Source organism: Rhodopila globiformis (assembly GCF_002937115.1).
Lineage (GTDB): Bacteria > Pseudomonadota > Alphaproteobacteria > Acetobacterales > Acetobacteraceae > Rhodopila > Rhodopila globiformis.
In genome coordinates this window covers 1-57,187 of the sequence record NZ_NHRY01000223.1, presented here as the reverse complement: position 1 = coordinate 57,187, position 57,187 = coordinate 1, and the positions used below count along the sequence as shown (strand labels likewise).

Below are 57,187 nucleotides of genomic sequence, written 5' to 3'. Positions count from 1 at the left end.
CGCGGCCCGGTCCCGGTGGGCCGGTTCGACAGCCGCCTCGGGCAGCCAGAGCGTGACCGTGGTACCCTGGCCGGGCGCGCTCATGAGGCTCAGGCCGCCGCCGGACTGCTCGGCAAACCCTTTCACCATGGACAGGCCAAGCCCGGTTCCGACGCCAGGCGCCTTGGTGGTGAAGAACGGCTCCGTGGCGTGGGCCAGCGTCGCGGCATCCATGCCGCTGCCGGAGTCGGTCACCTGGAACCGGATGTAGCGGCCTGGACCGATACCGGCCGGATGCCCTGCGGTCACGCATTCAGAGCTCGCGGACAGCACCAGCAGGCCACCTTGCGGCATGGCATCGCGCGCATTCGTCGCGAGGTTGATCAGCGACGTCTCAAGCTGGCCCCGGTCCGCCGTGCATCCCGGGACATCGGTCTCGGCGTCGGTTCGCACGATAATGCCGGCCCCCAGCGTGTGGGCGAGAATGTCCTGCAGGTCGGCCAGTAGCGCGCCCGTGTCGATCGCTTCGGCATGCAGGTCGCTGCGGCGGCCAAAGGCCAGCAGCCGCCGGGTGATGGTGGCGCCTCGCTCGGTCGCCTCGCCCGCCAGCCGGGCCAGGCGACGGATGGCGACATGGTCGTCCGGACGGCGCTCGATCAGCGCCATCGCTCCGGACACCGCCTGCAGCACGTTGTTGAAGTCATGCGCAATGCCCGCGGCAAGCTGGCCGAGCGCCTGCAGCCGCTCCGCCTGGGTCGCGCGTGCCTGCGCGGCCTCGCGGGCCGCGATTTCCTGCTGCACCCGCAGTTCCAGCCCGGCGCTCAGGTTGCGCAGCTCGGTCTCGGCGTTCTTGAGCGCGGTGATGTCGCTCGATATCCCGACGATGCCGATGACCGTGCCGTCGGCCGATCGCAGCGGCGACTTGGCGGTCCGGAAAATGTGTGTGCCGGCTTCCGCCGTGTCATACACCTCCTCCATGACGGCGGTGCGGCCGGTGCGGATGACCTGCTGGTCAAGCGCCGCAATTGCGGCAGCCTGCTCGGGATTGGCGTGCAACTCCGCGATCGTCCGGCCGAGGGCCGCATCGGCTGTCCGGCCCATCAGCTCGAGCAGCGCGGGATTGACATAGATGTAGCGGCCTTCCGTGTCCTTGGCGAAGACCGCGTCCGCCGAACTGTCGCTGATGGCGCGCAGCAGCGTCGTTGCCTGATGCAGGTCCGCCTCGATCCGCTTGCGGGCGTCGATGTCCTGCACCACGGCGATCGCCCGCACCGGGCACCCGGCCTCGAATATGACCCGGCCATAGGTGCAGGCCCAGCGCCAGCTGCCGTCGGCTTGGCGAATGCGATATTCCAGCTCATAGTCATCGCCAGGCACTGACAGGACGCGTTGCCAGTTTGCCCGTACCCGTGCCCTGTCGTCGGGATGCACGGTTTCGATCGCCGAGTCGAAGGTCGTTCTGCCGACGTGGTCGGCACCGAAGATTGTCTCGGCTCCGGCTGTCCAGACCGCTTTCCCGGCGACGAGGTCGTAGTCGCGGACCCCAAACCGCCCCGCGCTGATCGCCAGGCGCAACCGCTCCTCGCTGGCCTGCAGCGCTACCATCGTGCGGCGCTCCTGCGTGACGTCGCGGGCGAACAGCGTCAGCCCGTCGCCGGACGGGTAGACGTGGACGTCCCAGTGCTTGTCCATTGGCGTCGAATAGCCGATGACCCGCATCGGCTCGCCGCGCTCCATCGCCGCCTGGCAGGCCGCGGCGAAGCGGCCGTCCTCCCGTGGCAACACGGTCCAGATCACCTTGCCCAGGACATCGCCGTCCAGGCCGGTCTGTGCCCTGGCGTGCGGGTTCAGGTAGGTGATCCGCCCGTCGGGGTCGAGCGTGATCACGGCGTCGCTTGTGCTTTCCAGCGCCCCCCAGAGCGCCCGGTCCCGGGCCTGCAAGGCGTCGGCCATGGCTTCGAAAGCAGCGACAAGGCGGCCGCACTCGCTGCCGTCGTGCCGCAGGCCCACACGGGCGGAGAGGTTGCCCGAGCGCCACTGGTCGGCGGCGTGCAGCAGTTGGTGGAATGGCCGGCGGATCAGGTAGCCGCCCAGCAGGGCCGTCAGCCCCAGGGCAATCACGGCGCCCGCCAGGATCAGCAAGACGCCGATCCGGTTCGCCTCGGTCACCGGGGCCAGCGTCGATTCCAGGTCCAGTCCGGCGCTGACATACAGGCCACGCGGGTCCAGGACCGGTGGAATGAAGGCGACGATGAGGGTGCGGCCGTCGATGCCGGCCTGGGACGTCATCTCCGGCCGGGTTGCCTGGAGAACAAAGGTGTTGCCGGGCGGTATGGGCTTGCCGATGAACCGGCCCTGATCCGGCCGGCGTGCGAGGATGATGCCGTTGCGGTCGGCGATGGTGATGGCCGCCTCCGCCGGCACGGGAATGGCCTGAAGCTGCCGTTCCATCCAGGTCAGGTTGAATTCGGCGATGATCACGCCGGCCACCGAGCCGTCCGGCCGCGTGAACCGCCGGGCAATCGGCAGGGTTGGCCGCGCGGCGAAGATGCCTGATCCGTAGTCGCCCACGACCGACGTGCCGGTCGCAAGCGCCTGCCGGAACCAGGCCCGATCCGCGACATCGGCATGAGAGTCGTATGGCACGGATGCAGCCAGCGGATGTCCGTCAGACCCGATGACGGCGATGCCGTCGAATCGTGGCATTGACAAGCCCAGATCGGCCAGGAAACGCTGGCAGAGCCCGGCATCGCTGCCCCGCACGCAGGGGGCGGCACCCAGCACGGTCAGCATCTGGTCGGCGCCTTCGATGATCCGTTGCTGCTCGGCGCCGACGCGGCTGGCGAGACGCCGCGCCTCGTCCGCCACGAGATGCTGGCGTGCCTGCCGGACCTGGCTTTCGGTGTAGGCCTGGAACGCCAGCGCAGGGATGACGGCAACGGCGACGATGACGAGTAATCGTGCCAACAGACTGTTCATGCCCATCCCCGACGGCCAGTGTTAAGACGGTCAAGGAACAGATTGAACCATTATCAAATTTATGTCATTGCAAATTCATTCTGTTTTCGGCAAAACTACATGAATTTTTTGTCATATAAGCACTTTTCGCTGCGATTCCCGGTGGATATCGTTCAAAAGCTCTTGAATTTGCACGGAATGGCGTGAATCGCCTGGATCGTCGCCCGTCGTGTCGCCGCGCTGGTGCCGGGGGCGAAATCGACCGAGACGGAATCGACGAGGCCGCCGTAGCGCGTCTCGATCGCCGCCGGCAGTTCGTCATAGGTGGCGCGGGCGACGAACAGATCCAGCACCTCGTCCGGCACCTCGGCCGCCATCCGGTTCCATTGCCCCTGCTTCGACATCTCGGTCAGCTTCACCCCGAGGTCGGCGACGCCATGCAGGTCGAACACGCCGCGATAGGCCGGGGTCGAGCCATAGAAGGCGACGCGGTAGCGCACCTTCTCGACTTCCTCCCGCACCGCCGCCGCGTCCGGCCCGGTGGCGATGAAGCCGCCGCCGGTGACCTCGAAGCTCTCGAACGACTTGCCGGCGGCGGCGAGTTCGCGGGCGAGCAGCGGCCGGACCACCTGTTCCAGGTACGCGCGGGTGGCGAAGCTGTGCAGCCGGACGCCGTTGGCGACCCGGGCGGCCGTCCTGAGCATCAGCGGGCCGACCGCGGCCATGGCGATGGGCGGCAGCGGGCGATGCTGCGGCGGTGGCGCGAACTCCGGCGTCATCAGGGAGAAATTGTAGTACTGACCCTTGTAGGCCAGCTTCTCGCCGGTTTCCCAGCAGCGGAAGATCGCGCGCACCGACTCGACATACTCGCCCAGCCGCGCCGCGGGCGCGATCCAGGGCGTGCTGAAGCGGCGCTCGTTGTGCGCCTTGACCTGGCTGCCGAGGCCGAGGACGAAGCGGCCCTTCGAATGGGTATGCAGGTCCCACGCCTGGTTGGCGACCACCATCGGGCTGCGCGGAAACGCGATCGCCACCGAAGTAACGAGCTGCACCCGCTCGGTCGCCAGGGCGGCAAAGGCCAGCGGCGTGAACGGGTCGTGCTTCAGTTCGTGGCTTTGCACCGAGTCGCAGCCGTCATCCTCGGCCTGGCGCGCGGCGGGGCCGCAGGCGGCCCAGTCGTGGCACGGCAGGCTTGTCGATACGCGCATCGGACTCTCCCCACTCTGCGTTCGCCGCACAATTTGCCGCCGGGCGCGACCTCCCGTAAAGCGAACGGCAGGCGAAGGGAGCTAGGCATGCAAAGATTGGCGGGCAAGGTCATGATCGTCACCGGCGCCAGCCGGGGCATTGGCGCGGCGACGGCCGCCGCCCTGGCGAAAGCCGGCGTGACCGTGGCTCTGGCGGCGCGTGACGGGACGAAGGCGGCCGAGGTGGCCGCCTCGATCGGTGGGACGGCCTCCGGCCATGCCTGCGACGTCGCCGACTATGCCGCGGTCGAGGCCCTCGTCAATGAAACCAGGTCGCGGTTCGGCCGCCTGGACGGCCTGGTCAACAACGCCGGCGTCATCGAGCCGATTGCTCCGATCGCGGACGGCGACCCGGCGGCCTGGGCGCGGTCGATCGCGGTCAACCTGATCGGCGCCTACAACGCCATCCGCGCGGTGCTGCCCGGCATGCTCCTCAGCGGCGACGGCACGATCGTCAATGTCTCCTCCGGCGCGGCGGTGCGGCCGCTGGAGGGATGGAGCGCCTATTGCAGCGGCAAGGCCGGGCTGCACATGCTGACCCGGGCGGTGGCGCTGGAGACGGCGGGGCAGGGGATCCGGGTGTTCGGCTTCCAGCCCGGGCCGACGGATACCGACATGCAGGTACCGGTCCGCGCCTCCGGCATCAACCCGATCAGCCAGATCCCGCGCGAGAACCTGACGCCGGTGGCGCATCCGGCGGCGGCGATCGTCTATCTGTGCACCGCCGGCGCCGACGATCTGGTTGGGCAGGAGCTCAACCTGCGCGACACGTCGTTCCGGGCAAGGTTGGGGTTGTACTGACGGCGTGGTTTGATATGGTGCCTCCCCGGCGGGAGCAGCGTGGTTGATGGCGCATTTCCGGTCGCACAGAGAAGGATGGAGGGCTGCGGAGGGCCGCTGAGGATCAGGGGGACGTCGCGCGGGCTGGTGCGGACGCGGATACGGGTCCAGGCGGATTCACGCGCCTGGTCGGGCGGCGATGTCCGGCATCGTGTATTTCAGCAATGCTGGTTGCCATGCGCGTCGCGCGCAGCGCAATGACGATGTCTCTGCGGCCCTCCTATGAAAATGCGGCCCCACAGGCGCCAATGGCAGGGCAGAGCCAGGTCGTCTCCCTATCGTCATGGCCGGGCGTGTCCCGCATTGGCGTTAAAATAGCGTGGCGGCGGCACGATGCTTGCCATTCCGTCATGGCCCGGACAAGCCGGGCCATGACGAGGAGGCAACAGCCAGCCCTATTTTAACGCCAATGGGGCGTGTCCCGGCCATCCGCGCTTCGACGGCTGGGGGGATGGCCGGGAGACGCCCGGCCATGACGGAGAGGTAACGGCCTCTCGCCCATTTTCGGTCATCGCGGTGCCGGCGCCGCCGACTGGCCAACTCTGCGGTTCTCAGCTTTTTCTCTGTGGTTACATGTCCGGACCATCCGCTCGCACGCCTGCCGCCGGTGGCGCATCCATGCCGGGCCTGGCTGCACGAGGCGGAGGGGCCGGTGTGCCCGCTCCGGCGCATTGGTTGCTTCTCCCCAAGCCCAAACCACGCCATCACGGCCGCCGATCAGGCGAGACTGCCGCTCTCCCGCCCAAACTCCCAGCCTCTACCCCGCATCGGCAATCCAGTTGCCGTGGAACCCCAGCGGCACCCGCACCGGCAGATGGATCGTCGCCGCAGGCTCCCCGTCCAGGTTGCCGGCATCCAGCACCACCAGCGTGCTGCTGTCGTTGCGCAGGTCATAGACGAACGCGATCAGCCAGCCGTCGTCCTCGGCCGCGTCCGGGTGGCGCGGCACGAACACCGCCTCGGCCGGCATGTGGTGCGGACCGTAGTCGTGGCGGAGCAGCGCGCCCGTCGCCAGGTCGTGCCGGTACAACGGCTGCGGCCCGAGCGTATCGAGCGTGATGCCGACACTGTAGGCGTAACGATAGCCGCGTCCGGCCCGGCGATCGTCGCAGCGCGGAAACTCCTGCTGCAGGTCGGAGACGACGCTGCGCTTCACCTGCGTGCCGGCCGGATCGAGGACCCATCGCTCGAGCCGGCTGTTGAATCCTTCGGGGCCATGGCGCGAGATATCGAACATCCGCGGATAGGCGATGACGTCGACCACCGTGCTGCCGTCGTCATGATCGTAAGCGTTGGCGATGTGGAACACATAGCACGGCTCGATCTCGAACCAGCGTATCGCGCCGGCGTCCGCGTCGCGCGGCAGCAGGCCGACGCGAGCCGTGTGGCGGTCGTTCCAGGTATAGGGAAGCGGATGCCCGCGCAGCAGCGCGCCCATGGAGAACGTCACCGGCAGGTCGAGGATCACCACCTGCGACCGCGTCACCGCGCCATCGTGGATCATCGGGCCATGGCGCACCGGAATGCCGACCTGCCGCCGCAGCATGCCGTCGGCGCCGATGACGACGTAGTCCACCCGGTTGCGGTTTTTCACGTCGTAGCACACGGCGTGCAGGTCCCCGGTTTCCGGGTCGAGCCGCGGATGCGCGGAGAAAGAGCGTGAGGCGGTGTCGGCGAACAGGCCATGGCGCAGCGTGTTGAACTCATGGTCGAGCGCGACCGGCAGTGCCGCGCCCTCCACCAGGGCCCACAGGTGTCCGGCGTGGCCGATGATGTTCGTATTGACGATGTCGACGTCGCCGCGGCGCGGCCCCGGCGCGATGGGACGGTTGAGCCGCTGCTGCACGCTGTCGGTGCCGATCCAGCGGTTGCGATACCACAGCGCCTTGCCGTCGCGCAGGCGCACGCCGTGGACCATGCCGGCGCCGAGGAACCAGTGGTGGGTGGCCGGGTTGGCGACGTCCACCGGATTGGGGCCGATGCGGGCATACACCCCGTTCAGTTCTTTCGGCAGCGTTCCGGTGACCGCCAGGGCGGTTTGCGTCACCTCGGCGTGCACGGGCGCGAAGGGGCCTTCGAGATACAGGTTGGTGGCGTCGAACGGCACCCGCCTCTGCGCCTGGCTGGAGACCCAGCGGACAGCTCGTTCCAGTGTCGTTGCCTGTGACATCATGTCCCCAAGTGATGCCGCGCCGGCGCCGCGTAAAGGGCCGCTCCGCCAAATGAGCGTAAAACAACAAGTGAGCCGCCGAGCGCGGATGGTGGTGAAATACTGAGTCAATACACCAGTGTCGGCCAGGATGCAGTCGAGGCATAATAAAACCCAGGTGAGGGGGTGGCCCCGCAAACGTGAGGATGCAATCAATTATACCAGGCGCCCGAATTTCTGACTGCTTGGCACGGACCGCTCCACCCGTCATGGCGGCCGTAGGGCCGCCATCCAAGCCTTGCGGTGCTGATACAGGCGAAGGCGTGGATGCCGGGCCTTTGCCCGGCATGACGATGAGTGACCAGTGCCAACGTGTCAGAATTTCGGGCGCCTGGTATTACACAGGTTGGGACGGGCCTGCCGGGATCGTTGGGGAAGAGATGGAAACCAGCTGTGTCCGATTTCGTGTCTCACCCATGTGGGGAGTCCAAAACCTTCGTGGCCCTTTGTGGATTCTTCGCTTTCCTACCATGAAAATACGCTTCGGGACGCTTGTTCGCGAGCGTCATGGCCCGGCTTGTCCGGGCCACCTATTCAAGCACTTATGCCGCGACGGGTGGCCCGGACAAGCCGGGCCATGACGGGGTGGCACCGATCTCGCCCATTTTCGGCCATTGCGGTGCCGGCGCGCCGGCTGGCTAACTTCGTGTTGAAAATCGCAGGCTGCAACAGCACGGACACCGGATCTGTCGCACTGGACGGTGCAGCCCCATCGCCCATCCCCCCTGGAAATCCGCCTCATGCCGGACCGGGCGGGGTGTGCCGAGGGGGTTGCGACCGGGGCGCATTGGCCACCGCGCTTCAACACGGAGTTGGCCAGCCGGCGGCACCGGCACCGCGACAGCGGAAAATGGGCAAGGGGTCCGGTGCCTCCCCGTCATGGCCGGGACACGCCCGGCCATGACGATTGAGCGACGATCGCGCCCGCGGGTCCGCATTTTCATAGGAGCACCACGTTGCAGGGACGGCCGGCACTGCCTCGATCCCGGTGTCGCCCGGGCCGGACCGCGCCCGATCAGGGCTTGGCGGCGGCGTTCCTGTCCTTCTGCATGATCGCCACCATGCCGAACATCGGCGGCTGGCCCGGCTTGCGCGCGACTTCGTTGTAGTAGAGCAGATCGCCTTCGCGGCGCAGGGTGAATTCCGTTCCGACGTCGTTCGGCCCGGGAACCAGCACAACCAGCCGGTCGCCGGTGATGCGGCCGACCTTCTGGTTCTTGTAGTACACCTCGTTGTCCGGCTTCACCTCGAAATCGTCGTGCATCGGAAAATTCTGCGTCTGGCTCTCGCAGACGATGGATCCATCGCGGACCCCATACAGGGTCGAAGTCCCGACGAACTTCATCCTGATCTCGGAGCATGCAAGGACGGTCGGCCCCAGCTGGAAGGCGCCCTTGCCGATCCAGTCGCCGTCGACCATGCCGGCGCCGGTTTGCGCGAGCGCCGGGCTGCATCCCAGGCAGACGAGGGCAAGCAGGACATGCCGCTTCATGACACGGCCTTTGCCCCGGCGGCGCCGCTCCGGAAAATGCGGTTCCTGACAATCCGATGACCAACCATGGACCAAATTCCTCCTCGCGTGCATGACCCGCACTGTCATCGTAATAAATCAGAAACGGGTCCACGCTGCAAGCCGGCCCGGCGAACCTGCCTGCAGCGTGACCGGCCCGGTTGCACACCGATACGGAAGCGGACTGTGCGTAGCCTGGCCGGCGGGCTAGGCCGCAGCGTGGATCGGCCGCTCGGTGTTGCCGCGCCACCGCGGCGGCACCGGAAGTTGCCCGCCGCTGTCCCGCGCCACCGGAACGCCCGAGGCTTGCGCCGCGCGGAGGATGAGGTCCGCGGTTTCCTCCGGGGCTTCCTCGTGCGACAGGTGGCCGTAACTCCGGTGCACGACCAGTTCGCTGCCCGGCACCAGCGCCGCCGTCCGGCGGGCGACGTGCGGCGGCAACGCGCGGTCGCCGTCGGCCGTGACCAGCACCAGGCGGCACGGCAGCGAGGGCAGGTCGCGCACGGTCTGGCGCAGGTCCCAGCCGGCCAGCATGTTCAGGACGTTGCGCACGTGCAGCGGGCTGCCCATCAGGCGCGCGTAATAGCCGATGCCGGCGGCGGTCAGCGTGCTGCCGGTGTTGGCGATCATCTTCTCGACAGTGCGAGGCTGCCGCGTCCGGCAGCTGACCATCCAGGGTACGGCCGGGCTGAACGCCAGCATTTTCGCCGCCGCCCGCATGACATGCCCGGTCAGGCCCGGGATCGGCAGCATCGCGCCGTTCAGCGCGACCAGCACCGCAGGCGCGGGGATGGATCCGCCAACCACCAGCCGCGTCAGGATCGCCGCGCCGGCCGAATGTCCCACCGCCACCGCCGGCGCGACGCCAAGCGCCTGCAGCAGCGCCTCCAGCCCGGCCGCCATGGCCGCCAGCGTTATGCCGCTTGTACGCGGTGTCCCGGTGAAGCCGTGCCCCAGCAGGTCCGGGGCGACGACGGTGAAGTACCGCGCCAGCCGCGGCATCAGGTCGCGCCAGCTGTGGGTGGAGGAGCCGGTGCCGTGGGCCAGCAGCAGCACCGGCCCCTGTCCCATCGTCTGCACGTGCCACGTCAGGTCGGCGGCCGTGACGAAGCGGCTGCTGTGGCGATTGGGCCAGTCCGCGCCGTCGGTGGACCAGTCCAGCGCCCTGCCGCGCGTCATGGCGCCACCGCCGGTGCGGCGGCGGAGTCCGGCTCGGTTCGCCGCTGCGGCGCCGGCCCTGGCACGGCAAGGCACGCCTGGCGGAAGCTTGCTCTTCCAGATCGATATTTGACCGCAAGATGTAGCCGCCGGTGCCTTTCGCGGCCGGTCACGGCCTGCGTGCAGCCTGGAAAAGACGACATTGGCGACTGCCCCTTTTTACTTGCAACGGTTCGGCCGCCTCAAAACCGGCGGCACCAGGGATACGTTCGCTGCCTTCCGGAAGAAGCGGTTTCACCGCGACATCTAAAGCCGTTCTGCCGGCCCGCGTTGCATCAAGGCTGAGTGGTCAAGACGCTTTGTCAGCTGTAACGAACGGTTGTCACAGGGCCAGGCCGCGCGTGACACGCCGGGCGGTCCGGTGGGTACCGCGGTGGACACGTCCGGTGGGATTGCGCCGCCGCCAGCGCAGGATCGTGCAAAAAGGACCTTATCCGGCACGAAAACACGCGCCGGCGCGGCGAACATCCATTCGATCAAAGTAAATACAAATATATAGGCGGAATTCCTGCCTGAAGCGCCGCGGGGGCAACGATCATCGGCGTAACACCGTCAGGCTGGCCTGACGTCAGGCAAGATACAAGCCGCCAATGCACAAGGTAACTTGAAGCAATCCGCCGTGACGACGCCATTCAAAGCGGCTCCGTGCTTGCCACTTGCCAATTTCCGGTCGGTGTACCCTTGTCGAAGCAGGCAATCCGGCGGTAATGACCGCCGCGACGCCTGCGACAACAATGACGGCGTCCGTCCGTTTGACAGTTGCTTCAGTCGCAGTGGTCAGGAGGTTGACGCATGATCCTGGATATTGTCATCGCAGTGGGTTGGGCGGTGGTGGTCGCGACGGTCGGGGCCTACCTGACCGACAGCCTCTCGCCCTGGTACCGCGAGGTTTTGAAGAAGCCAAGCTGGCAGCCGCCGGACTGGGCGTTCGGCCCGGCGTGGTCGGTGATCTTCGCCCTGGCGGCCCTGTCGCTGTTCCTGGGACTGCGGGATGCCCCGGATTCGGGCACCCGCTCGCTGATCATCGGCCTGTTCGTGGTGAACGGCCTGGCGAACATCCTGTGGAACCCGCTGTTCTTCTGGCTGCGGCGTCCGGACTGGGCGCTGGTCGAGGTGCCGTTCCTGTGGCTTTCGGTCCTGGTGCCGATGCTGGTGCTGTGGCCGATATCCACGGCGGCCGGCGCATTGCTGCTGCCGTACCTGTGCTGGGTTGCCTTTGCCGCCTATCTCAACCTGACGGTCGTGCGGCTCAACCGGCCGTTCGGCATCGGCACCGGCTCGGCCCTGGATGCTCGGGCCGGGCGTTAGTACCGCCGTTTCGGCCACGGGCTGGCGCGGCAGCCGATCGGCCGCGTCAGCCCGAGCGCAGCCACTTGCGCGCGTTCAGCCGCCGCAGGGCTGCGTAATAGCCCTGGTTCGGGTCGCCCACGCCCTGCGGCTTCTTCGTGATGTCGTAGATGTGCTTGATCAGCACGGACGCGATGGCGTGGATCGCCTCGTGACGGTCGAGGCCCTGCGCCATGAGCTGGCGGGCCTTGAGCCGCACCGGCGTTTCGTCGCCGAGGGCGATCTGGTTCTCGACGATCGCATGCATCGTCGCATGCACCTTCACGTTCGGCAGATCGATGCCCGCCTCGTCATGGTAGTCGGCAACGAGGCCGATCCGCTCCTGTTCGTCCAGTTCCAGCCATTCGGCCGGGTCTGGCGCGTGCAGTGGATTGTAATGGTCGATGGTCATGGCGTGAATCCTGGCCTGGTGCACGGCGTCCGGTGAGCAGCACCCCCTGGCCAGGGGTTATAGCCGAATCATCCCGCCGGCGCAGCATGTCGTGCGGCAGGCCGTGGCCGTCGCCAGGGCCTCGCACGCCGATGCCGATTTCGGCAATGGCCTGCACGCCGGCATGGGCGAGGCGCTCGATACGCTGCCGGGACAGTGTGCCGGGATGGCTGTGTAACTCCACGTCGCAGGCGGGTATTGGACCGCAATGGCTCGCCGCAACAAGGCGGTTTGTCCGGTCCCGACAGGCCAGCAAGGTCCGGTCTTCGTGGCCCTTCGTGTACCTCGTTCCTCCTCCGTGGTGAAAACTGCGAAAGGATGAACAGGCACGGACGTTTCCTGGCAACGCTGGCGCCCTCCGCCGCGCGTCCCCGGCCCATGCCAGCCACGGCCAGGGCAAACGGTGGAGGGCTTTCCCATTGGCGTTAAAATAGCGTGGCGGCACGATGCTTGCCATTCCGTCATGGCCCGGCTTGTCCGGGCCACCTATTCCAGCACTGTGCCGCGACAGGTGGCCCGGACAAGCCGGGCCATGACGAGGAGGCAACAGCCAGCCCTGTTTTAACGCCAATCGGAGGGCTTTCCCCCAGGTCCAACAAGCCCGACGGCCGGCGATCGGCATTACGTGGGATGAAAGCCGCCGGCCGCGCCCGCCCTTGGCGGCTCGAGGGTGGCCGGGTGCTGGCGAGGCGGCACCCAGAACGGCCTGCCGCGAGACCGGCCGCGCCAGGGAACAAGACCGCCGGATGGCTTCGCGCCCCAACGGCCGCCGGTTGACCGGGAGGCGCCGGCACCCGACCAGGATGCCAGCAATTGCCGGATGCTCCGGCCCAGGTCGGCCATGACCGAAACCTGCCGGTGCCCGGCGGCGCAGTCCCCCCCGATCGTCACGCCGATCCGGCACCACGCGCAATAGGCGCCCGGGAAGCGTGTTTCGCGAAAGCCGATCAGGCCGCGCCGAAGCTTGATCACGGTTTCCGGCATCATCGGGCCGCCGCACTGTTTGCAGTGCATCCTGCCCTGCATCCTGTTGTCTTGCATGTTGTGGTGTTGCATCGTGAGTTCCCTCTTTGTCCCTGATGATTTGTCCCTGATGATTTGTCCCTGATGATTTGTCCCTGATGATTTGTCCCTGATGACTTGTCCCTGATGACTTGTCCCTGTCGGCTGGATATTAGACGCCCTATCGAACAAATCAAGAACAATTATCGCCGGCTTGCCGTTGGCGCGTGCCCCTGACCCGTGCTCGGATGGCCTGTGCTCCCAACTCGGCGCCGCACCCGGGGCGGCTTTGCCTCAGCGTGCCGGCGCGATCCCTGTGTGTGGGCCACGAGACACCCATATCTGCGTCATGCCCAACGTCCTGGAACACGCCGCCGATCGCTTCCCGCGCCACCGGCCTCCCCGGCGACCCGCCCCACAGGTGCCGGGATGAGGCGCCGGATGAAGGAAGATCCGGCCCCCGGGACGGCCCATCTCCGTCATGGCCGGGCGACCGGACGATGACCGAGCCCGCCGGGATGCTGCCCGCCGGGATGCTGCCCGCCGGGATGCTGCCCGCCGGGATGCTCATCGTCGCGGACGACCTGTCCGGGGCCGCCGATTGCGGCGTCGCCTGCGCCGTGGCCGGCCTCGACACCGTTGTGCTGCTCGATGCGGCCGATGACCCAGTCGGCGCGGCTGTCCTCGCCGTCGACGCCGACACCCGCCGCAAGCCGGCGGCCGAGGCGGCGGCGGCAACCGCCCGCATCGTGCGCGCGCAGGCCGCTCCCGGACAGGTCCTGTTCAAGAAGCTGGACTCCACCCTGCGCGGCAACGTCGGTGCCGAGATCGCCGCAACGCTGGCGGCGCGGCGGGCGCTGCACGGCGATGCAGCCGCCATCATGGCGCCCGCCTTTCCCGCCACCGGGCGCACCACATCCGGCGGCCACCAGTTGCTGCACGGCGTCCGGCTGGAGCACACCGAGCTGTGGAAAGCCGAACGGATCGCCGGCGCGGCGCATATCCCCACCATGCTGGACGCGGCCGGCCTGCGTGCCATGTCCATCCCCCTCGACACGGTCCGCGACGCATCCAGGCTTCCCGCCGCGCTGTCCGAAGCGGCCATCGGCCACGACGTCATCGTCTGCGACGCCGATGCCGAGGCCGATCTTCAGGCCATCGCCACAGCCTCGGTATCGCTGGGGCGGCATACTGTCTGGGCTGGCTCGGCCGGCCTCGCCCGTCATCTGCCCGCGGCGGCCGGCCTGCGGTCCCATCGGCCCGTGGAACCGCCGCCGCCCTGCGCGGGGCCGCTGCTGTTCGTCGTCGGCAGCGCCTCACGCATATCGCGCGAGCAGGTGGCGCGGCTGGCGGCGGCTCCGGATGTCGGCCTCGTCACTGTCCCGCCCGCGGTGCTGCGGACCGCGGACTGGCACGCCTGGCGCCGCGCAGTGGAGGCTGCCCTGGCTGCCGGCCACGACACGGTGGTTTCGCTGGACAGCGAGGGCGGCGTGAACCTGGCGGACGGGCTGCCGCTGTGCCTCGCCCTGGCGGCGCTGGTGGCGCCGTGCGTCCACCGGGCCGGCGCCCTGGTCCTCACCGGGGGCGAGACGGCACGCGCCGTGCTGCTCGCCCTCGGCGCGACCGGGCTGCGGCTTGCCGGCGAGCTGGAACCGGGCGTACCCCTGTCCACTGCCATCGGCGGGCGCGGCCTGCCGGTGATCACCAAGGCCGGCGCCTTCGGCCATCCCGGGACGCTGCTGCGCTGCCGCGCCGCCTTGCGGTCCGCGCCAGGCGCCGCCAACCGAGCGGAGACAAGCTGACCATGCCACGTCCTGTCATCGCGATCACCATGGGCGACGCCGCCGGGGTCGGCCCGGAAATCATCATGAAGAGCCTGGCGCACGCCGACTTGTACGAGCGCTGCTGCCCGGTCGTCGTCGGCGACGCCAACCGGCTGCGGCAGGCCGGCAGGATCGTCGGCAGCAGCCTGGCGGTGAGCAGCCTCGGATCGATCGACGACCGGCGCTGCACCGCCGGCAGCGTCGACTGCATCGACCTGCGCCTGATCCCGGACGACCTGCCCTGGGGCCAACTGTCGGCGGCCGCCGGCAACGCCGCCTACCATTACATCCGCACCGCGACCGGGCTTGCCGTGCAGGGCCAGGTGGACGCGATCTGCACGGCGCCGCTGAACAAGGAGGCGCTCCACCTCGGCGGCCATCGCTACCCCGGCCACACCGAGTTGCTGGCCGCCCTGACCGGCACGCCGGAGGTCTCGATGATGCTGATGACACCGAACCTGCGCGTCATCCACGTCACCACCCATATCGGGCTGCTGGACGCCATCGCGAAGATCGAGCCCGGGCTGGTCGAGCGGGTGATCGGCCGCGGCCGCGACGTGCTGGTGAAGGCCGGCCTGCCGCGCCTGAAAATCGGCGTCTGCGCCATCAATCCGCATGCCGGCGAGCACGGCCTGTTCGGCCGCGGCGAGGAGGAAACCAAGATCGTCCCCGCCATCACCGCCTGCCAGGCCAGGGGCTGGGACGTGGAAGGCCCGCTGCCGGCCGATACCCTGTTCTTCCGCGCCGGCCGCGGCGACTTCGACATGGTGGTCGCCATGTACCACGACCAGGGCCACGGCCCGGTGAAGGTGATGGGGCTGGAGGCCGGCGTGAACATCACCGTCGGCCTGCCGGTGATCCGCACCTCGGTGGACCACGGCACGGCGTTCGACATCGCCGGCACCGGCCAGGCGGACGAGCGCAGCCTGCTGGAAGCACTGCGCCAAGCCGTCGCCCTGGCCCCGGGGCATTGAGCGCCCGGACCCTTGGGGCGGTCAGGAAATTACCGCGTCATTGGGTGTGGGGCACCGTCCTCTCCGCGTCATGGTCCGCGAAGGCGGACCTTGCGGTGCTGATCGCGGCAAAGGCGTGGATGGCCGGCCTGCGCCCCATTGGCGTTAAAATAGCGTGGCGGCGGCACGATGCTTGCCATTCCGTCATGGCCCGGCTTGTCCCTACGGGATGCACAGATCTTGGAAACGGTCCGCCGCGACTGTTGCCTCCCCGTCATGGCCCGGCTTGTCCGGGCCACCTATTCAAGCACTTGTGCCGCGACAGGTGGCCCGGACAAGCCGGGCCATGACGAGGAGGCAACAGCCAGCCCTATTTTAACGCCAATGGGGCCTGCGCCCGCCATGACGACGTCGTGCAGCCGGTGCCGTGCAGCCAGTGACGCTGTTATTCCCTGACAGACCCTTTACAGACCACGTCGCACCGATCGGGCGGGCTACGGTCTGCTCCGTTCCCGTCCCGAGGGGCGCCAATCGCAGCCATGCTTGGCACCGGCATCCCGGCATCCCATGTCATCGCCAGCGCACAGGACAGAACCGGGACATCGGCACCATGGCGGATCTGCAGAAACTGCTGTTCGAGACAAAGGCGACGGTGAGCGACCGGGAGGTCCTGGCCACCGCCCGGCTGAACGCCCGGGTCAAGGCGTTCGCCGGCCGCCCGCTGTCCGACGACATCGTGCCGCAGATCAACGCCGCCGTCGCCGACGAGGCCGATCGGCTGGTTGCCGAGGGCGTGCTGCGGGCGAGGCCGGACTGGCTTGCGGTGATCGTCGGCCGGCGCCTCCACGTCGCGTTCGGCAGCAGCGCCGTGCAGCAGCTCAGCCGCGAGCTGAAGCGCATGGGCGTTGTGTAGCGCATCCGCATCCCGGCCGGCGACGCCCCGGCTCATGTGTCGCGAGCAATGACAGTTTGGGATCGCGATGCGCCGGCACAGCCGGGCGTGACACGACGGCTGTCGTGACGGCCGGACAGGCAGGCGTTGAGGCGCGGCACAGGGGGTTTCCGCCGGACGCCGTACCGCCGGGTCACCCGTGCCGGCGCTGTGCTTCACCCTGTCTTGAAACGCCTGCGGCAATAACTCGTTGACTTCGCAAGTATAGTTGCCGCAACTATTTTCCTGCGTGGCCTTCGTATCAATTCATATCAAACCAAGACAAAGAGATACGGGGAGGATACCATGACACGAACGCTGATGCTGTCAGTGATCGCAGGCCTGCTTGTCTCGGCGGGCGCACACGCCGAGGACTGGAAATTCGTCGGCCAGTTTGGCTGGCTCGGCGTCGGTAAGGTGCAGCAGATCGAAAAAGGCCATCTCTTCTGGGTCGGCGAGTTCTCCGGCACCTTCCTCAGTGACAAGGGCGAATCCGGCCTCTTCAACCGCGCCGGCATGAAATGCCCCGGCTGGAATGACATTGATCTCAACAACAAAACAACAAGAAGAACAAGGCCGCCGGATATTGCGTGGTCGCCGATCCCGGCGGCGACAAGGCCTACCTGAGATGGCAAGTGGCAGGTGACACCATGCGTGGCCCCGGAACATACGAGTGGACGGGGGGGACCGGCAAATACAAGGATATCAAAGGGCAATATCCCTTTGTCGGCGTCATCCAGACGAACTGGCCGGACGGCACCGCGTCCGGTTACTCCGTCTTCGGCCGGTAGCGTCGTCCGCGCACCGTACGAAGGCCACGCAGCGGCTCCCGCAGCCGCTTCGCGTCCTCCTGGCATCGGCCCGGGCGCTACAGCGGCGGCAACGGCGACACGCCAATGACCGGCGCATGCAGGCTGAGCAGCGCCGCCCAGAGCACGCCGGCAATGCCGAGGCGCACCGGATCGAGCCGCCGCAGGGACGGGCGCCACCGCCCGTCGAACAGGGCCTCCCCTGGCCAGAGCGAGGTCCGCGCGGCGAGCGCATCCCAGGCGCTGCGTCCGATGGTGCGCTGCCGCCTGCGGTCGATCATCCGCATGCCTGCCAGGCTGAACGCCGCGAACGTCCCGAACAGGATGACATGCGCCAGGTCGCCGTTCGGCACGATGTGCCCGGCCGCCCACAGCAGCAGGCCGAGCAGCAGCGGATGGCGCGAAACCCCGGCGATGCCGGGATGCCGGGCATCGAACCGCTCCACCGCCCGGCCGCCGAACGACAGCGGATTGGGCGCGGCGGCGCCGAATGCGACCAGGATGCAGGCCAGCGGCATCAGCAGGTTCGGCACCCACATCTGCCAGGGGGCGAAGTCCCACAGCGCCACATACGGCGCCCGCCCGGCGGCCGCGATCAGCCACCCGAGCAGGATCACGGAAACCAGGCTGTAAGCCGCCAGGAACCCGCCTTCGCCCAGGATGGCCCGCAATCGCGCGCGGACCGCCGGGCGGGCCGGAATCGCGTGCGACAGCAGAAAGGCGCCAAACGCGATCGCAAACTCCGCCCACTCGCCCATCGCACGGTCCTGCCTGACTGGAGGTCGCGGTATGGCACTGCGCCGTGCGGCAGGTCCACAACGATGCGTGTCCTGTTCCGGGCCGCGCCCGCCGGGGGCGTTTTGTTTCAATCAAGGATGCAACCGCAGCGTCGGACGGTGGCGTTGTGCGGTGCCGTGCCGCCTTGCATCGTCGATCTGTTGGAGGCAGTGGGAAAATGTCACGGATAAGCAATGGGAACAGGGTTTGAGAAACAACTTCTGATTGCGGCTGGGCTCAGGCATTTAGCTGCTCTGGTGGTGGCGGTGTGGAAAGACCCAAAGAATGCGCGTGCAGGACAGGATCAGGCAGTTGCGCACCCAGCTTGCCCTGTTTCCAAAGATTGAGCAGTTGCGAACGGAACTTGCCCTTTGCCGGCGGCTGGGTCTGGGACTGGCGGAGGGCGGCGTGCCCCAGGCTGTGGAGGACTACGCATCAGCACTGGAGATCAGGTTATGGTTGCTCCTGATCAGCACCAACGACTGGCAAGCCAGCCCCTGGTAGCATGTCCCCGCGCTTCGCGATGAAGAAGCGTCGACCGGATCGAGACGGATCAGGCAGTGGAACGGCCCGGGCCTGAACAACCGCTTCGACAGGCCGGGCCTTGACGGCAGGTAGTGCCGGCGCTCAAGGTCCCCCAGTCCGGACCGGTTGTTCAGGTTCGAGTTTATTAAGGCATTTTTATCCGATTTTCCCGCCACCCGGTCTATGATCGGCAACAGGCGCAAAACGTCCGTTGCGCGAGGCTTCGCTGGCGAAACCCGCGAATCTCTTGCGGGCGTGCAACAGTGTGCCGCAGCGCTTCCCGGGGCGGGGCCCGGGGGCGGGTTGTGCTGCCAGGGCCGCCTCGCCGACGCGTTAGAACAATACAAGGCCAACGGCTGTCCAGGGAGACAAACCACCATGATCGGATCAAAGACAGTGTCACGCCGCGGCGCGCTGAAGCTGGCCGCGGCGGCGACCGCCTTGCCACTGGTGCACATCCGCACCGCCGGCGCGGCGGGCAAGGTCAGCATCGGCTTCTGGGACCATTGGGTGCCCGGCGGAAACGACGTGATGCAGAAACAGGTCAACGCCTGGGCCAACAAGAACAAGGTCGAGGTGCAGGCCGACTTCATCACCGGCAACGGCAACAAGCTCAGCCTGACCGCGGCGGCGGAAGGGGAGGCCAAGGCGGGGCATGACGCGCTGACGTACTACAATTGGGACGTGCACAACTTCGCCGACTCGCTGGAGCCGATCGACGACGTCATGGGACGGCTGATCGCGGCCAACGGCGCGGTGAACAAGACCTGCTCCTACCTGGCGCACACGAAGCGGGGCTGGGTGGCGGTGCCGACCAGCAGCGGCACGCAGACCAAGCCGCCGTGCGCGCGGATCAGCTGGTTCGGGAAGCACGGGCTGGACCTGCAGGCGATGTATCCGGCGCATCCCGGCGCGACGCCGCAGCAGGCCGACTGGACCTGGGAGACTTTCCGGAAATACGCCGCGCTGGCGCAGCAGGACGGGATGACCTTCGGGCTGGGCCTGGGCGGTGGCACCAACACCGACGCGACCGACCTGCACGGCGCGCTGTTCCGCTCGTTCGGCGCCATGCTGATCGACAGCGAGGGCACCATCCAGCTGCACTCGCCGGAGATGCAGCAGGTGATGGAATTCGCCCGGGGGCTGGTGAAGTACTACCCGAACGATGCCGTCAGCTTCGACGATGCCTCCAACAACCGCGCCCTGATCTCCGGCAAGTCGGCGCTGATCTTCAATCCGCCCTCGGCCTGGGCGGTGGCGAAGCGCGACGCGCCAAAGGTGGCGGCCGATTGCTGGACCTTTCCGGCGCCGAAGGGGCCGAAGGGGCGTTTCGTTCCGACCGCAAGCTTCTTCTGGGGCGTCCACAATTTCAGCCCGAACAAGACGGCGGCGAAGGAACTGATCGAGTACCTGATGCAGCGCCCGCAGGTCGAGGAGCGGTGCAACGTCGTCGACGGCTACGACCTGCCGCCCTATGCCAGTCTGCTCGATTTCAAAATCTGGGAAACCGTCGAGCCGCCCAAGGGAACGGTCTACAACTACCCGATCCGGCCGTGGCATCAGCAGGAGCCGAACCTGACCGCCTCCGAGGCGTCGCCCGACGTGGCGGTGCAGATCTACAACCGCGCGGTCCACAACCAGATCATGGCGCGGATCAGGGAAGGCGAGAGCGACAAGCAGGTGCTGGCCTGGGCGCAGGACGAGATCGAGGGCTACCTGCGCTGAGGTTGCTGTTCGTCCGTCGTGGCCGGGCGTGTCCCTATGCGCCTGACTTGACGGGGAACAGGGCATGGTCGTCTCTCTATCGTCATGGCCGGGCTTGGGCCGGGCTTGTCCCGGCCATCTGCGCACGAACGGCGGGGGGGGGGATGGCCGGGACAAGCCCGGCCATGACGATGAGAGAACGGATCGCGCCGCCAGGTCCTTCTCGCTCGACCTCCTGGTCCTGACCGCGCGGGGACGCGCCCGGTCATGACGAGGGGGGCGACCACCTTGTTCCGTCCCGCGGCCGGCGAGGCGTCACCCCTTCAGGCCGGCCAGCAACGGCAGCGTCGTGTCGGCCTCGTTGCGCCGCCGCGACCGATGCGGCGGTTCGGCCCCGCCGGTCCCCTGCAACGCCCGCAGGCGCAGCAATTCGTCTAGCAGGCGATCGACCGTGGTCCATATCGGCTCGTCGCCCCGGCGTTCGCGCATGACGAGGGCGTGCGCCGCCAGGGTCACGTTCAGCGTGCCGCGGGTGGTCTCCGGCCGAGGCATGCGCATCTGCACCAGGACTTTCTCAACCTCGTCCAGCGGCTTGTCCATGATCGCGGCGATCTGCTCCGGCGACTGGCCGGCCCGCCGCATCCGCCGCGCCTCAGCCGCTTCCTTCGGCGCCAGCATGATGACCGGACGCAGCGCCTCGGTGCGTTTCGAGATCTCCCCGGCGCCGTTGCCCGGCGGCTTGCCCTTGAAGGTCATCGTCCCTCTCTCCTGCCCATGTCTCCTGCCCATGTCTCCTGCCCATGTCTCCCCGGAACCCGGCCGCCGCCGCCGCGGGTTGTCCCGCAAACCGGACCCTGTCGCACTATATGCACAGTCCGCAAGCGATCGTATTTGAATCGCGACGGTGTTATCCCCGGATTTCTCCGCGCCGGTATGCTGGCGCCGATGACAGACTCGACACGATCCCCCGTTCCCGGCAACATGGCGCGAACCGGGCGCGCCGCCGCCCTGGATGCCTGGATCCGCGCGCTCGACGCCAGCAAGGTCCTGCACGACGCGCCGCTCCTCACGCTTCCGGCCATGCTGCCCCAGCTGGCCGATGCGCACCAGGAACGCCCAGCCTTGCTCGGCGCCGGCGAGTCGCTCAGCTACCACGCGCTGGCGGCCCGGGCCAACCAGTATGCCCGCTGGGCAGTCGCCAACGGCCTCGGCCGCGGCGACGCCGTCGCGCTGCTGATGCCGAACTGCCCGGCCTACGTCGCCATCTGGCTCGGCCTGACCCGCATCGGCTGCGCGGTCGCGCTGATCAACACCAACCTGGCCGCCGACGCCCTGCTGCACAGCATCGAGGCTGCGGCGGCGCGGCACCTGATCGTCTCCGCCACCCTGCTGCCCGCCGTCACCGCCCTGGCCAACCGGCTGCCGGCGGGCGTGCAGGTGCGGGTGCATGGGGACGGCGAGGCGGGCCGGTGGCCGCGCATCGAGCAAGAAACGAACCAGCTCGGCACCGCGCCGCTCGATCCCGATCGCCATCCGCTGCCGGCGCAGCGCGACCGGGCGCTGCTGATCTATACCTCGGGCACCACCGGCCTGCCCAAGGCGGCCAATGTCTCGCACGGCCGCATCGCCGAGTGGAGCCTGTGGTTCGCCGGCATGATGGACGTGCAGCCGGACGACCGCCTCTACAACTGCCTGCCGATGTACCACAGCGTCGGCGGCATCGTCGCCGTCGGCGCCATGCTGGCGCGCGGCGGCTCACTGGTGATCCGCGAGCGCTTCTCCGCCAGCCGCTTCTGGGACGACGTCGCCGATACGGACTGCACCATCTTCCAGTATATCGGCGAGCTGTGCCGCTACCTCACGCTCAGCCCGCCGCATCCGAAGGAGCGGCTGCACCGCCTGCGCCTCGCCTGCGGCAACGGGCTGGCGGCCGACGTCTGGGAAAAGTTCCGGCAGCGTTTCGCCATCCCGCAGATCCTGGAGTTCTATGCCGCCACCGAGGGCATCGTCTCGCTCTACAACGCCGAGGGAAAGCCCGGCGCCATCGGCCGCATCCCGCCCTTCCTGGCGCAGCGCTTCCCGGTGGCGCTGATCCGCTGCGACCCCGCGACCGGCGAGCCCTGGCGCGACGAGGCCGGCCTGTGCGCCGCCTGTCCGCCGGACGAGCCAGGCGAAGCCATCGGCCGCCTGCCGGACAACAACGCCCCCGCCGCGCGCCAGTTCGACGGCTACACCGACACCGCGGCCTCGGGCCGCAAGATCCTGCGCGACGTGTTCAGCAAGGGCGACCGCTGGTTCCGCACCGGCGACCTGCTGCGCAAGGACGCGGCCGGCTATTTCTACTTCGTCGACCGCATCGGCGACACGTTCCGCTGGCGCGGCGAGAACGTCTCCACCACCGAGGTCGCGGCGGTGCTGCGCGCCTGCCCCGGGATCACGGATGCGGTGGTTTTCGGCGTGCCGGTGCCGGGGAACGAGGGCCGCGCCGGCATGGCCGCGGTGACGGCGGAGGCCGGTTTCGACCTCGCCGCCCTGAAGGCGCACCTGGACGCGCGTCTGCCGCCCTATGCGCAGCCGCTGTTCGTCCGCTGCTGCGAAACCCTTGACTTCACCGGAACGTTCAAGCTGACCAAGGGGCGGCTGATCCAGGAGGGTTTCGCCGGATCAGCCGAGCCGGTGTGGTTCAATGATCGAGGCGCCGGGCGGTTCGTTGCCTGCGACCGCATTCTGGTGAGGTCGATCGAGGATGGCAGCCGGCGGCTTTGAACGGCGGTATGCCGTGACGCCCAATGGCTGGGGCTGGTGCGGTCGGGGTTTGTTGCGGGGTGGTGAGTCGCGCGGCGGCGGCAGCGTGGTTGATGGCGTATTTCTGTTCGCACAGAGAAGAAATCGAGGGCCATGGAGGGCCACAGGGGATCAGGGGGACACTGCGCGGCAAGGTGCGGATGGCGGCCCTGCGGTCGCCGTGACGGTGGAAAGCGCGCCGTCGCCTTCACACTTGCGGCTCGCTCCAAATGCGTGGCACGCAATTGGCCGTCCCCTTGGTAGCGCCTGTGCGGCAGTGCCGGGCGTCATGCGCTTCGCGCGCAGCGCCATGAAATCTTCTCTGTGGCCCCCTGTGGTCCTCGGTTATTCTCTGTGGTTATTTATCCGGACAATCCACCCGCACGCCCGCCGCCACTGACCCTCAGCCAGCGGAAACCCAGGTAGCCCCCGTCCCCACCAACGCCTCCACCCCTCTCAAGCGGTGTTGCCGGCGTCGATCGTCATTACCGTGCCGGTGACGTTGCGCGCCGCGTCGCTGAACAGGAAATCCACCGCGCCGGCGACGTCCTCCACCGTCGGCAGCCGCTGCAGCGCGCTGCGCCGCGCGATCTGCCCCCGCTGTGCTCCGGTCAGCGTGTGCGTCATCTCGGTATCGACGAACCCCGGCGCCACCGCGTTGACGGTGATGCCCAGCGGCCCGAGTTCCCGCGCCAGCGAGCGGGTGAACCCGACCAGAGCCGCCTTGGTGGCGCTGTAGATCGACAGCCCGCTGTAGCCGGTCGACCCGACAATCGAGGCAATGTTGACGATCCGCCCGCCTTGCCCGATCTCCCTCTGTGCAGCCATCATCGAGCGGACGACGTACTTCGTCAGCGTCACCGGCGAAACGATATTCAGCCGGATCAGCTGTTCGATCGCGCTGTCCGGCATGCTCGCCAGGATGCCGGCGGTGCCGAGTCCGGCGTTGTTGACCAGGCCGTGGAACGGACCGTACGCGCCGCGCAGGTCCTTCACCAGTGCCCCGATTCCGTCAATGTCGGCCAGGTCGAAGGCATGGAAGTGCAGCGCGCCGCGCCCCTCCTGCGCCACCTGCGCGCGCGCCGCCGCCAGCGCGTCGCTGTCCTTGCGCGCCAGGGCCACCACCTGGAAGCCGGCCGCCGCCAGCCGTTGCGCCATGCCCAGGCCCAGGCCCCGGCTGCCGCCGGTGACAAGGACGTTACGCACGCCGCACCAGCTTGCCGGATCCCGCGACCTCCAGCCCGGCGGCCTCGGTCAGCATGGCGGGGACCTTGTGCGGCGGCAGCGCGCGCCGGCACCCTTCCAGGATGTCGTCCCGTATCGTGTCCAACGAACCGGAGCCGGGCCGCAGCACCACGTCCGCCACCACGATCGCCCCGGTGATCGGGCTTTTCCGCCCGCGCACCCGCGCCATCTGCACCGCGGGATGCTGGTTCAGCACCGCCTCGACCTCCTCCGGATGCACTTTCTGGCCACCGATGTTGATGATGCCTTCGCGCCGCCCGACGAAATGGTAGCGGTCGCCCCGCAGCTCCACCATGTCGCCGGTGTCGACGAAGCCGTCGGCGTCCATCAGGCGCTGCGCATCGCCCACGTAGCGGGACGCGGTGCGCGCCGAGCGTATCCGCAACGACCCGTCCACCACCCGCAGCTCCGCCTTGCCGCCGGCCTGGCCGATGAGCGAAGCAGGGAAGCCGGCCAGGCCGTCGCGCACGTCGAACGCCACGCCCGCCTCGGTCGAGGCGAAGGCATGCGCGATCGACGACCGCGGGAACGCCGCCGCCAGGCTGTTCAGGATCGCCTGGTCCGCCACCTCACCGGACAAGCGCACATAGGCCGGGGTGAAATCCCGCGCCGCCGGGCTCATGAGCGCGCGGCGCCAGTGCGACGGCGTGCCGGAGACATGCGTCACCCCGCTTGCCTGCGCGCGGGCCAGGAAATCGGCAACGCTTTCCCCCGCCTGCGACAGCACCATCGAGCCACCGCCCAGCAGCGCCCGCAACAGGATCTGCAGGCCGCCGTAGCGACGAACGTCATAGAACGTGCTCCAGACCGCATCGCTGGCCACGGCCAGTCCGTCGTCCAGCGGCCCGGTCAGGCTGCCGAGCGTGTGCACCACCAGCTTTGGGCGCCCGGTGGTGCCGGAGGTGAACAGCAGCCATTCCGTCGGGCCTTCGCGGTCGATCTCGCCCTGGCCCGGCATCCCCGGGTCGGAAACGACGTTCGTTTCGAATCCAATCGTTCGCGTGGCGCCGGCGGCGTGCGCGGCGGGTCCGGTCCCGTCCGAAACAATCGCGTCCACCCCGGCTTCCGCGATCACCGCCGGCAGATGCGCCGGCGCCAGCTCCGGCGGGCACAGCAGGATGCGGCGGGCGATGCCGTCCAGTTGCAGCAGCGCGGCAACCGCCGGCAGTTGCCGGTCCGACGACAGCAGCACGGTCTGCCCGCGCAACGCCTCGGGCGGCACCGCCAGGGTGCGGCCCCGCGCCAGCGCGGACAGCGCCAGGCGGCCCGTGGCGTCGGCCACGAAGCGCCGGGGCGGCAGGCCGCTGGTTTCCGTCAGGTCCCACAGCGAACGGCGCTCAGGCCGTGGCATGCTCATACAGGCCGATGAGGTCGCCGATGGTCACAGGGAACGCGACATCGCCGTCGCGGTCGAACGGATCGACTCCCAGGCTGTCGTCGAGCGACGCCACCAGGATGGCGATGCACAGTGAATCCAGCCCCGATTCCAGCAGCGGAAGCTCATCGGTCAACGGCGCCAGCGGCTTTTTCTGCTGCTGGGCGATCCGGACGATATTCTCGAGGATGATCGGCCTGACCGACATAGTTCTCCATCCCAAATAGCTTGAAGTCCATGACGTTATGGTTTCGAAGTCTCGCGACACATACAGGAAACAGTGAATATCAGGTAGTAAACTAACCCGGAGCGTGCGCGGCCTCGCGCTGCATGTCCTGCCGCGCGTCCTCCAGCAACCTGGTTTCGTTGCGCTTGACAAAAATAACCGCTGCCAGGATTGCTGCGCCCGCGACAACGGCCAGCACGATGCCCAGCGGGCCGCTGATGCGCTCCATCGCATGGCCCAGCGCATAGGCGCCGAAGCCGTACAGGCTGGTCCAGCCGATGCCGCCCAGCGCGTTCCACAGCAGGAAACTGTGCCAGGGCATCCGGTTGGCGCCGGCCAGCAGCGCCGCGAAGGTGCGCAGCACCGCGACGAAGCGGCCGAAGAACACCACGACGCTGCCGTAGCGGCGGAACAGGTAGCGGCCCAGTCCCAGCCGCTCGTCCGTCAGGCCGATCTTGCGGCCCCAGTGCGCCAGCAGGCGGTAGCCGATCCAGCGCCCGACGAAATAGCCGATCTGGTCGCCGCAGATCGCGCCGGCGGCGGCCACCGGCACCAGGATGAAGATGTCGAGGTGATGCGTGGTCGCGGCATACAGCGCCGCGGCGATCATCAGGCTCTCGCCCGGCAGCGGCAGGCCGGTGCTCTCCAGCAGCACGCCGCCGAAGATGGCGCCGTAGCCGAATTCCTGGAACAGGCTGTCCAGCGTGTGCAGCGGAAATATCGACATGGCGTCACAGCCCTTGCGTTGTGCCCCGTGATGAAGCTTCCGGCGGGCGCGATGGTTGCGGTCAGGCCTGCGAGAGCGGCGCGTCGCCGGCCGGCCTTGATTTGGATCAATGACGCAGCATGTGCCACCGTCACACGCTGTCATGAATCTCAAAAAAAGGAAACATGCCGTCAGATCATGCTCGCTGCGCGCCAACCGGCCTCGGACAGGAAGACAGAGTGCCCGCGCGGCCTCGTGCGCCCGCGAGCCTGTCTGTTGCGGCATCGAGATGATACGGCTGCCTGAATTTGTCGGGAGGATTGCATGCGTGCCCTGATCCTTGCTGCCGGCCACCGCACCACCAGTGGAAAGCCGGACGACCTGCCGCCGGCCTCGCTGCTTACATTGGCGGGAAAACCATTGATCGAACGCCAGCTTGCCGCCCTGCGCGGCGGCGGCGCCACCGCGATCGGCATCGTGCGCGGCTATCGCGCCGACATGATCGAGGTGCCAGAGGCGACGTATTTCACCAACGAGCGCTGGGCGAAGACCGGTCCCGTGGCTTCGCTGCTGACGGCGGTGGACTGGCTGCGCGCCGGCCCGGTGATCGTCAGCCATGGCGACATCTTCTATCCGCGCGACCTTGTGCATCGCCTCGGGGCGGTGCGCGGCAGCCTTGTGGTGGCGTATGACAGGCTGTGGCGCGACCACTGGGCGCAGCGTTTCGCCGGCTCGCTGGCGCACGCCGGGGCGTTTCGCCGCAGCGCCTCGGGCACCCTGCTGGAAATCGGCGGCAAGGCCGACACCGTCGATGCCATCGACGGCCTGCCCATCGGCCTGGTGAAGTTCACGCCCGCCGGCTGGCAGGCGACGGAAACCGTGCTGAACGGGCTCGACGCCGCCACGCGCGACCAGTTGACGCTGACGGGCCTGCTGCGGCTGGTGCTGGCGGCGGGCACCGTTTCCATCGGCACCGTCGGCACCAACGGCGGGTGGGGTGTGCTCGACATGCCGGCCGACGCTGCTTTGTACGAAAGCATGGCATCGGCCGGGGAACTGGCGCTGGAAGAATAAGATCGTATATATTGCGTAATGGAATCTGAATCCGCGAGGGCGGCGCCGCCAGGCCGTCCGCCGGGCCTGCCCCGACCCGCCATGGCCGGGGCACGTTCTCGCATCGTCATGGCCGGGCGTGTCCCCATAGGCGCTGACTTAGGCGACGGGACACGGCGCACCGTCCTGTCGTCATGGCCGCCGCAGGGCCGCCATCCACGCCTTCGATGCTGGTATCGGCAAAACGCGTGGATGGTGAGCCTTCGCCCACCATGACGGGGTAGCAACGGCCGTGCCGTCCACCCGCCAAGTTAGCGCTCATGGGGCGTGTCCCGGCCATCTACCCCCACCGTCGAAGCGCGGATGGCCGGGACACGCCCGGCCATGACGGAGAGGCAATGGACCCGGCCCTGTCTCTCTATGCCAGCTCTCTATCCCAGCGCCCATGCGGCGCGTCCGGATCACCTGTCGCGGCACGGGTGCCCCGGACCGGTGGCCCGGACAAGCCAGACCGTGGCGGAGCAGGAACGTTCGCCGCCCCTGGCGCCGCTTCCGTGTCATATCAGCACCGGATTGCGAAAATTTCACCCGAAACCGGACTCTGGACTACTGCCAGTCGTTCGTTGCACGTATAAGACGCGCATCATGACATCGGATACACTCGCCCGTCCGGATCGAATGCCGGGCGCCGCGGTCGTGCCCCCGCCATCTGCCAGGCAAGGCGCATGACAGCAAGGCGTCTGGCCAACCGCCTGCGCGGAGGCCTCGCGGACGCGTACCGCAGCCATGCCACCGCGGACGCGCGCCGGGCCGGCGCCGCAAGGGCTTGTACCGCGCGGGCTCGTACCGGCTGCGCCGCCATGTCCAGGCACCGCGCCCGCGTCCTGTCCCCTTGCGGCCGCGCATGAGCAGCCTTCCGCTCTTGCCGCCCGGGCGCTCGGGATGGGCAAAGCCGCCGGCAACCCGGCACGGCGAACCGGCGTCCGGCAGCGCGCCGCGCCGCCTGGCCGGCATGCTGTTTCGCATGGTGCTCGTCGTGCTGCTGCCGACGGTCCTGCTGGCGGCGACCGCGGTCTGGCAGGCGATGGTCAGCGAGCGGAAAGTGGCCGACGCGGGGCTGCGCGAGATCGCCCAGGCCCTGGCGCTGGCCGTGGACCGCGAGATCGCCGGCCGGATCGCCGCCCTGAACGCCTTCGCGACCTCGCCAGTGTTCGGACCGGACCCGGCGGCCGCGGACATGCGGGCCGTCGATGCCCAGGCCCGGCAGGTGGCGCGGCAACTCGGTGCGCCGATATTCCTGGCCACCCGGGACGGAACCCGGCCGCTGATGACCTCCCTGCCGCTCGGCACGCCGGTGCCGCCGGCCAGGGGCCACCACCTGGTGAACCGTGTCTTCGCCACCGGGCGTCCGGCGGTGGGCAACCTGCTGGACAGCGCCGTCAGCGGCGAGCCGGTGTTCGCCACTGCCGTCCCGGTCAGGAACGCCCGCGGACAGGTTGCGCTGATGGCGGCCGCCGCGTTCACCGGCGACCAGGTGCAGGCCATGCTCACCTCGCAACGGCTGCCCGATGGCGGTTTCGCCGCCGTCACCGACGGCAACAATAGTGTCGTGGCCCGCTCGGACGGCCGGCCGGCACTGGTTGGCGATCCGATGCCGCCGCAGAACGCGGCGCTGCAGGCCGCGCGGCAGGCCGGCGTCTACCAGGGTGTGTCGATCGACGGGTCCAGGCACCTGTTCGCCTTCCACGTCATACCGTCGGCGCCGGGGTGGACGCTGCTGGTGATCGCGCCACCAAGGCCGGCCCTGGCGGCGGCGCGCGGGGCGCTGCTGTGGCTCGGCGCCTGCGGCGTCGGCGCGCTGCTGCTCGGCCTGTCGCTGGCCTTCCTCACCGCCCGTCGCATCCTGCGGCCGGTCCGCCTGCTCAGCGCGCACGTGCGCGGCATCGGCGCCGGCGCGGCAACCGCCGGCGCGCTGCCGCCGGCCGGCATCGCCGAGTTCGAGGACCTGCGCCGCGGCTTCGACGCCGCTGAGACGACCGTGCGGGCCAATGAGCTGCGCCTGCGCGACCTGCTGGCGACCGTCGATCTCGGCGCCTTCATGACCCGCGACCTGGACGGCACGATCCGCTTCTGGTCGCAGGGATGCGAAGCGCTGTACGGCTGGAGCGCGGCGGAGGCGGTCGGCCAGCCGGCGCATGCGCTGCTGCGCACCGAATTTCCGCAGCCGCTGCCCGAGATCATTGCGACGCTGCAGGCAACCGGCGCCTGGGCGGGCGACCTGCATCAGCGCGCCAGGGACGGCCAGGCGGTGACCGTCGCCGCCCGCAAGATCCTGCGGCAGGCGACCGACGGGCAGGCCACGGTCCTGGAGATCCTGGCCGACGTCACCGCGCAGCGGACCGCCGAGGCGGCGCTGGCCGCGAGCCGGGCGAACCTGGAAGCCGCGCTCGGCGCCATGACGGACGCCGTGTTCATCTCCGACGCGGCGGGCCGCTTCATCCATTTCAACGAGGCGTTCGCGACCTTCCACCGCTTCGCGAACAAGGACGACTGCGCCAGGACCCTGGCCGAGTATCCCGCGTTCCTGGACGTCTTCCTGGAAAGCGGCGAACGCGCTCCGCTGGAGCAATGGGCGGTGTCGCGGGCGCTGCGCGGCGAGACCGCCGTGGGCGCCGTCTACCGCCTCCACCGCACCGACACCGGCGACAGCTGGGTCGGCAGCTACAACCTGGCGCCGATCCGCGACGCGCAGGGCCGGATCGTCGGCTCGGTGGTGACCGGACGCGACATCACCGAGCAGTTGCGTGCCGCCGAGGCGCTGGCGGCGCGCGAGGCGCAGTTCCGCACCATCATCGAGACCGTGCCGGTCGGCCTGGTGATGGCCGAGCTGCCGTCGGGGCGGATCGTCGGCGGCAACACCTATGTCGAGACCCTGCTGCGCCATCCCGTGCTGTTCTCGCCCGACATCCACAGCTACGACGAGTGGGTGTCGTTCCACGCCGACGGCACCCGCGTCGACGGCCACGAATACCCGCTGGCGCGGCTGGTGGCGGGCGAGGAAAGGCCCTCGATCGACGTGCTGTACCAGCGCGGCGACGGCACCCGCGCCTGGACCCGGATCATGGGCCGCCCGGTGCGCAACGAGCGCGGCGCGCTCATCGGCGGCGTCGTCGCCCTGGTCGACATCGACGGCGAGCAGCGGGCGCGCGAGGCGCTGGCCGACAGCGAGGCGCGGCTGAAGCTGTTCATCGATCGCGCGCCCGCGGCGATCGCCATGTTCGACACCGAGATGCGCTACCTGGCCGCGAGCCGGCGCTACCTGTCCGGCTACAACCTGCCCATGCAGGACGATCCGGCGAGCCTGGTCGGACGCAGCCACTACGACGTGTTCCCGGATATCCCGGAACGCTGGCGGGCGGTCCACCGCCGCGTGCTGGCCGGCGAGATCCTGTCGGCCGAGCAGGACGCGTTCCCGCGCGCGGATGGCGCCGTCGACTGGGTGCGCTGGGAGATGGCGCCCTGGCGCCGCGTGGACGGCTCGATCGGCGGCGTGCTGCTGTTCACCGAGGTGGTCACCGCCCGCATCGAGGCCGAGCGCGCGGTGGCGGAGGCCGCCGCGCGGCTGCGCCTTGCGCTGGATGCGGCCGATCTCGGCACCTGGCGCTGGGAAGTGGGGCAGGACAACAAGCCGCTGGAATGGGACGTCCGCTGCAAGGCGCTGTTCGGCCTGCCGCCGGATGCGACGGTGGACTACGACACCTGGGCACAGCTGGTTGATCCCGCGGACCGGCCCGGGGCGGAAGCCGGCGTGGCGCGGGCGATCGACCCGGCCGACCCGTATGACGACTATGTCTGCGACTACCGCGTCCATCACCCGGACGGCACGGTGCTCTGGCTCGCCGCGGCCGGGCGCGCCTTCTTCGAGCCGCACCCGGCCGCGCCGGGCGGGCGCCGTGCCGTGCGCATCCTCGGCACCATCCGCGACGTCACCGCGCTGCGGCAGGCCGAGGCAACCCGCCGCGAGCGCGAGGCGCGCGACCGCTACCTGCTGGCGCTGGAGGAGCGGCTGCGCACCGCCGGCACCGCGCGGGACATGGTCGTCGCGGCCTGCGAAACGCTCGGCCGCGCGCTGAACGTCGCCCTGGTGGGCGTCGGCGAGGTGGAGCCGGACGGGCTGCATACGGTGGTGGAGAGCGAGTGGCGGGCCGGCCCGACGCCCCCGAGTACCGGCCGGCATCCGCTTGTCGGCGGTCCGAATGGCCGGCTCGCGCCGCTGTGGCTGGGGCAGGCGCTGGTCATGCCGGATGTCACGACCGCGCCACGGGCGTCCAATCCGGCGGCGCAGGTGGTGTATGCCGGGCTGGGCATCCGGGCGCTGATCGACGTGCCGGTGATGCGTGACGGGCGCCTGCGGGCGATCCTGTATGTCGGCAATGCCGAGCCGCGGGCCTGGAGCCACTGGGATGTCGCGCTGGCGCGGGAAACCCTGGAGCGCACCTGGCACGCCACCGAGCGGGCGCGCGCCGAACGCGCCCTGGCGGACAGCGAGGACCGCCTGCGCCTGGCGCTGGAAGCTGGCGAGATGGGCATCTGGGACTGGGACCTCCCGACCGACCAGCTGGTGTGGGACCGGCGCGAGTTCGCCCTGTTCGGGTTGGATCCGGCGGATGGCGCGCCTTCGGGCCAGGAGTCGCTCGCCCGCACCCATCCGGACGACCGCCCGGGGCTGGACAGCGCGATCAGCCAGGCGCTGGCGCCGGGCAACGGCGTCTTCCACCACGAGTTCCGCGTGCGCCAGCCGGACGGCTCCTGGCGCTGGATCGGCGGCTATGGGCACGCGATCCGCGACCAGGATGGCCGCGCCGTGCGCATGGTCGGCCTGAATCTCGACATCACCCGGCAGAAGGACGCCGCCGCGGTGCTGGCGCGCGACAAGGCCGGGCTGGAACGCCTGGTCGCGGAACGGACCCGGGCGCTGCGCGACACCGAGGGGCGCCTGGCGCAGGCCGCCAAGATGGAGGCGCTGGGGCGCCTGGCCGGCGGCGTGGCGCATGACTTCAATAATGTATTGCAGGCGGTGCAGGGCGGCCTGGCGCTGGCCAGCAAGCGGCTGCCCGGGGACGCCAACCCGGCGAAGCGCTTCCTGACGATCGCCGCCGAGGCGGCCGAGCGCGGCGCGGCGGTGACCAGCCGCCTGCTGGCCTTCGCCCGGCGCGGCGAGCTGTCCGCCGCCTCGGTCGGGCCGGCGCATCTGCTGGAGGACCTGGCGCAACTGCTGCGCCATACGCTGGGCCCGTCCGTGGCGCTGAGCGTGGCGGCCGGGGCGGACACGCCGCCGCTGCTGGCCGATGTCGGACAGCTGGAGGCGGTGCTGGTCAACCTGGCGAACAACGCGCGCGACGCGCTGCCGGGCGGCTGCGGCAGCATCGTCCTGGCCGCCGAGGCGGTGACGGTGCGCGCCGGCATGGCTGGCGTCCCGGACAGCCTGGCGCCGGGCGACTACGTCCGGCTGTCGGTCGAGGACGACGGCGAGGGCATCCCGCCCGAGGTGCTGGCGCGCGTGACCGAGCCGTTCTTCACCACCAAGCCGAAGGGCAAAGGCACCGGGCTGGGGCTGGCCATGGCGCTGGGCTTCGCCGGCCAGTCGGGCGGCGCTTTGGCGATCGACAGCACGCCGGGGCAGGGGACGACGGTGTCGCTGTGGCTGCCGCAGGCGCGCCCGGGCAACGCCGGTACGGGCGCGGCCACGGGCGCGGCCACGGGCGCGGCCACGGGCGCGGCCACGGGCGCGCAGCAGCCGGCGCCGGCGGAGTCGCCGAACCGGCCGGGCGTGCCGGTGCTGCTGGTGGACGACGAGCCCGGGGTACGCACCGTCATCGCCATGGCGCTGGCGGATCGCGGCCACACCGTGACGGAAGCCCAGGACGCGGCGGCGGCGCTGGCCAGCCTGGATACGGGCCTCGCGATCGACGCGCTGGTCACCGACCTGGCGATGCCCGGCGGCATGGACGGGCTGGCGCTGATCCGCGAGGCGCGGCGGCGGCGGCCGAACCTGCCGGCGGTGCTGATCACCGGCCATGCCGGCGAGGCGGCGCAGGAGGCGCTGCGCGAGGCGGTCGGCTCCGGGCCGTTCGCGATGCTGCGCAAGCCGGCCTCGGTGGATGCGGTGGACGCGCAGATCGTGGCGCTGACGCAGTCGGCGGCCTGAACGCCGGGATCAGCAGGCGGCTGGCCGCGGCAGCGCCTGCTCGACCGCCTCGATCAGCAGTTCCAGGCGGAACGGCTTGGCGAGCAGGGCGCACGGGCCGACGGGGGCGCCGGCCGGGATGCGGTCGGGGTAGCCGGTGATGCAGATCGAGGGCATGCCGCGCACCGAGGCCGCGTCGATCAGCGCGCCGCCGTCGCCGTCGTCCAGGCCGAGGTCGGTGACCAGCAGGGCGAACCGCCGTCCGCCGGTGGAGAGCAGCTTCTCGGCATCCGCCTGGCCGGGTGCCTCGGCCACCGCCAGGCCGGCATCCATCAGGGCCTGGGCCAGCACGGCGCGCACGCATGGCTCGTCCTCGACAAGCAGGATGAGGTATGGCGGATCGTTGCCCGTCGCGCCGAATGGGTGCATGTCCTGTCCGTTCCCTGCCTGCGCCCCGGGCACAGGCCTGTTATCCCCGGCCAGCTGCGATGGCCGGATGATGTTGTGATCAAGCCTGGCGATAACTAGCGTTTTTCGCAACCGGTGGAACCCGTGGACGGACCAACAAGACGTGAGCAAGCCGTTTCGTGTAAATCATGAGGGCGCGGTAGCGCTATAAGACACGTCATTACATTGCCGCTTCGGTAGTTGTCGATTTCTTGCGGGGCACGACAGGCTGCCGTCCGCTGGCCGGCCGCGGCAGTGCCATACCACGCGAGCAGCATGGACTTGAGCGAAGCCTGGGGGTGATGCCGGGGCTGGGCGCATGATGGAGAACCGTTTCCGCCGCATGGCTACCTGCCGCGGCTGATCGTGCCGGTCCGGGACGGCATCACGGCTGTGCCGTGATCGCGACCCGTGGTAAGGCTGCGGCAACCCGCCGCGGAGATGCGTTGCTGTAGCGACATGGCAATGAAGGGCGCCTCAACCCGTCTCGCCCTATCCCCTGCGGAACCAGTGCCGCGCCGAGGCGCCGGGCGGGCATGGTATCGCTACTTCAAAGGAACAATGGCCCACGGCCGCACCGGCATTGCAACAGCGCGGAGCGAGGCGGCTGCTTCGGTCCACGTGTCTTATCGATCCGGCCTTCATTGTCCTGAATGCAAAGCCGCGCGCTGCCACGGGACCAGCCCGGCCGCGTTCGAGGTACCGGGGCCGCAGGTCGCCTGATTTCTTCTCTGCGTGCTCTGCGCGCCGCTCTGCGATCTCTGCGTCGAATCGCGGTGGCCGAGGCGCCACCGGTGTTGGAGGTTGGGCGACTCACCCGCAACGCCGTTCTTTGTTGCGGCACCGCATTTTTGCAACGCAGAGGTCGCAGAGCGGCGCGCAGAGCACGCAGAGAAGAAATCGGGGCAGCCTGCGGCCGCGATGGCCATGCGCTGATCGCCGGCCCTTTCGTTAACAGGGCGGGACGGGCATGATGGCGCCATGCCGCCTTCGACCACCGCGCCAACCCGCCAGAAGAAGACGTCCGGTTCGCCGGGCAAGACCCGGGGCCGCCCCCGTTCCGGCACCGGCCGGGCATCGGCGACGCGGCGTCCGGGCAGATGGCGGGCATGGCCGATCGGCGCGGCGGTCGTGGTGTTCCTGGCCGCCTATATCCTGGATACCGGCGCCGTCATCCGCTTGATAGGAGCCTGCCTGGCCGGGCAATTCGGCCCGCCGGTGCGCATCGTGGCCTTCGCGGCGCTGGGTCTCCTCGGCTGTGTTCTGGCCTGGGCGCTGTTCAGCCCGCAGCCCGCACCGGCGGCCGCCACCGGCAAGCCGCGGCGCCCGCGGACCCCCGCCAAGGCGAAGCCGGCGTCCGCGGGGCCCGAGGCGACCGTCCCGGCGGATAACGCCCTGGCGCCGGATCAGGCCGGTTCGCCGAAAGCGCCGGGCCGTCGCGCATCGTCCCGCCGGCCGCCGATGCGAACCTGACAGGGGTCCGTGCTCAGGACGGGAGCCGCATCAGGGGCTGGCCGACGCGGATCATCCTGCCCTCCGCGACGGAGTCGCACAGCCCGAAGCCCTGCGGCGCGAGCACCAGGATGGTCGATCCGTGCTCGAACCAGCCCATTTCCGCGCCTTTGGCGAACGCGGCGTCGCGCGCCCAGGTTCGCCAGGCGCGGCCCGGACACCGTTCGAGTTGCAGGAACGACAGCCGGATGCCGGCAACGAGGATGGCCGCGACCGGAACCAGCGTCACCGCATGACCGGTGCCGGACAGCCGGCTCCGGACGATGGCACGCTCGTTGCGGCAAAATAACCGCTCGACCCGGCGCAGGGCGATCGGATTGACGTTCCAGGCGTCGCCGGGAACATGGGTGACCGATTCGACCCGGCAGTCATGCGGCGCGTGAAAGCGGTGGTACATGCCCGGGGTCAGCCGCAGCGTGGCGTAGCTTCCGTCGCGGAATCCATCGGCCTCGCCCGCATCGCCCAGCAGATCGGCCAGGGCGTAGGCCGAACCCTTGATCTGCAACGCCTGGCCGTCGCGCACCGTGCCGCAGGCGCCGACGATCGCGTCGCAGGGGCTGACGAGCACCGACGGGTCCGCCGCGATCGGGCGCGCCCCGTCCCTCAGTTCGCGGGTGAAGCAATGATGCAGGCTGCGAAAGCGGGTTTCCTTCGCGTCGCTCAGGTCGACGTCGGAGAAAAACCGCCAGGCTGCGATCGACAGGTCGCGGATCAGCGGCTGCTCGATGCGGCTGAACCAGCCCATGAAGCGTGTCAGCCGCCGGCGCGGGATGCGGTTGGTGAGCAGGAAGTTCAGGTCCTGCTGATGTACGATCTTCACTATCAAGGACCGGATTGGCGGCATAGGATCGTTGTCCCTACACAAGGTCGGTCATGTCAGCGCAAATCCTCATCGCAGCTTTGGGTGGCGCGGCCGTCCTGGGCGCGGCTGTCCCCGGGGCGAAGGCGCGCCTGGACCTGTCGATGGCGAAGCATCGATCGCTGGCCGGGCATGCGCGGCTGGCCCGGCGCATCGCGTCGCTGATCCCGTATTACGCGTACGACGAAGACCGTTTCTTCGCCTCGGACGATCCGTCCGAGGCGATTGCGTTGCGTCGCCGTGACGGCTTCCGGCGGCTGGCCAATCTGTATCAGGAACGATTCGCCGCAACCAGGGTGGCGACGGCGGAGGCGAGGGATGGGATCTCCGACCTGCAGTTCATCAGTGCCTATCGGGTTCCGTTCCAGTACGGCCGCTTCGTCAGCCAGCATCTTTCCGCGGGATCCTTCCTGGCGTCGTCGTCCGGCGTGACCGTGACGGATCTTGACGGCAACGTTTTCCACGATCTCGCCGGCTCCTACGGCGTCAATCTGTTCGGGCATGATTTCTACAAGGACTGCATCGCCCGCGGCGCCGAGCGGGTGCGGGACCTTGGCCCGGTCCTCGGCGCCTATCATCCGGTCGTCGCCTGCAACGTGCGGCGCCTGCGCGAAATCTCCGGCCTCGATGAGGTTTCGTTCCACATGTCCGGCACCGAGGCGGTGATGCAGGCGGTCCGCCTGGCCCGCTACCACACAAGGCGGTCGCATCTGGTGCGCTTCTGCGGCGCCTATCACGGCTGGTGGGGCGACGTGCAGCCCGGGGTCGGCAATCCGTCGCCGGCGCGCGACACCTACACGCTGGCGGAGATGTCGGAGCGGACCCTGCATGTCCTGCGGCGGCGGCGCGACATCGCCTGCGTGCTGGTCAATCCGCTGCAGGCGCTGCATCCCAATGCGGGCGCGCCGTCCGATTCCACCCTGGTGGACAGTTCGCGGCGGGCCCGCTTCGACCGCGAGGCCTATGCGCGCTGGCTGCGGCAGTTGCGCGCGGTGTGCGAGGAGCGGGGCATCGCGCTGATCTTCGATGAGGTGTTCGTCGGCTTCCGCCTGGCGCCGGGCGGGGCTGCGGCGTATTTCGGCGTCCAGCCGGACCTGGTCACCTACGGCAAGACGCTCGGCGGCGGCCTGCCCATCGGCGTGCTGTGCGGCCGCGCCAGGCTGATGCAGCGTTACCGCGCCGATCGGCCGGCGGATATGTGTTTCGCACGGGGAACGTTCAATTCGCATCCCTATGTCATGGGGGCGATGGCGGAATTCCTCCAGCGGCTCGAGTCGCCCGAAATCGCCGCGCTGTACCGCAATCTGGACCAGACCTGGAATGACCGCGCCAGGCAACTGAACCAGAGACTGCGGCAGGAAGACCTGCCCGTCGAGGTCGCCAACATCTCCTCGATCTGGACGGTCAACTACACCAGGCCGTCGCGCTACAACTGGATGCTGCAATACTATCTCCGCGCCGAGGGGCTGGCGCTGAGCTGGGTGGGAACGGGGCGCCTGATCTTCAGCCTGAACTACACGGACGCGGATTTCGCGTCGGTGTCCGACCGCTTCGTCGCCGCCTGCCGCGCCATGCGGGATGACGCCTGGTGGTCGGCCGGCGCCCTGGCCACCGACCGCTCGATCCGGCGCCGGATCATGTGGGAGATGCTGGCGCGGCGGCGGAACGATCAGTGATGCGGTTCCGCCGCCTCCGGGGCGGGAGCCTCCAGCAGGTCTGACTCGTGGAGCCGCCGCTTCAGCAGCCGGAGCGGCGCCCGGTAGTAAAGCCGGATGTCGTTGAACGGGTCGGTCATGATCTTGGTGGCCCAGACCAGGCCGGTCTGCAGGTCCTGGACCAGGAAAAGCTGCACGGTGCGGAACAGCAGGCCGCCGAGCCCGATGGCAAGCCAGATGTAGCCGAGATGCCGGAAAAAGCCGAACCCCGAGGTTGCCGCCCGGAACAGCCCCAGGCATGTCGGGTCCAGCAGCAGAACCAGCGGCGACAGCGCCCATATCGCCATCAGCACGACCTTGCGGTGGAGATTGTAGCCGACCTTGATCTGCTCCTTGTAGGCGTGGGTGGCCTGGTTGACGGTGTCGTAGGTCCGGGGCTCGAAGAAGAAATGGCCGATCTGCCGGCTGGTCATTGAAATGAGCCAGCCGATGAGGCCGGCCAGCGCGGGGTTGCCGAAGATCAGGGCATAGGCGCACAGGAAACTGATGGCGCTGAGCAGGTGCAGGGCCTGGTTGACTTCACTGTGGTGGTAATAGCGGTGGTCGTCCCATCGCTGTACGCGTAGAAGCTCGAAAAAACCTGCCATCTCTGTTCCCTGTATGATTTGAAGCCGTCTGCTGCTCACCGAGCGGCGCTGTGGGGTGACCGGAAACGTGGTTGTTGGGTTTGGTCACGGGCCAGGAACGCCGCCGGTCCCGGTCATTGGTCCTTGCCGAAACGTATCAGCCAGAAATGCCCGAGCGGCGGCAGCGCGCGTCGCTCCAGCAGGCGGACGGGCGAGCGCGCGGCCCATTCCTCGTAGCGCTTCCAGGGGAATTCGGTCCGCCATCCGAGCCGGCTGGTCACCGGCATCAGCCACTTCTCCAGCACGCCGCGCAGGCCGGTTTCGGCGCCGACGCGGCTGGTCAGGACGATCTCGCCGCCCGGCTTCACGACGCGGACGAATTCGTCCAGCGCCTTCTCGGGATTGGGAACGGCGGTGACGACATACTGCGCCACGACGACGTCGAAGGCGGCGTCGGGGAACTCCAGCCGCTCGGCGTCCATGACGGCGATCGTTTCGATATTTTTCAGACCTAGCCGTTGGACCCGTTGCCGCGCCTTGCCGAGCATCGGTTCCGAAATGTCGATGCCGACGATCCGGTCGCTTGCGGCGTACTGGCCAAGCGACAGGCCGGTGCCGACGCCGACCTCCAGGATGCGGCCGCCGATGCGTTCGGCGGCGGCGACCGCGGCGCGGCGGCCCTGGCTGAACACCGGGCCGAAGACGACGTCATAGATGGGTGCCCATCGGCCGTAGGCGGCGGCGACGCGATCCCGGTCCAAATCTGCAACGATTGTCAAACTCTCGGCTCCAGTTCATGACGGCTCCCTGTTTCCATCCTGGCGGAGCGACCAAGCGGCGCTCGACAGGCGGCCGGTCCGGCCGTTTCGGGCAGGACGTTATGGTTGCGAAGCAAGGGACGCCGTTCAGGCGCGGTTAAACGAACCCCCTTAGCAAAGGGAAATGACGGCTGGATTTAGAATGCGTAAAGAATTCATGACGAAATGATGACGGTTGGCCCGGCCATGACGAGAGGGGGATGATCGCGCCGCCACGAGCACCTCGGCCGGCGCCGGGCAGGCGCAAGCGAAGTTACGGGACGTTCCCACAATTCACAGTTGTAATCCCACTGCCGGCGCCCCCTTGACAACATTGCCATAGATCGGTAAATTTGGTCCCTGGGACAAAACCAGAGTTGCATCTACCATGACACCAGACGGCCATCTCCTTGCCTGGATCAAGCCGGCCGGCGCAGATCGATTCATTGGCGCTTTCGTGGGTGAGGGGGCAGCCTCGGATCCCGCTGCACGCCGCTCCGGCCGGGCCCCCGCAACGCAGCTTTGCGCCTCGCCTGACGAAGCGCGGCACTGGGTCGAGGCCCAGGCAGCCTGCTTGCGACTGCCGATCCGATGGGTCGATGATCCGAAATGAAACCAGGTTGCCCGCGGCCGGCGTGGCATCATCCGTCGCGTCCGGGGCCGTTCCTTCTGGCAACGAATTGTCATGCCGGCGACATCGAACGTCGCCGCGGTAACCGCTACTGATTGAGCAGCCTGACCTGAGGGGACCCATGTCGGATGTTGCAATCAGCGGTGGCGTGACCGACGTCCTGTCGGCCCGCCCTCATCTGGACGCCAGGCCGAACATCGGCGGCGCGATCGCCTTCCTGCTGGTGCTGGCGACCGGCCTCGGTTACGCGGCCTTGCATCTCCCGCGATATCAGCACCATCGGTGAGCACGATTTGGCCCTGGGCGCCTTCGTCCTGCTCGGCATCGCCCTGCTGATCGCGTTGGGCTTCGAGTTCGTCAACGGCTTCCACGACACCGCCAACGCCGTGGTCACCGTGATCTACACGCACAGCCTGTCGCCGTTGACCGCGGTGATCTGGTCGGGGACGTTCAATTTCCTCGGCGTGCTGACTTCCAGCGGCACGGTGGCGTTCTCGGTGATGCGGCACCCGGTTCATTCCGGTCTGGGTGAAGGTCGGCGTCGCGCTGGCGCTGGGCCTGGGCACGATGGTCAGGTGGAAGCGCATCGTGGTGATGGTGGGCGAGAGAATCGGCAAGACCCACCTGACCTACGCGCAGGGCGCCTCGGCCGAGACCGTTGCAATGGCAACAACCGGCCTGGCGGATGCCTATGGCTTGCCGGTTTCGACCACCCACGTGCTGTCCAGCGGCGTGGCGGGGACGATGGCGGCCAACGGATCGGGCCTGCAATGGAGCACCATCCGGAACATGGCGCTCGCCCGGGTGATGACCCTGCCGGCGGCGATGACGGACGCCTGGCCTACAGGTCGATCCAGGCATCCCGCAGGTAATCAAAGTAGCGGCCGACGCGCTCGCCGTTCCAGTGGTACTTCAGGTGGCGCTCCTGGCGCGGGATGCCGACGGCACGCGGCCTGAACGCGCCGATGCAGGTCCCGCCGGCGTGCCGCACGCTGGGATAGACCACGCCGCTGGCGCCCTCGTCGCGCAGCGCCCGCCCGTAGGCCTGGGCCGCCGCATAGCCGCCGGGGTCCAGCACCTGCGAGCGTTGCGGCTCGTCCAGCGCGGCGACATCCTCGAAATCCCCGCCGGCCGTGCCGAGGAGCACCCGCATGTCCTCCATGCGCGGCGGGTCGTTGCTGTCCCGCGCGTAGGCCTCGAAGTGGAAGACGGTCTCGGCGATGGCGGTCTCCAGCCCTTCCGCGGCGTAGTAGACGCCGAAGCTGCCGTCGCTGAAGCGCGAGCCCTTGCGGTTGACGTGGGTGAAGGACGCCATGACGTAGCTCGCGCCCGGGCCGGACACGCGCTCCCCAGGCGGGACCAGCGCGATCTCGCCCACTTCGTCGCGGACGCGCGGGTTGGTCATCTGCTCCAGGGCGACCAGTGCGTCCCAGACCGCGGGGTCGGGGGTCAGGCGCTCGAACAGGTTGATGGGGGGATAGCGCGAGGCGATGATCCGCCACGCCTGCGGCCAGTCGATCCGGCGTGCCGGCAAGGGTCAGCTCCTGTGGATCAGCTCCAGGGAGCCCGCGCGGCGTCGAGGTAGTCCCGCACGGCGGCCAGGTCGGTGACGTCCCCGGCGCACATGCGCTGCAGCGGCGTCTGCCCGCCCAGCGCGCGGTTCGGCCGCCTGACCCAGTCGTCGGCGGTGTGCGGATCGGCATAGAGGATCTGCAGCGCCTTGTAGACGCCGGCGACGTAGCCGATGCGCCGGAGCGTGTCGGCCGGCACCCGCACGGCCGTGCCGGCGCGCCAGGCGTAGTAGGTCCGCTCAGCCGGCGCGCCGAGGATGATGCGGGCTTCCTCAGCGGTGGCGCGCCAGGCGTCCATGATGTGGAAGAAGCCGCGCAGCGCCGCGAGCGGGTCTATGCGCGGCGGGGCGGCGCGGACGGGTTCGCGGACAGCCGACATGGGTGACCTCCTGTTTTGCAGGATATAGCGGTTCACCTGCGGATTTGCAACCACCTGCGACGGCATGGCGTGCGGTCGTTGCTCTATCGTCGTGGCCGGGGCGTGTCCCCATACGTATCAGGATAGGGCGACGGCTGGAGAAGGATTTGGTGCCCGGCCCTGTCTCCCTCAGCGAGCGCCCATGCGGACAAGCCGTATCATGACGATGTAGGAACGTATTCCGCCGCCGGGCAAGCCTCTGACTTTCCAGTGGTTTCTGAGCTCTGTGCCTGCCGCAGGCCCGATGCCCCGCCACGAGGACGCGGAATGATTCGCGCGTGCGCGGCGCGACCAGCCGTGCTATGTCCACGCCATGACATCGTACGAAATCGTGTCGGAGCAGGGCTTCATAATCGATGCATGGGCCGTCGTCGCCGTAGGGCTGGACGGACAGCGGCGGTACGTATCGCGCTATATGACTCTCGCCCAGGCACAGAAGACGATGGCGTGGCTGGGCGCGATGATGGCCGCCGGAAGCCTGCGGCCTGCAACGGCTTCGGCGCCCTGCTGAAGCTTGCCTGGCCGTCGATCCGCTGCCGATCCTGACCAGCGCCTGTGCCGGCGCGGGATCGTTCGCTTGTCGCTTCGCCGCGAGCCGACGCGTCGCCTTTTCCGCCGCAGCTGCGGTGCTGATCCGGAACGCCGGCGGCAGGAGGCCGGTCAGGCGGCCAGCGTCGCCTCCCGGTCGATCGCCAGCGCGCCGGCCTTCAGGCGCGGGATCAGCTCCCGCCCATAGTCCTTCGCGTCGTCCAGCGGGTCGAAGCCGCGCATCAGGAACGAGGCGACGCCCATCCGGTAGTATTTCAGCATCGCCTCGGCCACCTGCTCCGGCGTGCCGACGAGGCAGGAGGTGTTGCCCTTGCCGCCGGACAGCGCCGCGACCGGCATCCACAGCCGCTCATCGTGGATGTCGCCCCGGGCGGCCAGGTCCACAAGGCGCTTGCCGGACTGGTCCTGCCCGCGCGGGTGCGGCGGCGCCCCCTTCAGGTTGGCGAGGATGCCGCGCGCCTTGTCCCATGCCTCGCCCTCGGTGCGGCCGATGATCGGCCGGAACGAGATGTTGAACTTCGGCGCCGGCCGGCCGAAGCCCTCGGCCAGGCGGCGGAAGGCCGCCATGCGCTCGGCGGTCTCGGCCAATGGCTCGCCGAACATCGCGAAGGTGTCGCAGTGCTGCGCGCCCATTGCCAGCGCGCCGGGGGAGGAGCCGCCGAACAGCAGCTCCGGATAAGGACGCTGCACCGGGCGCACGTCGGGGAAGACGTTGCGGACCCGGTAGAAGCGGCCGTTGTGGTCGAACGGCTCGGCGCAGGTCCAGGCGCGGCGCATCACATCCAGGTATTCCGCCGCCCGCTCGTAGCGTTCCTCCTTCGGCGTGAAGTCGCCGTCGCGCTGCATGTCCTCGTCGCTGTTGCCGGCGATGATGTGCACCGCGAGCCGCCCGCCCCACAGCGCGTCGAAGGTGGCAATGGTGCGGGCCGCGAGCGTCGGCGCCACCAGGCCCGGCCGGTGGGCGACCACGTAGCCCAGGCGCGTGGTCTGCGCGGCGGCACAGGCGGCAACGGCGAAGCCCTCGGCCGAGGAAGAGTAGTAGCCAACCAGCACGAGATCGAAGCCCGCCTGCTCGTGCGCCTGCGCGAATTCGCCCAGGAAGCCCGGTGAGACGCCGCCGCCGATGACGTGCAGCGCGGTGCCGGCCGGGGGCGCGACGCCGATCATGCCGATGACCCTGACGGGCATTGGACGCTCCTGTGTTCTGCTTCGCGCGGCATAGTCGGCAGGCGGGTGGGCAGCGTCAACGCCGGACGGGGAAGCCGGCACCGCGACGGCGGAAAATGGGAGCGGCCGTTGCCTCACCGCGGCCGTTCTCTCACCGTCATGGCCGGGCGTGTCCCTACGCAATGCACACATCCTGGAAACGAGTGGGAAATGACCGTAAAATCAAGTGCTTGCCCGGGCGCCAAGAGCGTTCCCCCATCGTCATGGCCCGGCTTGTCCGGGCCACCTGTCGCGGCACACGTGCTGGAATAGGTGGCCCGGACAAGCCGGGCCATGACGAAAGGGAAACGCAGCGGCGGACCGTTTCCGAGATCTGTGCATCCCGTAGGGCGTGTCCCGGCCATCCGCCCCCCACCGTCGAAGCGCAGATGGCCGGGACACGCCCGGCCATGACGATAGAGGGACGACCATCGACCAACGCCGGAGGGACGACCATCGCCTGACGAACCCTCAGGCCTCCGGCGCCCAGCCCGTCATCACCGCCATGCGCAGCGTCACCGCCACCCGCCCGTCCTGCACCGGCAGCCGCGCCAGCGCCGCCGGGAACAGGGTCCGGTCCGGCACCGTGCGCGCCCGTTCGCGGATCGCGTTGCTCTCGCCCGCCGCCCGCAGCTCGGTCAGCAGCGCGAGCGGATTGGCGTAGAGCATCCGGATCTCCTCCACGTCCGCCACCGGCAGCGCGAAGCCCGTCCGCTGCAGCAGGTGCGCGCAGTCCCGCAACTCGGGGAACGGCGACACCCGCGGCGAGACCCGGCCCATAACCGCATCCTCGGCCTCGGTCAGCGCGCCGCGCAGTTCGGCCAGGGTGCCCAGCGCCGGCAGGCTGGCGAGCAGCAACCCGCCCGGACGCAGCGCCCGGCGCAGCTGGATCAGCGCCCCCGGCAGGTCGTTGATCCAGTGCAGCGACAGGCTGCAGACGACCAGGTCGAAGCTCGCGGGGGCGAATGGCAGGAACTCCTCGTCCGCCACGACGCAGATGCCCCCGTCGGGAGCGCCACTGCGCGCCGCCATCGCCGCCGACAGGTCGCTGCTGACCACGCCGATGCCCCGCTGGCGCAGCAGCGGCGCGACGATGCCGCGGCCGCCAACGTCCAGCGCATCCGAGAACTGGCGGGTGGTGTCGTCCAGGCGGTCCAGCAGGCGCTCGGCCGCGTCGCGCAGCACGTCCGCCACCTGGCCCACGGTGCGCGCCGCCCGGTCACGGTGGCGGCGCACGGCGGCGCGATCAAATACGAGAAGCGGGTCCATGGAACGGCATGTGCGCCGACCTACATGGATTGTGAAGACGTCACACTCGGCTTGACAGGAAGTTACAACTATAAGGTGCAATCATGAAACGCATCACCGCCGAGACATTGCGCAGCTGGATCACCGACGGGGAGGAACTCGCCCTGCTGGACGCCCGCGAGGATGGGGAGTTCGGCGCCTCGCACCTGTTCTGGGCAGTGCCGTGCGGCCTGGCGCGCCGGGAAATGCGCGTCCGGGCACTGGCGCCGCGCCAGTCGGTGCGGGCCTGCTGCGTCGATGACGGGCGCGGCGTCGCGGAAAGCCTGGCGGCATGGCTGGAATCCGTCGGCTTTACCGACGTCTCCGTCCTGGACGGCGGCACCCCGGCCTGGGAAGCCGCCGGCTACGAGCTGTTCAGCGGCGTCAACGTCCCCTCCAAGGCGTTCGGCGAATGGGTGGAGCACCACTTCGGCACCGAAAGCGTCGATGCGCGGGAGCTGAAAGCCTGGATCGATTCCGGCCGCGACATGGTGGTGCTGGACAGCCGCACCATGGAGGAGTTCACCCGCATGTCGATCCCCACCGGGATCAGCGTGCCGGGCGGCGAACTGGTCTATCGCATCGGCGACATCGCGCCCGACCCGAAGACCCTCGTGGTGGTCAACTGCGCTGGCCGCACCCGCAGCATCCTGGGCGCCGAGAGCCTGCGCCGCGCCGGCATCCCCAACAAGGTGGTGGCGCTGCGCAACGGCACGATGGGATGGGAGCTGGCCGGGCTGCGCTGCGACCGCGGCCGCACCGACAAATACCAGCCGGGCACGCCGAAGACCACCTCGCTGGCGCTGAAGCGCGCCCAGGCCTTCGCCGAGCACTCCGGCGTCGGCGTCATCGGGCCCCTCGACCTGTCCCGGTTCGAGGACGATCCCGACCGCACGCTGTATGTGCTGGACGTGCGCGACCCGGCGGAGTTCCGCGCCGGCCACCGTCCCGGCAGCCGCAACGCCCCCGGCGGCCAGCTGGTCCAGGCCACCGACCAGTGGATCGGCGTGCGCAACGCCCGCATCGTGCTGGTCGACGACACTGGCGTGCGCGCCCGCATGACTGCCGCGTGGCTGCGCCAGATGGGCCACCGCGACGTCTTCGTCGTCGAGGGCGGGCTGGAAGCGGTCCGCACCACCGCCCCCGCCGTGGTCCCGGTGCCGGAACTGGGCGCGCCGGTGGACCTGATCGACGTCAGCGCCTGCGTCCGCCTGCTCGACAGCGCCGCCCGTACCGTTGTGCTGGACCTGGCCCGCAGCATTGAGTTCCGCGAGGGCCACATCCCCGGCGCGATCTGGGGCATACGCGGGCGGCTGGAGCCGCTGCGGGGGCAGCTTTCCGCCGCCGGCCACGTCGTGCTCACCTCGCCGGACGGCCTGCTGGCGCGGCTGGCGGTGCCGGAGGCCAGGACGCTCACCACGGCGCAGGTGCACGTGCTGGAAGGCGGCACCGAGGCCTGGCACGCGTTCGGCCGTCCCCTGGTCAAGGACCGCGCCACGCCGCCCGACGAGGCCTGCATCGATTTTTACCTGCGGCCGTATGACCGCAACGCTGGCGTCGAGGCGGCGATGCACGCCTACCTGTCCTGGGAAATCGACCTGGTGCACCAGATCGAGCGCGACGGGACCGTGGCGTTCGGTGTCCCGGGCGAGGCCGATGCCGTCGCCTGACCACGGCCTCGCCGATCGGCTACGCCACGGCGGGCGGCTGGCGCTGGATTTCCTGCTGCCGCCGCGCTGCCCGGCCTGCGACGAGCCGGTCGAGATCCACGGCCAGTTATGCCCGCGCTGCTTCGGCCGCACCGGCTTCGTCGGCCCGCCGCTGTGCCTGCGTTGCGGCGTGCCGTTCGCCTCGGCCGGGCAGGGCGGCGACGAGGCGCTGTGCCCGGCCTGCCGGGAGCATCCGCCGCTGTTTCGCCAGGCGCGGGCGGCGCTGCGCTATGACGAGCACGCCCGCCGCCTGATCCTGCCCCTGAAGCACGCCGATCGGCTGGAACTGGCGCCGGTGCTGGCGCCGATGTTGGCGCGGGCGGGGCAGGATCTGCTGGCGCGGGCGGACGTGCTGGTGCCGGTGCCGCTGCACCGGCGGCGATTGTTTCATCGCAAGTACAACCAGGCGGCTGTACTGGCCCTGGCGGTCGGCCGCCTTGCCGATCGGCCGGTGCTGCCGGACGGCCTGCGGCGCACCCGCCCGACCGCGCCGTTGGAGCACAAGTCGCCCGGGGAGCGGGAGCGGGAACTGGCCAATGCGGTGGCAGTGCGGCCCGCGCGCCGATTGCGCATCGCCGGCCAGACCGTGCTGCTGGTTGACGACGTCATGACCTCGGGCGCGACGGCGAACGCCTGCGCCGCGGCGCTGCTGGCCGCCGGCGCCCGGGCGGTCGACGTCCTGGTGGCGGCGCGCGTGCCGGACCCAAGGCTGGGGTAGGGCAGGTCCGCGCCAGTTTTTCGCGGGACCCCGGCACCTCTTCACGGGACTCTGTCAGTGACGGGAGGGCGTGTGGCCGGTGCAGGCCGAATTTCGCTGCAGTAGCATCGAAGAGAGCCAGCGCATTTGCGGGACCAGACGTTTATTTGGTTGGCTCTTATTGGATTTCGGGGCGGTGAAACGCCTCACCCGACCACCCCGGAACCCGACAAGAGCCATTTGGTTTTTCATCGTCGGATGAGCGGCCTTTGCCGGCTCGACTGGAACGGGTCACAGTAATTCTACCGGGAACGGAAGAAACCATGGCGACGGTCCGTCCATCACGAGGCGACCTGCGAAAGCACCGCTACAGGGTCAGGCGGCAGGGGCTCCGCCTGGCGCGGATATGGGTGCCGGTACGCGGTCACCGGCTCTCGCGGATGAAGCGCGCAGGCAATCCGCCGCTGTGGCGCAACGCGAACAGGCGTTTGTGGACGCGATTTCGGCTGCATGGCCCTAAGCGGGGCAGTCTCCGGCGGTGGCCGGGGCAAATCCAGCGCAGGCGATCGCCGCGGCGCGCCGGTCAGCGCGGCCCGTACCGGCACGGACCGGGTCTCTTGAAGCGAATTCTCGTGAGGCTCGCCGGCGGCATGAACGGCGCCACCCGGTCGGTGCGTTCAGGTGTCCAAGGTCGCCACGACGGCGACCGGAGAGAGGAATACGCGATGATCAGGACAACTCAGGCTTTTCTTCTGGCGCTGTCGCTGGTTGCGGCGCCGGTTTCCGTGGCCCTGGCCCAGGCTGGCGGCGGCGCTGGTGGTGCCGGCGCTGGTGGTGGCGCCGCCGGCATGGGCGGTGCGGGCATGGGCGGTGCGGGCATGGGCGGTGCCGGCCACATGGGGGCAGGCCACATGGGTGCCGGCGGCATGAACAGCGCCGGTCGTGGCGCCGGCGGCATGAACAACGGGATGGCTGGCGCCGGCAGGATGGGCGGCGCCGGGATGCCCGGCGCGCGCATGACCACGGGCCGCACAGCCGCCGCCGGCAGTACCGCTGGCAGTACCGGCGAGGGGCTGAACGGAGCCGGCGCGGCGACCGGCCGGTAGGTCCAAGGCGTCCAAGGCGGCCCAGCCGGGACAGCGTCCTGTCCGGGCCGGGCTACGCCGCATGGCTATCAGGATAGGGCACCGGTTGGAGAAGGATTTGGCGCCCGGTCCGTTGCCTCACCGTCATGGCCGGGCGTGTCCCGGCCATCTGCGTTGCGTCGGCGGAGGGTGGATGGCCGGGACACGCCCTGCGGGATGCACAGACTTCGGAAACGGTCCGCTGCAACCGTGGCTCATCCTGTCACGGCCTGTGCCGGTTTCACCGACAACAATCAAGCGAACACGGGGTTCCACGGGGTTGGCACGGAGTTTCACGGAGTCGTCCGGGGTGCCCCCAACATGGTCGCCCCTGTGGCAGCGTTCGATGATTTCAGGCGCTTCGCGCGAAGCGCAATATCCACGTCCTCCGTGAAACGCCGTGCAAACACCGTGGAACTCCGTGTCCGCTTGATTGCGGTGGCAAACACACCCCCGTCCCATCCCGATGGGCAGGATGCCCCACACCGGATGTGCGAGCCACGCACGCCATAGCGTCGCGGCCCTGCGCACTCTCAGCCGGTCGCTTGCCAGCCAAACGCGCCGCCGGGACCGAGCGGCAACGTTGGCGGGCACCGGGCCAGCGCCTGGTTTTGCGGTTGTTTCCAGGATGTGTGCATGCGGTAGGGACACGCCCGGCCATGACAGTGAGGGAGAAGACCTTGCTCCGCCGGACGCCCTATCCTGATACGCATGGGGCTACGCCGCCCGACTGCCGGGTAGGCCTCGGGGCCGATTGCCGCACGGCTCGAACCGCGGGCCATGCCTCATATGCGTATCAGGGCGACGGTGCGTGCGGCGGATCGCCTTCGCCCTGCCCCGTTGGTGCCCTGTCCTCCTTGCCATCGCCGCCGATCGGCCCCGACATTGATGACGCTGACCGTGTCCGGACCCGGCCGATCGGCCGCGGCCAGGTCCTTCCGCGCGTCCATCACCGTGTGGCCATCGTTCGCCGGCGGCGCGGCGCCCGCCTGCGCCGCCGCCGGCAGTGCACCGCCAACCGGGGCCGCGCGCAGGAGATGGCGCCGGCGAGGCACGGCGCTGCCCGTTGCTGCCGCTTCAGCCCGGGTGCGTTCCGGCAAACCGCCGCGCATCCCGCCGGCTGTCCATACGTACGACCGGACGAGCGTCATTTTCCTGCATCGCAGCGTATGCTGGCCCACGAGGCGAAAAATGCCTGCTGTCCGGCGCTTTCCGGTGGTTGCGCCCGCCCGCCGGCAGCGCCGCCGGCTGCTTTGCAGTCAACGTCGCGCGTTTTGCTGTGGCAATAAACAGTAATGTTGAATATTGTACGGTATTGATAGGCAATGACTGCCGGTTTTTCATGCTGCGGCGCAGCATAGATGACTATTCACGAATATTTGACCAATTTTGTATTCGCGCTTGAAAAGCATGGCAGGATTGTTTCCCGCCTGCCACAGTGGATATTGACAAATGGCCCGTTTTGGCAGAAGGCTTCGGCGTCCAGGCGTCGCGCAACGCCAAGATGGTAAAGACGCAGGGCCAGGAGGGAAGACGATGAGTGATGTTTGGCAACCCGTCGCCGGTACACGGTTCTACTCACGTAACGGGGAGGGTCTCTATGAACGTCTGACCGATAAGTTGTTTCTGCGAATTGATGAGGTCGATGAGACCGATGAGCGGGAGGTCTGCACCCGCTTCGCCGAAGCCTTCGAAGCGCGCACGCCAGTGAAACTGGTGGCCTGACGAAGGAGATCGCGTCTTCCATCTGCGTTGGCGCGGCTGGCAAGTCTCCATCAAGAAAAACACCGACCGACGTCGCCGTGCAGGCACGGGCGCTGCGCGGCGTCGCGGCATGTACCGCAGGCAATATCAGCCTGACCGGACCTCGCGGTGCCACCTCAAGCCAATGCAATCGCTCGCGAACCACGCGCCGGCGGCGCGTGCCCGATCACGGCGGCGCCGTCAGGACGCCGGCAGCACGTCGACGATGAACTCGCTGCCGCCGTAATCCGCCTCGGGCGGGATGCGCAGCAGGCGCTTGTTGCCTTCCAGTTTCGTTCCCTTCGGCTGCACCGTCACCACCCGCGCCGCGCGCGCCGCGTCCATCGCTTCCTGCACCGTGCCGGAGCGGCCAAGCTTCTCCAGATTCTTCGCGGTTGCGAACACCAGCTTGAAGCGGCCGGCCTCGGTGTCCGCGAGTGCCTGCCGCGGCGTGATCCAGATCGACTCAACCGCCTCGGTGCCGTCGTGCACGGCCAGGTGCTCGGGTGGCGCCTCGGCCAGGAAGAAGTGCGTGTCGTAGCGCTTCGGCTGGTTCACCGGCGTGATCCAGTGCGCGAAATGCACCAGCAGGTCGGGCGCCGGCATCAGGTCCTCGGCCTCCAGCACCGTGTCGAAGCCGATGGAGCCGGCGTTCAGCGCGGCGCGGTACTGCGCATCCAGCCGCTGCAGCGCCGCGGCATCGACCAGGCCGCTGGACCCGCGCGGCCGCGCCAGCAGCACGCCGCATTCCTCGAAGGTCTCGCGGATGGCGGCGATGCGGAACGCCATCCCATCGGTGTCCGGGCGGCCGGGAACGGGATGGTCCACCGGCTGGGCGGCCAGCGCGAAGTCCGCCTCCTCAACCCGGCCGCCCGGGAACACCAGGGCACCGGCGGCAAAGTCGATGGCGTGGTGGCGCACCACCATGAAGACCTCGATCCCGTCGGACCCGTCCCGCAGCAGCAGGATCGTGGCGGCCGGGCGGGCGGTTGCTTCCAAGCTCATGGTTCGTCCTGTCGCGTGTTGGGGGAATGGTTTAACCGAGACGGCCGAGTCGGTCACGTCCGCAGGCGGCGCAGCAACTCCGCCGCGCTGGCCGGGGCACGCACCTTCCTCTCGTTGTCGAAAACGACGAACACGTCGCGCCGGCGGACCCGGGCCTTGTCGCCGCAGCGCTCGGCGTCGGCGGGTTCCTCGCCCTCGGCCCAGGCCCTGATCCGGCCCGCCCAGGCGTCCAGCGCGGCGGCATCGTAGCCGCAGCCGGGCGCCGTGCCGTGCAGGCGGCAATAGACGAAGTCGGCGGTGACGTCCATCAGCCGCGGCCAGGCGGCCGCGTCCGAGCAGACCAGGCCGACGTCATGGGCGCGCAGCAGGTCGACGAATGCGGCGCAGCGGAAGCTCTCGTGCCGGACGTCGAAGACGTGGCGGATGGCGCGCGCCGGCCCGGACTCCAGCCAGGGCGGGGCGGGCAGGCTGCCGTCGTGCCGCCGGGCCAGCGCCGCCGCCGCCGCCGCGTCGTGCGGCAGCAGCGCCAGGAACGGCTCGATCCGGTCGCGCTGGAAGCGGAAATTCGGCGGCAACTGCCACACGATCGGCCCGAGGTGCACGTCCAGCCGCAGCACCCCGGAGGCTATGAAGTTGGCCAGTGGCACCAGCGGGTCGCGCAGCCGCTGCTCATGGGTGATCAGGCGCGGCCCCCGCACCGGGAACACGAAGCCGGCCGGCACCTGGTCCGCCCAGTAGCCGAACATCTCCGGCCGCTGCAGACCGTAAAACGTGGCGTTGATCTCCAGGCAACGGAACTGGCTGGCAGCGTATCCCAGCTCCTGCTCCCGCTTCAGGTCGCGCGGATAGAACACGCCGCGCCACGGCTCGTACGTCCAGCCGGAGACGCCAATACGGATCGTCCCGCTGTTCATCGTCGACCAGCGGGAGGCGGACAGGCTCGAATCATGGAGCAAATAAGTCAAAGCCCCGGCACCTTGCCGCGAAATTTGGGCACAAAAGTGGGGATAGAGCAAATGTGATTGATCGGGGTTGCCTTGCGGCGGGCCGTTACTCCGCCGCGGCCGCCTCGGCGCCGCCTGGCGAGACGCGCAGCACCAGCAGCGACGCCATCAGGCAGGCCAGGCCGCTGGCGACGAACGCCATCAGGTAGCTGCCCGCCAGGCTGCGCACCGCGCCGGCGCCGAAGGCCGCCACGGCGCCGCCGATCTGGTGCGCGGCGAAGATCCAGGCGACGATCACGGGGGCATCGCGGCGGCCGAACGCCTGGTTGGTCAGGGCGAAGGTCGCCGGCCCGGTCGCCACCCAGTCCAGGCCGTAGAACACCGAAAACGCCCCCAGGCTGAGCGGATCGAACCGGCTGAACGGGATCAGCACCAGCGACAGCCCGCGCAGGCCGTAGTACCAGAACAGCAGCACCCGCGGATTGACGCGGTCGCACAGCCAGCCGGAGGCGGTGGACCCGATCAGGCTGAACACGCCGATGACGGCAAGCAGCGAGGCGCCGTTGACCGCGGAGATGCCGTAGTCGGCGCAGTAGGCGATCAGGTGGGTGTTGATCAGGCCGTTGGTGGACAGGCCGCAGATGCCGAAGGTCAGGCACAGCAGCCAGAAATCCATCGACCGCGAGGCCCGGGCCAGCGCCCCGAACGCCACCGCGAACGGATTGCCGCCGGCGAACGCGGCGATCGGCGTCACCCGTGTGCCGCCATAGGCCGGCAGGCCGATGCTGGCGGGGGATTCCGGCATCAGCAGCATCAGCGGCGGGATCACGGCGGCGACGCCCAGCGTGACGGCGACCGCAACGCCCTGCCAGCCGTAATACTGCGCCGCCAGCGCCAGCAGCGGCAGGAAGATCAGTTGTCCGGCGGCGTTGGCCGCGGTCAGGATGCCCATCGCCAGCCCCGCCCGCTCGGTGAACCAGCGGTTGGCGATGGCGCCGGCAATGCCGACCGCGCCCGCGCCGGAGCCGATGCCGACCATCACGCCCCAGGTGAGGAACAGTTGCCAGGGGGCGGTCATGACGGTGGACAGGCCGGTGCCGGCCATCAGGATCAGCAGGCAGCCCAGCATGGTGCGCCGGATGCCGATGACCTGGACCAGCCCGGTGATGAACGGGCCGGTCGCGCCCATCAGGACGATGTTGACCGACACCGCGGCCGAGATGGTGGAGACGTCCCAGCCGAAGGCGGCCTGCAGCGGCACGATCATCACCCCCGGCGCGGCACGCACGCCGACGCCCGCCAGCATGGCGCAGAACACCACCGCCAGGGTTATCCATGCGTAATGCACGGATCCGGCGAAGACTCGGGCAAGGCGGGCGGGGACCATGGGGCGCATATGTTCTCTGGGACAGAGCCCACTGTAGAACGGTAGTACTACCGCTGGGTAGCCCGCCGCCTCTCATGGCCGGGCGGCGTCACACCGGCTTCAGGTCCTCCAGCCGCACCGTGCCGTCCTGGCTGGTGAAGCGCAGCGCCTGGCTGCCGCCCTGCTGCTGCGAGAAGCCGGTGATCCGGTGCTCGCCGGTGTCATAGACGCACACCGTGCCGCCCTGCATCACCGCCAGCCGCCGCTTGTCGGGGAAGCAGGCGTAGCGCATGTCGTTCTGCGCGCCGCTCGACGACGGCGAGCCGAGATCCTGCGGCCACCAGTGGTTGCCCTGGTGGCTGCCCTGGTGGCTGCCCTGGTGGCTGCCCTGGTGGCTGCCCTGGTGGCTGGTCTGGCCCGGCTGCTGCTCGGCCGCCGCGGGCACCGGCCCGGTGGCGCCGGCGAGGTCCTTGCACAGCGCATCGACCCGCGCCTTCAGGTCGTTGTTGGCCATGTCGCCGATCATGATCATGCCGCCTTGCGACCACTGGCCCATGCCGCCGAGTTCCGGGTGGTTGAACTGTGCCATGCGGCCGCCGCCGTGCCGCAGCGCATCCGCCACCACGCGGGCGGCGGCGGGGCTGAAGCCGTGGCGCGCGGCGATGGTGTCGATGTTGTCGGGCATGCTGTTCCTCCTGTTATGCGTCCTGGACGCGCACCGCCCGCGTGGTGGCGGAAGCGGCGCCGTCCGGTCCGGTGATGCTGACCTCGGGCTTGTCGAATTCCATCGCGCCGAACTGGGTGCAGAACGCCACCTCGGCGGCGTCGCGGCCGATACCGATACGAACGATACCTTCTGGCGCCGCCATCCGCGTCGGATCGAACACGTACCAGCCCGGTCCCGACGGACCACGCAGGAAAGCCTCGAAAACGGCGTGGAAGTCGGGCGGTTCCAGCCGCCAGGCATAGGCGCTGACGTAGCGCGCCGGAATGCCCAGCGCGCGGCACAGGGCGATGCCGAGATGCGCGAAATCGCGGCAGACGCCTGCCCGCTGCACGATCGTGTCGTAGGCCGAGGTCAGTTCGTCCGACGCGCCGCTGACGTAGTCGACGTTGTCGTGGATCCAGTTGCAGATCGTGGCGACGCGCTGATATCCCGGCGGCGCCGCATCGAACGTCCGGTGCGCGAAGCGTTGCAGCCGATCGGCCTGGCAGTAGCGGCTGGGGTAGAGGTGGGTCAGGACGCTCAAGGGCAGTTCGCCCGCCGGGACTTCATGCACGGCGCCGGGGTCCTCGGTGGGATGGTCCAGGCGCACGCGGGCCTGGTAGGAAACCTGCAGGCCGCCCGGCGGTGCGGTTACCCGGACATAGCGGTTGCCGCTTTCGGGCATGGTCCAGTCCTGCAGCGGCAGGGGTGGATCGATGTGCAATGCCTCCGAAACGATTTCCTGGCCGGCGAAACGGCGTGCCTGCACATTGAAAACGAACGGCACGGGCTGCTGCACGCGATAGCCGAGCTTGGCGCTTACGGAAAATTCCATTGTCACGGCACCTGTGTTTCATGGTTGGCGGCCGTGTGGCTCACAGCAAGTCGCGTGCCAATGAAGGGCTGATGCGAGTCTCGCGCGATCGTGTCGGGAAGTTGCCGCATTTCCATGGCATCGCGGCAAAGGTTGCAGCGGTCGGCGCGCCGTCACGTTCAGTTGATTCCGACCGCGGCGGTTCCGTCGCGTTACCCACTTTCCGATCTTTCATTCCAGGAGGCCGATCCTTGCAAATCCGTGCCGGCTACGACATCGCGTACGAATGCCCCCAGCCGACGCCGATGCTGCTGGTGCTCAGCGTGCATCCTTCGCGCATGCATGATGTCATCGGGCCTCACCAGATCAATTTCGATCCACCGGTTGCCGCCAGTGCGTACCGCGACGGTTTCGGCAACATCTGCCATCGCATCACCGCGCCGGCCGGGCGGTCGCGCATGTTCACCGAGTTCCTCGTCAGCGATCCCGGCACGCCGGACCTGGTGGTGCCGGACGCGCCGCAGCACGCGATCCAGGACCTGCCGGACGATGTGCTGGTCTATCTGCTGGGCAGCCGCTACTGCGAGACGGACCGCCTGACGCCGCTGGCCTGGTCGCTGTTCAGCCACACGCCGGAAGGATGGCCGCGGGTACAGGCGATATGCGATTACGTGCACAACCGGATCGAGTTCGGCTATCACCATGCCGATCCGCTGCGCAGCGCCTTCGCCGGCCATGCCGAAGGGCGGGGCGTCTGCCGCGATTTCGCGCACCTGGCGATCACCCTGTGCCGCTGCATGAACATTCCGGCGCGCTACTGCACCGGCTATCTCGGCGACATCGGCATTCCGCCAGTGGATGCGCCGATGGATTTCAGCGCCTGGTTCGAGGCCTACCTGGGCGGCCACTGGCACACCTTCGACGCGCGCCACAACACGCCGCGCATCGGCCGCATCCTGATGGCGCGCGGGCGCGACGCCACCGACGTCGCCCTGTCCACGATCTTTGGGCCGAGCACGCTCGCGGGCTTTCATGTCGTTACGGACAAAGTTCAATAGCGCCGGGTGCGCTCGTTGTGCGGACGAGGAACGGAGCAGGCGAGGAACGGAGCAGGCGAGGAACGGAGCAGGCGAGGAACGGAGCAACCCGCGGCGCCCAAATCCACAATATGTTCTTGACATGTTCCACAACCTAAGGTAGAAGGCGGCACCCGTATCCGGAGCCCACGGCATGTCCGACACCGCCGCCCCAACCAGCGCCGATCCGCCTGCCGATCCCCTGACGACCGTCGTCATCGCCTTCCTCGCCCCGATGTTCCTCTGGGCCGGCGACCTCGCCCTGGCCCGGGCCGCGGCGATCGAGACGCTGGCCGCCTACAGCGTCGCCAGCCACCGCAGCCTGATCGCCGCGGCGAAGGTCATCGCCTTCGACCTGGCCACGCTGTGTTCCCTCAGCCAGTCGATGGCCGAGGACATCGCCGTCGTCCTGGCGCTGCGCCTGCGCGGCAACGCCAACAGCATGGACCGCGCCGCCGAGCGCAACCGCCAGGCGCTGGAGACGGCCGAGCGGGCCGCCGCCCTGGCCGCGAAGACCGCCCATTGCACCGAGGAAGCCGCCGCCGCGGCCGCCGAGGCGCGGCAGGCGGTGCGCGACGCCAAGGCCCGCACCCGGGCCATGCCGGCG

Annotated in this window: 49 protein-coding genes and 1 pseudogene (1 of these 50 cut by a window edge); 23 read left to right on the top strand and 27 right to left on the bottom strand. The window is 69.0% G+C overall.

Annotated features, from left to right (window positions below; genetic code table 11):
• On the bottom strand, window positions 1-2,958 hold the 5' portion of the coding sequence (locus CCS01_RS21350) for a PAS domain-containing protein (protein ID WP_158258525.1). It extends 450 nt beyond the left edge of the window; only the first 2,958 of its 3,408 coding nucleotides appear in the window; it begins with the start codon at window positions 2,956-2,958; its stop codon lies beyond the left edge, outside the window.
• Between the two features lie 152 nt (window positions 2,959-3,110).
• Window positions 3,111-4,145 carry a TIGR03617 family F420-dependent LLM class oxidoreductase gene (locus CCS01_RS21345; RefSeq protein ID WP_104520786.1) on the bottom strand — a complete coding sequence of 345 codons (1,035 nt, stop codon included), beginning with the start codon at window positions 4,143-4,145 and terminating at the stop codon, window positions 3,111-3,113.
• 87 nt (window positions 4,146-4,232) lie between these two features.
• Between CCS01_RS21345 and CCS01_RS21340 the strand changes: the two genes are divergently transcribed.
• Complete coding sequence (locus CCS01_RS21340) at window positions 4,233-4,985, top strand: SDR family oxidoreductase (protein ID WP_104520785.1); 753 nt, start codon at window positions 4,233-4,235, stop codon at window positions 4,983-4,985.
• 796 nt (window positions 4,986-5,781) lie between these two features.
• Here the strand turns inward: CCS01_RS21340 and CCS01_RS21335 are convergent.
• The 3 genes from CCS01_RS21335 to bchO form a co-directional block, all read right to left on the bottom strand.
• Window positions 5,782-7,197 carry a carotenoid oxygenase family protein gene (locus CCS01_RS21335; protein ID WP_104520784.1) on the bottom strand — a complete coding sequence of 472 codons (1,416 nt, stop codon included), beginning with the start codon at window positions 7,195-7,197 and terminating at the stop codon, window positions 5,782-5,784.
• A 1,051-nt stretch (window positions 7,198-8,248) separates the two neighbouring features.
• Complete coding sequence (locus CCS01_RS21330) at window positions 8,249-8,725, bottom strand: hypothetical protein (RefSeq protein ID WP_104520783.1); 477 nt, start codon at window positions 8,723-8,725, stop codon at window positions 8,249-8,251.
• Between the two features lie 225 nt (window positions 8,726-8,950).
• A complete protein-coding gene (bchO, locus tag CCS01_RS21325) occupies window positions 8,951-9,922 on the bottom strand; it encodes an alpha/beta fold hydrolase BchO (RefSeq protein ID WP_104520782.1) in 972 nt (323 codons plus the stop codon).
• A gap of 831 nt (window positions 9,923-10,753) precedes the next feature.
• Here bchO and CCS01_RS21320 point away from each other — a divergent pair.
• Window positions 10,754-11,269, top strand: a complete 516-nt coding sequence (locus CCS01_RS21320; RefSeq protein ID WP_104520781.1) for a TspO/MBR family protein — start codon at window positions 10,754-10,756, stop codon at window positions 11,267-11,269.
• A 46-nt stretch (window positions 11,270-11,315) separates the two neighbouring features.
• Here the strand turns inward: CCS01_RS21320 and CCS01_RS21315 are convergent, their stop codons facing one another.
• Window positions 11,316-11,699 carry a DUF1841 family protein gene (locus tag CCS01_RS21315; protein ID WP_204848384.1) on the bottom strand — a complete coding sequence of 128 codons (384 nt, stop codon included), beginning with the start codon at window positions 11,697-11,699 and terminating at the stop codon, window positions 11,316-11,318.
• Window positions 11,700-11,790: 91 nt separating this feature from the next.
• On the opposite strand from CCS01_RS21315, the gene CCS01_RS35775 reads away from it, so the two are divergent.
• Window positions 11,791-11,916 carry a hypothetical protein gene (locus CCS01_RS35775; protein WP_275112945.1) on the top strand — a complete coding sequence of 42 codons (126 nt, stop codon included), beginning with the start codon at window positions 11,791-11,793 and terminating at the stop codon, window positions 11,914-11,916.
• Between the two features lie 443 nt (window positions 11,917-12,359).
• Here the strand turns inward: CCS01_RS35775 and CCS01_RS21310 are convergent, their stop codons facing one another.
• On the bottom strand, window positions 12,360-12,725 hold the full coding sequence (locus CCS01_RS21310; protein ID WP_146101883.1) for a hypothetical protein: 366 nt from the start codon (window positions 12,723-12,725) through the stop codon (window positions 12,360-12,362).
• Between the two features lie 515 nt (window positions 12,726-13,240).
• On the opposite strand from CCS01_RS21310, the gene CCS01_RS21305 reads away from it, so the two are divergent.
• The 4 genes from CCS01_RS21305 to CCS01_RS21290 all read left to right on the top strand — a co-directional run bounded on the left by CCS01_RS21305 (window position 13,241) and on the right by CCS01_RS21290 (window position 17,074).
• Window positions 13,241-14,542 carry a four-carbon acid sugar kinase family protein gene (locus tag CCS01_RS21305; protein ID WP_158258524.1) on the top strand — a complete coding sequence of 434 codons (1,302 nt, stop codon included), beginning with the start codon at window positions 13,241-13,243 and terminating at the stop codon, window positions 14,540-14,542.
• Between the two features lie 2 nt (window positions 14,543-14,544).
• Window positions 14,545-15,537, top strand: coding sequence for a 4-hydroxythreonine-4-phosphate dehydrogenase PdxA (gene pdxA / locus CCS01_RS21300; protein WP_104520778.1), 993 nt, complete (start codon window positions 14,545-14,547; stop codon window positions 15,535-15,537).
• A gap of 589 nt (window positions 15,538-16,126) precedes the next feature.
• Complete coding sequence (locus CCS01_RS21295) at window positions 16,127-16,429, top strand: hypothetical protein (protein WP_104520777.1); 303 nt, start codon at window positions 16,127-16,129, stop codon at window positions 16,427-16,429.
• Window positions 16,430-16,753: 324 nt separating this feature from the next.
• Entirely contained in the window at window positions 16,754-17,074 is a 321-nt protein-coding gene (locus CCS01_RS21290) for a hypothetical protein (RefSeq protein ID WP_104520776.1), read from the top strand.
• Window positions 17,075-17,315: 241 nt separating this feature from the next.
• Here the strand turns inward: CCS01_RS21290 and CCS01_RS21280 are convergent, their stop codons facing one another.
• On the bottom strand, window positions 17,316-18,014 hold the full coding sequence (locus CCS01_RS21280) for an NnrU family protein (protein ID WP_104520774.1): 699 nt from the start codon (window positions 18,012-18,014) through the stop codon (window positions 17,316-17,318).
• Window positions 18,015-18,318: 304 nt separating this feature from the next.
• Here CCS01_RS21280 and CCS01_RS21275 point away from each other — a divergent pair, with 304 nt between their 5' ends.
• Window positions 18,319-18,537, top strand: a complete 219-nt coding sequence (locus CCS01_RS21275) for a hypothetical protein (RefSeq protein ID WP_104520773.1) — start codon at window positions 18,319-18,321, stop codon at window positions 18,535-18,537.
• Window positions 18,538-18,936: 399 nt separating this feature from the next.
• Complete coding sequence (locus CCS01_RS21270; protein ID WP_158258523.1) at window positions 18,937-20,283, top strand: ABC transporter substrate-binding protein; 1,347 nt, start codon at window positions 18,937-18,939, stop codon at window positions 20,281-20,283.
• A gap of 294 nt (window positions 20,284-20,577) precedes the next feature.
• On the opposite strand, the gene CCS01_RS21265 is transcribed toward CCS01_RS21270, so the two are convergent.
• Window positions 20,578-21,018, bottom strand: coding sequence for a hypothetical protein (locus CCS01_RS21265; protein WP_104520771.1), 441 nt, complete (start codon window positions 21,016-21,018; stop codon window positions 20,578-20,580).
• A gap of 189 nt (window positions 21,019-21,207) precedes the next feature.
• On the opposite strand from CCS01_RS21265, the gene CCS01_RS21260 reads away from it, so the two are divergent.
• Window positions 21,208-23,028, top strand: coding sequence for a long-chain-acyl-CoA synthetase (locus CCS01_RS21260; protein ID WP_104520791.1), 1,821 nt, complete (start codon window positions 21,208-21,210; stop codon window positions 23,026-23,028).
• A 474-nt stretch (window positions 23,029-23,502) separates the two neighbouring features.
• Here CCS01_RS21260 and CCS01_RS21255 read toward each other — a convergent pair whose 3' ends face one another.
• The 4 genes from CCS01_RS21255 to CCS01_RS21240 all read right to left on the bottom strand — a co-directional run bounded on the left by CCS01_RS21255 (window position 23,503) and on the right by CCS01_RS21240 (window position 26,619).
• Complete coding sequence (locus CCS01_RS21255) at window positions 23,503-24,252, bottom strand: SDR family NAD(P)-dependent oxidoreductase (protein WP_104520770.1); 750 nt, start codon at window positions 24,250-24,252, stop codon at window positions 23,503-23,505.
• Complete coding sequence (locus CCS01_RS21250) at window positions 24,245-25,642, bottom strand: ANL family adenylate-forming protein (protein WP_158258522.1); 1,398 nt, start codon at window positions 25,640-25,642, stop codon at window positions 24,245-24,247. Before CCS01_RS21250 ends, CCS01_RS21255 begins: the two co-directional genes overlap by 8 nt.
• A complete protein-coding gene (locus CCS01_RS21245) occupies window positions 25,629-25,874 on the bottom strand; it encodes an acyl carrier protein (protein ID WP_104520768.1) in 246 nt (81 codons plus the stop codon). The genes CCS01_RS21250 and CCS01_RS21245 overlap by 14 nt, the downstream gene beginning before the upstream one ends.
• 91 nt (window positions 25,875-25,965) lie before the next feature.
• A complete protein-coding gene (locus CCS01_RS21240; protein ID WP_104520767.1) occupies window positions 25,966-26,619 on the bottom strand; it encodes a DedA family protein in 654 nt (217 codons plus the stop codon).
• A 303-nt stretch (window positions 26,620-26,922) separates the two neighbouring features.
• Between CCS01_RS21240 and CCS01_RS21235 the strand changes: the two genes are divergently transcribed.
• A complete protein-coding gene (locus CCS01_RS21235; RefSeq protein ID WP_104520766.1) occupies window positions 26,923-27,672 on the top strand; it encodes an NTP transferase domain-containing protein in 750 nt (249 codons plus the stop codon).
• Between the two features lie 883 nt (window positions 27,673-28,555).
• Window positions 28,556-33,859 (top strand): PAS domain S-box protein, encoded by a 5,304-nt coding sequence (locus CCS01_RS21230; protein WP_104520765.1) that lies wholly within the window; start codon window positions 28,556-28,558, stop codon window positions 33,857-33,859.
• Window positions 33,860-33,868: 9 nt separating this feature from the next.
• On the opposite strand, the gene CCS01_RS21225 is transcribed toward CCS01_RS21230, so the two are convergent.
• On the bottom strand, window positions 33,869-34,267 hold the full coding sequence (locus tag CCS01_RS21225; protein WP_104520764.1) for a response regulator: 399 nt from the start codon (window positions 34,265-34,267) through the stop codon (window positions 33,869-33,871).
• 999 nt (window positions 34,268-35,266) lie between these two features.
• Here CCS01_RS21225 and CCS01_RS21220 point away from each other — a divergent pair.
• Entirely contained in the window at window positions 35,267-35,758 is a 492-nt protein-coding gene (locus CCS01_RS21220; RefSeq protein WP_104520763.1) for a hypothetical protein, read from the top strand.
• 13 nt (window positions 35,759-35,771) lie between these two features.
• Here the strand turns inward: CCS01_RS21220 and asd are convergent, their stop codons facing one another.
• The gene (gene asd / locus CCS01_RS21215) at window positions 35,772-36,617 is read right to left on the bottom strand and encodes an archaetidylserine decarboxylase (RefSeq protein WP_204848383.1); all 846 of its coding nucleotides are present in this window, start codon (window positions 36,615-36,617) and stop codon (window positions 35,772-35,774) included.
• Window positions 36,618-36,670: 53 nt separating this feature from the next.
• On the opposite strand from asd, the gene CCS01_RS21210 reads away from it, so the two are divergent.
• Window positions 36,671-38,332: an aminotransferase class III-fold pyridoxal phosphate-dependent enzyme gene (locus tag CCS01_RS21210; protein WP_104520761.1), complete on the top strand. Its 1,662-nt coding sequence runs from the start codon at window positions 36,671-36,673 to the stop codon at window positions 38,330-38,332.
• Here CCS01_RS21210 and CCS01_RS21205 read toward each other — a convergent pair.
• Together CCS01_RS21205 and CCS01_RS21200 are read right to left on the bottom strand one after the other, a co-directional pair.
• Window positions 38,326-38,958 (bottom strand): hypothetical protein, encoded by a 633-nt coding sequence (locus CCS01_RS21205; RefSeq protein WP_104520760.1) that lies wholly within the window; start codon window positions 38,956-38,958, stop codon window positions 38,326-38,328. The genes CCS01_RS21210 and CCS01_RS21205 overlap by 7 nt on opposite strands.
• A 113-nt stretch (window positions 38,959-39,071) precedes the next feature.
• Window positions 39,072-39,716: a class I SAM-dependent methyltransferase gene (locus tag CCS01_RS21200; RefSeq protein ID WP_204848382.1), complete on the bottom strand. Its 645-nt coding sequence runs from the start codon at window positions 39,714-39,716 to the stop codon at window positions 39,072-39,074.
• A gap of 770 nt (window positions 39,717-40,486) precedes the next feature.
• Between CCS01_RS21200 and CCS01_RS35415 the strand changes: the two genes are divergently transcribed.
• The 3 genes and pseudogenes from CCS01_RS35415 (at window position 40,487) to CCS01_RS35405 (ending at window position 41,322) form a co-directional block, all read left to right on the top strand.
• Window positions 40,487-40,651 carry a hypothetical protein gene (locus tag CCS01_RS35415; protein WP_239992342.1) on the top strand — a complete coding sequence of 55 codons (165 nt, stop codon included), beginning with the start codon at window positions 40,487-40,489 and terminating at the stop codon, window positions 40,649-40,651.
• Between the two features lie 100 nt (window positions 40,652-40,751).
• Window positions 40,752-40,805, top strand: a pseudogene (locus CCS01_RS35410) (hypothetical protein); the annotation flags it as partial.
• A 127-nt stretch (window positions 40,806-40,932) separates the two neighbouring features.
• Window positions 40,933-41,322, top strand: a complete 390-nt coding sequence (locus CCS01_RS35405; RefSeq protein WP_239992343.1) for an inorganic phosphate transporter — start codon at window positions 40,933-40,935, stop codon at window positions 41,320-41,322.
• Here the strand turns inward: CCS01_RS35405 and CCS01_RS21190 are convergent.
• From CCS01_RS21190 to CCS01_RS21170, 4 genes are all read right to left on the bottom strand, one after another.
• On the bottom strand, window positions 41,207-41,899 hold the full coding sequence (locus CCS01_RS21190; RefSeq protein WP_239992341.1) for an RES family NAD+ phosphorylase: 693 nt from the start codon (window positions 41,897-41,899) through the stop codon (window positions 41,207-41,209). The genes CCS01_RS35405 and CCS01_RS21190 overlap by 116 nt on opposite strands.
• 17 nt (window positions 41,900-41,916) lie before the next feature.
• Entirely contained in the window at window positions 41,917-42,315 is a 399-nt protein-coding gene (locus CCS01_RS21185; RefSeq protein WP_104520759.1) for an MbcA/ParS/Xre antitoxin family protein, read from the bottom strand.
• Window positions 42,316-43,014: 699 nt separating this feature from the next.
• Window positions 43,015-44,091 (bottom strand): LLM class flavin-dependent oxidoreductase, encoded by a 1,077-nt coding sequence (locus tag CCS01_RS21175; RefSeq protein ID WP_104520757.1) that lies wholly within the window; start codon window positions 44,089-44,091, stop codon window positions 43,015-43,017.
• A 489-nt stretch (window positions 44,092-44,580) separates the two neighbouring features.
• Window positions 44,581-45,378: a methyltransferase domain-containing protein gene (locus tag CCS01_RS21170; RefSeq protein ID WP_104520756.1), complete on the bottom strand. Its 798-nt coding sequence runs from the start codon at window positions 45,376-45,378 to the stop codon at window positions 44,581-44,583.
• Between the two features lie 83 nt (window positions 45,379-45,461).
• Between CCS01_RS21170 and CCS01_RS21165 the strand changes: the two genes are divergently transcribed.
• The 3 genes from CCS01_RS21165 (at window position 45,462) to CCS01_RS21155 (ending at window position 48,908) form a co-directional block, all read left to right on the top strand.
• On the top strand, window positions 45,462-47,066 hold the full coding sequence (locus tag CCS01_RS21165; RefSeq protein WP_239992340.1) for a rhodanese-like domain-containing protein: 1,605 nt from the start codon (window positions 45,462-45,464) through the stop codon (window positions 47,064-47,066).
• Complete coding sequence (locus CCS01_RS33890) at window positions 47,053-47,823, top strand: ComF family protein (RefSeq protein ID WP_158258521.1); 771 nt, start codon at window positions 47,053-47,055, stop codon at window positions 47,821-47,823. The genes CCS01_RS21165 and CCS01_RS33890 overlap by 14 nt, the downstream gene beginning before the upstream one ends.
• A gap of 596 nt (window positions 47,824-48,419) precedes the next feature.
• Window positions 48,420-48,908, top strand: coding sequence for a hypothetical protein (locus CCS01_RS21155; RefSeq protein WP_146101882.1), 489 nt, complete (start codon window positions 48,420-48,422; stop codon window positions 48,906-48,908).
• Between the two features lie 1,095 nt (window positions 48,909-50,003).
• Here the strand turns inward: CCS01_RS21155 and CCS01_RS33055 are convergent.
• Window positions 50,004-50,285 carry a hypothetical protein gene (locus CCS01_RS33055; RefSeq protein WP_146101881.1) on the bottom strand — a complete coding sequence of 94 codons (282 nt, stop codon included), beginning with the start codon at window positions 50,283-50,285 and terminating at the stop codon, window positions 50,004-50,006.
• Window positions 50,286-50,462: 177 nt separating this feature from the next.
• Here CCS01_RS33055 and CCS01_RS33050 point away from each other — a divergent pair, with 177 nt between their 5' ends.
• Window positions 50,463-50,651: a hypothetical protein gene (locus CCS01_RS33050; RefSeq protein ID WP_146101880.1), complete on the top strand. Its 189-nt coding sequence runs from the start codon at window positions 50,463-50,465 to the stop codon at window positions 50,649-50,651.
• A gap of 219 nt (window positions 50,652-50,870) precedes the next feature.
• Here the strand turns inward: CCS01_RS33050 and CCS01_RS21145 are convergent, their stop codons facing one another.
• The 5 genes from CCS01_RS21145 to CCS01_RS21125 form a co-directional block, all read right to left on the bottom strand.
• Window positions 50,871-51,674: an NUDIX hydrolase gene (locus tag CCS01_RS21145; RefSeq protein ID WP_104520752.1), complete on the bottom strand. Its 804-nt coding sequence runs from the start codon at window positions 51,672-51,674 to the stop codon at window positions 50,871-50,873.
• A 53-nt stretch (window positions 51,675-51,727) separates the two neighbouring features.
• Window positions 51,728-52,639, bottom strand: coding sequence for a DUF72 domain-containing protein (locus CCS01_RS21140; protein ID WP_204848381.1), 912 nt, complete (start codon window positions 52,637-52,639; stop codon window positions 51,728-51,730).
• An 85-nt stretch (window positions 52,640-52,724) separates the two neighbouring features.
• On the bottom strand, window positions 52,725-54,014 hold the full coding sequence (locus CCS01_RS21135; protein ID WP_104520750.1) for an MFS transporter: 1,290 nt from the start codon (window positions 54,012-54,014) through the stop codon (window positions 52,725-52,727).
• A 79-nt stretch (window positions 54,015-54,093) separates the two neighbouring features.
• Window positions 54,094-54,669, bottom strand: coding sequence for a hypothetical protein (locus tag CCS01_RS21130; RefSeq protein ID WP_104520749.1), 576 nt, complete (start codon window positions 54,667-54,669; stop codon window positions 54,094-54,096).
• A gap of 13 nt (window positions 54,670-54,682) precedes the next feature.
• Window positions 54,683-55,525: a transglutaminase-like domain-containing protein gene (locus CCS01_RS21125; protein ID WP_104520748.1), complete on the bottom strand. Its 843-nt coding sequence runs from the start codon at window positions 55,523-55,525 to the stop codon at window positions 54,683-54,685.
• Window positions 55,526-55,755: 230 nt separating this feature from the next.
• Here CCS01_RS21125 and CCS01_RS21120 point away from each other — a divergent pair, with 230 nt between their 5' ends.
• Entirely contained in the window at window positions 55,756-56,562 is an 807-nt protein-coding gene (locus CCS01_RS21120; RefSeq protein ID WP_104520747.1) for a transglutaminase-like domain-containing protein, read from the top strand.
• A gap of 172 nt (window positions 56,563-56,734) precedes the next feature.
• On the top strand, window positions 56,735-57,187 hold a 453-nt coding region (locus tag CCS01_RS21115; protein WP_146101879.1), incomplete at its 3' end, for a hypothetical protein.

Coding starts and splice junctions, on each gene's coding strand:
- CCS01_RS21345 (WP_104520786.1), bottom strand. CDS start 4,145: ATGCGCGTATCGACAAGCCTGCCGTGCCACGACTGGGCCGCCTGCGGC.
- CCS01_RS21340 (WP_104520785.1), top strand. CDS start 4,233: ATGCAAAGATTGGCGGGCAAGGTCATGATCGTCACCGGCGCCAGCCGG.
- CCS01_RS21335 (WP_104520784.1), bottom strand. CDS start 7,197: ATGATGTCACAGGCAACGACACTGGAACGAGCTGTCCGCTGGGTCTCC.
- CCS01_RS21330 (WP_104520783.1), bottom strand. CDS start 8,725: ATGAAGCGGCATGTCCTGCTTGCCCTCGTCTGCCTGGGATGCAGCCCG.
- bchO (WP_104520782.1), bottom strand. CDS start 9,922: ATGACGCGCGGCAGGGCGCTGGACTGGTCCACCGACGGCGCGGACTGG.
- CCS01_RS21320 (WP_104520781.1), top strand. CDS start 10,754: ATGATCCTGGATATTGTCATCGCAGTGGGTTGGGCGGTGGTGGTCGCG.
- CCS01_RS21315 (WP_204848384.1), bottom strand. CDS start 11,699: ATGACCATCGACCATTACAATCCACTGCACGCGCCAGACCCGGCCGAA.
- CCS01_RS21310 (WP_146101883.1), bottom strand. CDS start 12,725: ATGATGCCGGAAACCGTGATCAAGCTTCGGCGCGGCCTGATCGGCTTT.
- CCS01_RS21305 (WP_158258524.1), top strand. CDS start 13,241: ATGACCGAGCCCGCCGGGATGCTGCCCGCCGGGATGCTGCCCGCCGGG.
- pdxA (WP_104520778.1), top strand. CDS start 14,545: ATGCCACGTCCTGTCATCGCGATCACCATGGGCGACGCCGCCGGGGTC.
- CCS01_RS21295 (WP_104520777.1), top strand. CDS start 16,127: ATGGCGGATCTGCAGAAACTGCTGTTCGAGACAAAGGCGACGGTGAGC.
- CCS01_RS21290 (WP_104520776.1), top strand. CDS start 16,754: ATGACACGAACGCTGATGCTGTCAGTGATCGCAGGCCTGCTTGTCTCG.
- CCS01_RS21280 (WP_104520774.1), bottom strand. CDS start 18,014: ATGGGCGAGTGGGCGGAGTTTGCGATCGCGTTTGGCGCCTTTCTGCTG.
- CCS01_RS21275 (WP_104520773.1), top strand. CDS start 18,319: ATGCGCGTGCAGGACAGGATCAGGCAGTTGCGCACCCAGCTTGCCCTG.
- CCS01_RS21270 (WP_158258523.1), top strand. CDS start 18,937: ATGATCGGATCAAAGACAGTGTCACGCCGCGGCGCGCTGAAGCTGGCC.
- CCS01_RS21265 (WP_104520771.1), bottom strand. CDS start 21,018: ATGACCTTCAAGGGCAAGCCGCCGGGCAACGGCGCCGGGGAGATCTCG.
- CCS01_RS21260 (WP_104520791.1), top strand. CDS start 21,208: ATGACAGACTCGACACGATCCCCCGTTCCCGGCAACATGGCGCGAACC.
- CCS01_RS21250 (WP_158258522.1), bottom strand. CDS start 25,642: ATGCCACGGCCTGAGCGCCGTTCGCTGTGGGACCTGACGGAAACCAGC.
- CCS01_RS21245 (WP_104520768.1), bottom strand. CDS start 25,874: ATGTCGGTCAGGCCGATCATCCTCGAGAATATCGTCCGGATCGCCCAG.
- CCS01_RS21240 (WP_104520767.1), bottom strand. CDS start 26,619: ATGTCGATATTTCCGCTGCACACGCTGGACAGCCTGTTCCAGGAATTC.
- CCS01_RS21235 (WP_104520766.1), top strand. CDS start 26,923: ATGCGTGCCCTGATCCTTGCTGCCGGCCACCGCACCACCAGTGGAAAG.
- CCS01_RS21230 (WP_104520765.1), top strand. CDS start 28,556: ATGAGCAGCCTTCCGCTCTTGCCGCCCGGGCGCTCGGGATGGGCAAAG.
- CCS01_RS21225 (WP_104520764.1), bottom strand. CDS start 34,267: ATGCACCCATTCGGCGCGACGGGCAACGATCCGCCATACCTCATCCTG.
- CCS01_RS21220 (WP_104520763.1), top strand. CDS start 35,267: ATGCCGCCTTCGACCACCGCGCCAACCCGCCAGAAGAAGACGTCCGGT.
- CCS01_RS21210 (WP_104520761.1), top strand. CDS start 36,671: ATGTCAGCGCAAATCCTCATCGCAGCTTTGGGTGGCGCGGCCGTCCTG.
- CCS01_RS21205 (WP_104520760.1), bottom strand. CDS start 38,958: ATGGCAGGTTTTTTCGAGCTTCTACGCGTACAGCGATGGGACGACCAC.
- CCS01_RS35415 (WP_239992342.1), top strand. CDS start 40,487: ATGTCGGATGTTGCAATCAGCGGTGGCGTGACCGACGTCCTGTCGGCC.
- CCS01_RS35405 (WP_239992343.1), top strand. CDS start 40,933: ATGGTCAGGTGGAAGCGCATCGTGGTGATGGTGGGCGAGAGAATCGGC.
- CCS01_RS21185 (WP_104520759.1), bottom strand. CDS start 42,315: ATGTCGGCTGTCCGCGAACCCGTCCGCGCCGCCCCGCCGCGCATAGAC.
- CCS01_RS21175 (WP_104520757.1), bottom strand. CDS start 44,091: ATGCCCGTCAGGGTCATCGGCATGATCGGCGTCGCGCCCCCGGCCGGC.
- CCS01_RS21170 (WP_104520756.1), bottom strand. CDS start 45,378: ATGGACCCGCTTCTCGTATTTGATCGCGCCGCCGTGCGCCGCCACCGT.
- CCS01_RS21165 (WP_239992340.1), top strand. CDS start 45,462: ATGAAACGCATCACCGCCGAGACATTGCGCAGCTGGATCACCGACGGG.
- CCS01_RS33890 (WP_158258521.1), top strand. CDS start 47,053: ATGCCGTCGCCTGACCACGGCCTCGCCGATCGGCTACGCCACGGCGGG.
- CCS01_RS33055 (WP_146101881.1), bottom strand. CDS start 50,285: ATGCTGCGCCGCAGCATGAAAAACCGGCAGTCATTGCCTATCAATACC.
- CCS01_RS33050 (WP_146101880.1), top strand. CDS start 50,463: ATGAGTGATGTTTGGCAACCCGTCGCCGGTACACGGTTCTACTCACGT.
- CCS01_RS21145 (WP_104520752.1), bottom strand. CDS start 51,674: ATGAGCTTGGAAGCAACCGCCCGCCCGGCCGCCACGATCCTGCTGCTG.
- CCS01_RS21135 (WP_104520750.1), bottom strand. CDS start 54,014: ATGCGCCCCATGGTCCCCGCCCGCCTTGCCCGAGTCTTCGCCGGATCC.
- CCS01_RS21130 (WP_104520749.1), bottom strand. CDS start 54,669: ATGCCCGACAACATCGACACCATCGCCGCGCGCCACGGCTTCAGCCCC.
- CCS01_RS21125 (WP_104520748.1), bottom strand. CDS start 55,525: ATGGAATTTTCCGTAAGCGCCAAGCTCGGCTATCGCGTGCAGCAGCCC.